This window comes from Pseudomonadota bacterium, assembly GCA_039024915.1.
Lineage (GTDB): Bacteria > Pseudomonadota > Alphaproteobacteria > Rhizobiales > MH13 > MH13.
Genome location: JBCCPK010000002.1, coordinates 288,358 through 346,028, shown reverse-complemented (window position 1 = coordinate 346,028; position 57,671 = coordinate 288,358). Strand labels below are relative to the sequence as shown.

The 57,671-nt window shown below is 57.0% G+C and carries 48 protein-coding genes and 1 pseudogene (2 of these 49 only partly in view); 28 read left to right on the top strand and 21 right to left on the bottom strand.

Translation table 11 applies throughout. The features are described 5' to 3' along the window. From AAF739_04910 to AAF739_04890, 5 genes are all read left to right on the top strand, one after another. On the top strand, window positions 1-354 hold the 3' portion of the coding sequence (locus AAF739_04910; GenBank protein MEM6381994.1) for a hypothetical protein. The gene continues 309 nt to the left of window position 1, outside the view; only the last 354 of its 663 coding nucleotides appear in the window; its start codon lies beyond the left edge, outside the window; the stop codon is at window positions 352-354. After that, complete coding sequence (locus AAF739_04905) at window positions 351-887, top strand: hypothetical protein (protein ID MEM6381993.1); 537 nt, start codon at window positions 351-353, stop codon at window positions 885-887. Before AAF739_04910 ends, AAF739_04905 begins: the two co-directional genes overlap by 4 nt. Window positions 888-972: 85 nt before the next feature. Further along, window positions 973-2,964 carry a S8 family serine peptidase gene (locus AAF739_04900; protein MEM6381992.1) on the top strand — a complete coding sequence of 664 codons (1,992 nt, stop codon included), beginning with the start codon at window positions 973-975 and terminating at the stop codon, window positions 2,962-2,964. Then, window positions 2,961-4,274: an MBL fold metallo-hydrolase gene (locus AAF739_04895; protein ID MEM6381991.1), complete on the top strand. Its 1,314-nt coding sequence runs from the start codon at window positions 2,961-2,963 to the stop codon at window positions 4,272-4,274. Before AAF739_04900 ends, AAF739_04895 begins: the two co-directional genes overlap by 4 nt. A 1,046-nt stretch (window positions 4,275-5,320) precedes the next feature. Next, the gene (locus AAF739_04890) at window positions 5,321-5,512 is read left to right on the top strand and encodes a hypothetical protein (protein MEM6381990.1); all 192 of its coding nucleotides are present in this window, start codon (window positions 5,321-5,323) and stop codon (window positions 5,510-5,512) included. Between the two features lie 212 nt (window positions 5,513-5,724). On the opposite strand, the gene AAF739_04885 is transcribed toward AAF739_04890, so the two are convergent. Continuing rightward, entirely contained in the window at window positions 5,725-6,066 is a 342-nt protein-coding gene (locus AAF739_04885) for a hypothetical protein (protein ID MEM6381989.1), read from the bottom strand. A 241-nt stretch (window positions 6,067-6,307) separates the two neighbouring features. Between AAF739_04885 and AAF739_04880 the strand changes: the two genes are divergently transcribed. Further along, entirely contained in the window at window positions 6,308-6,880 is a 573-nt protein-coding gene (locus tag AAF739_04880) for an alpha-ketoglutarate-dependent dioxygenase AlkB (GenBank protein MEM6381988.1), read from the top strand. A 427-nt stretch (window positions 6,881-7,307) separates the two neighbouring features. Here AAF739_04880 and AAF739_04875 read toward each other — a convergent pair whose 3' ends face one another. The 4 genes from AAF739_04875 to AAF739_04860 form a co-directional block, all read right to left on the bottom strand. Continuing rightward, complete coding sequence (locus AAF739_04875) at window positions 7,308-8,795, bottom strand: DUF3179 domain-containing (seleno)protein (protein MEM6381987.1); 1,488 nt, start codon at window positions 8,793-8,795, stop codon at window positions 7,308-7,310. 314 nt (window positions 8,796-9,109) lie between these two features. Then, window positions 9,110-10,813 carry a hypothetical protein gene (locus tag AAF739_04870; GenBank protein ID MEM6381986.1) on the bottom strand — a complete coding sequence of 568 codons (1,704 nt, stop codon included), beginning with the start codon at window positions 10,811-10,813 and terminating at the stop codon, window positions 9,110-9,112. Between the two features lie 291 nt (window positions 10,814-11,104). After that, window positions 11,105-13,765, bottom strand: coding sequence for a calcium-binding protein (locus AAF739_04865; protein ID MEM6381985.1), 2,661 nt, complete (start codon window positions 13,763-13,765; stop codon window positions 11,105-11,107). Between the two features lie 524 nt (window positions 13,766-14,289). Beyond that, the gene (locus AAF739_04860) at window positions 14,290-14,457 is read right to left on the bottom strand and encodes a hypothetical protein (protein MEM6381984.1); all 168 of its coding nucleotides are present in this window, start codon (window positions 14,455-14,457) and stop codon (window positions 14,290-14,292) included. 203 nt (window positions 14,458-14,660) lie between these two features. Here AAF739_04860 and AAF739_04855 point away from each other — a divergent pair, with 203 nt between their 5' ends. Further along, window positions 14,661-16,220: a winged helix-turn-helix domain-containing protein gene (locus tag AAF739_04855; GenBank protein MEM6381983.1), complete on the top strand. Its 1,560-nt coding sequence runs from the start codon at window positions 14,661-14,663 to the stop codon at window positions 16,218-16,220. 235 nt (window positions 16,221-16,455) lie between these two features. Here the strand turns inward: AAF739_04855 and xylB are convergent, their stop codons facing one another. The 5 genes from xylB to AAF739_04830 form a co-directional block, all read right to left on the bottom strand. Continuing rightward, window positions 16,456-17,910 carry a xylulokinase gene (gene xylB / locus AAF739_04850; protein ID MEM6381982.1) on the bottom strand — a complete coding sequence of 485 codons (1,455 nt, stop codon included), beginning with the start codon at window positions 17,908-17,910 and terminating at the stop codon, window positions 16,456-16,458. Beyond that, window positions 17,907-18,875 (bottom strand): sugar-binding domain-containing protein, encoded by a 969-nt coding sequence (locus AAF739_04845; GenBank protein MEM6381981.1) that lies wholly within the window; start codon window positions 18,873-18,875, stop codon window positions 17,907-17,909. Before AAF739_04845 ends, xylB begins: the two co-directional genes overlap by 4 nt. Before the next feature lie 9 nt (window positions 18,876-18,884). After that, window positions 18,885-19,709, bottom strand: a complete 825-nt coding sequence (locus tag AAF739_04840; GenBank protein ID MEM6381980.1) for a carbohydrate ABC transporter permease — start codon at window positions 19,707-19,709, stop codon at window positions 18,885-18,887. 1 nt (window position 19,710) lies between these two features. Next, window positions 19,711-20,577, bottom strand: a complete 867-nt coding sequence (locus tag AAF739_04835) for a sugar ABC transporter permease (GenBank protein MEM6381979.1) — start codon at window positions 20,575-20,577, stop codon at window positions 19,711-19,713. Between the two features lie 81 nt (window positions 20,578-20,658). Next, window positions 20,659-21,996: a sugar ABC transporter substrate-binding protein gene (locus AAF739_04830; protein ID MEM6381978.1), complete on the bottom strand. Its 1,338-nt coding sequence runs from the start codon at window positions 21,994-21,996 to the stop codon at window positions 20,659-20,661. A gap of 144 nt (window positions 21,997-22,140) precedes the next feature. Here AAF739_04830 and ugpC point away from each other — a divergent pair, with 144 nt between their 5' ends. From ugpC to AAF739_04795, 7 genes are all read left to right on the top strand, one after another. After that, entirely contained in the window at window positions 22,141-23,148 is a 1,008-nt protein-coding gene (ugpC, locus tag AAF739_04825; protein ID MEM6381977.1) for a sn-glycerol-3-phosphate ABC transporter ATP-binding protein UgpC, read from the top strand. 61 nt (window positions 23,149-23,209) lie between these two features. Continuing rightward, on the top strand, window positions 23,210-24,538 hold the full coding sequence (locus AAF739_04820) for an iron-containing alcohol dehydrogenase (protein ID MEM6381976.1): 1,329 nt from the start codon (window positions 23,210-23,212) through the stop codon (window positions 24,536-24,538). After that, window positions 24,535-25,092, top strand: coding sequence for an SIS domain-containing protein (locus tag AAF739_04815; protein MEM6381975.1), 558 nt, complete (start codon window positions 24,535-24,537; stop codon window positions 25,090-25,092). The genes AAF739_04820 and AAF739_04815 overlap by 4 nt, the downstream gene beginning before the upstream one ends. A gap of 4 nt (window positions 25,093-25,096) precedes the next feature. Continuing rightward, entirely contained in the window at window positions 25,097-25,849 is a 753-nt protein-coding gene (locus AAF739_04810; protein MEM6381974.1) for an SDR family oxidoreductase, read from the top strand. Window positions 25,850-25,973: 124 nt separating this feature from the next. Then, the gene (locus AAF739_04805; GenBank protein MEM6381973.1) at window positions 25,974-26,870 is read left to right on the top strand and encodes an HAD family hydrolase; all 897 of its coding nucleotides are present in this window, start codon (window positions 25,974-25,976) and stop codon (window positions 26,868-26,870) included. Between the two features lie 244 nt (window positions 26,871-27,114). Next, window positions 27,115-27,531: a heme-binding protein gene (locus AAF739_04800; protein MEM6381972.1), complete on the top strand. Its 417-nt coding sequence runs from the start codon at window positions 27,115-27,117 to the stop codon at window positions 27,529-27,531. Continuing rightward, entirely contained in the window at window positions 27,528-28,400 is an 873-nt protein-coding gene (locus AAF739_04795) for an NAD(P)-dependent oxidoreductase (GenBank protein MEM6381971.1), read from the top strand. The genes AAF739_04800 and AAF739_04795 overlap by 4 nt, the downstream gene beginning before the upstream one ends. Here AAF739_04795 and AAF739_04790 read toward each other — a convergent pair. After that, window positions 28,397-29,428, bottom strand: a complete 1,032-nt coding sequence (locus tag AAF739_04790; protein ID MEM6381970.1) for an L-idonate 5-dehydrogenase — start codon at window positions 29,426-29,428, stop codon at window positions 28,397-28,399. The two genes, AAF739_04795 and AAF739_04790, sit on opposite strands and share 4 nt — an antisense overlap. A gap of 14 nt (window positions 29,429-29,442) precedes the next feature. After that, window positions 29,443-30,390 (bottom strand): 2-hydroxyacid dehydrogenase, encoded by a 948-nt coding sequence (locus tag AAF739_04785; protein MEM6381969.1) that lies wholly within the window; start codon window positions 30,388-30,390, stop codon window positions 29,443-29,445. Window positions 30,391-30,470: 80 nt separating this feature from the next. Here AAF739_04785 and AAF739_04780 point away from each other — a divergent pair, with 80 nt between their 5' ends. From AAF739_04780 to AAF739_04760, 5 genes are all read left to right on the top strand, one after another. Then, complete coding sequence (locus tag AAF739_04780; protein MEM6381968.1) at window positions 30,471-31,238, top strand: SDR family oxidoreductase; 768 nt, start codon at window positions 30,471-30,473, stop codon at window positions 31,236-31,238. A 264-nt stretch (window positions 31,239-31,502) separates the two neighbouring features. After that, a complete protein-coding gene (locus AAF739_04775) occupies window positions 31,503-32,237 on the top strand; it encodes an ATP-binding cassette domain-containing protein (GenBank protein ID MEM6381967.1) in 735 nt (244 codons plus the stop codon). Window positions 32,238-32,256: 19 nt separating this feature from the next. Continuing rightward, window positions 32,257-33,372, top strand: coding sequence for an ABC transporter permease (locus tag AAF739_04770; protein MEM6381966.1), 1,116 nt, complete (start codon window positions 32,257-32,259; stop codon window positions 33,370-33,372). Between the two features lie 40 nt (window positions 33,373-33,412). Continuing rightward, entirely contained in the window at window positions 33,413-34,561 is a 1,149-nt protein-coding gene (locus tag AAF739_04765) for a substrate-binding domain-containing protein (protein MEM6381965.1), read from the top strand. A gap of 234 nt (window positions 34,562-34,795) precedes the next feature. Then, window positions 34,796-35,806, top strand: a complete 1,011-nt coding sequence (locus AAF739_04760; protein ID MEM6381964.1) for a LacI family DNA-binding transcriptional regulator — start codon at window positions 34,796-34,798, stop codon at window positions 35,804-35,806. A 27-nt stretch (window positions 35,807-35,833) separates the two neighbouring features. Here the strand turns inward: AAF739_04760 and AAF739_04755 are convergent, their stop codons facing one another. From AAF739_04755 to AAF739_04735, 5 genes and pseudogenes are all read right to left on the bottom strand, one after another. Beyond that, entirely contained in the window at window positions 35,834-37,000 is a 1,167-nt protein-coding gene (locus AAF739_04755) for a mandelate racemase/muconate lactonizing enzyme family protein (protein ID MEM6381963.1), read from the bottom strand. A gap of 28 nt (window positions 37,001-37,028) precedes the next feature. After that, window positions 37,029-37,892 carry a sugar phosphate isomerase/epimerase family protein gene (locus AAF739_04750; protein ID MEM6381962.1) on the bottom strand — a complete coding sequence of 288 codons (864 nt, stop codon included), beginning with the start codon at window positions 37,890-37,892 and terminating at the stop codon, window positions 37,029-37,031. Continuing rightward, complete coding sequence (locus tag AAF739_04745; GenBank protein ID MEM6381961.1) at window positions 37,889-38,788, bottom strand: NAD(P)-dependent oxidoreductase; 900 nt, start codon at window positions 38,786-38,788, stop codon at window positions 37,889-37,891. Before AAF739_04745 ends, AAF739_04750 begins: the two co-directional genes overlap by 4 nt. Window positions 38,789-38,825: 37 nt before the next feature. Beyond that, window positions 38,826-39,269, bottom strand: a complete 444-nt coding sequence (locus AAF739_04740) for an FCD domain-containing protein (GenBank protein ID MEM6381960.1) — start codon at window positions 39,267-39,269, stop codon at window positions 38,826-38,828. 120 nt (window positions 39,270-39,389) lie between these two features. Then, window positions 39,390-39,539, bottom strand: a pseudogene (locus tag AAF739_04735) (GntR family transcriptional regulator). 170 nt (window positions 39,540-39,709) lie between these two features. Here AAF739_04735 and AAF739_04730 point away from each other — a divergent pair. Then, on the top strand, window positions 39,710-40,810 hold the full coding sequence (locus AAF739_04730; protein MEM6381959.1) for a mandelate racemase/muconate lactonizing enzyme family protein: 1,101 nt from the start codon (window positions 39,710-39,712) through the stop codon (window positions 40,808-40,810). 7 nt (window positions 40,811-40,817) lie between these two features. Here the strand turns inward: AAF739_04730 and AAF739_04725 are convergent, their stop codons facing one another. Then, window positions 40,818-41,768: a 2-hydroxyacid dehydrogenase gene (locus AAF739_04725; protein MEM6381958.1), complete on the bottom strand. Its 951-nt coding sequence runs from the start codon at window positions 41,766-41,768 to the stop codon at window positions 40,818-40,820. Beyond that, the gene (locus tag AAF739_04720) at window positions 41,768-43,564 is read right to left on the bottom strand and encodes an IlvD/Edd family dehydratase (protein MEM6381957.1); all 1,797 of its coding nucleotides are present in this window, start codon (window positions 43,562-43,564) and stop codon (window positions 41,768-41,770) included. The genes AAF739_04725 and AAF739_04720 overlap by 1 nt, the downstream gene beginning before the upstream one ends. A gap of 263 nt (window positions 43,565-43,827) precedes the next feature. On the opposite strand from AAF739_04720, the gene AAF739_04715 reads away from it, so the two are divergent. The 7 genes from AAF739_04715 to AAF739_04685 all read left to right on the top strand — a co-directional run bounded on the left by AAF739_04715 (window position 43,828) and on the right by AAF739_04685 (window position 51,697). Continuing rightward, entirely contained in the window at window positions 43,828-44,847 is a 1,020-nt protein-coding gene (locus tag AAF739_04715; protein ID MEM6381956.1) for a TRAP transporter substrate-binding protein, read from the top strand. 311 nt (window positions 44,848-45,158) lie between these two features. Next, on the top strand, window positions 45,159-45,818 hold the full coding sequence (locus tag AAF739_04710) for a TRAP transporter small permease (protein ID MEM6381955.1): 660 nt from the start codon (window positions 45,159-45,161) through the stop codon (window positions 45,816-45,818). Then, entirely contained in the window at window positions 45,818-47,443 is a 1,626-nt protein-coding gene (locus AAF739_04705; GenBank protein MEM6381954.1) for a TRAP transporter large permease subunit, read from the top strand. The genes AAF739_04710 and AAF739_04705 overlap by 1 nt, the downstream gene beginning before the upstream one ends. A 12-nt stretch (window positions 47,444-47,455) precedes the next feature. Then, the gene (locus AAF739_04700) at window positions 47,456-48,403 is read left to right on the top strand and encodes a phytanoyl-CoA dioxygenase family protein (protein MEM6381953.1); all 948 of its coding nucleotides are present in this window, start codon (window positions 47,456-47,458) and stop codon (window positions 48,401-48,403) included. 1 nt (window position 48,404) lies between these two features. Then, complete coding sequence (locus AAF739_04695) at window positions 48,405-49,907, top strand: altronate dehydratase family protein (GenBank protein ID MEM6381952.1); 1,503 nt, start codon at window positions 48,405-48,407, stop codon at window positions 49,905-49,907. A gap of 10 nt (window positions 49,908-49,917) precedes the next feature. Then, window positions 49,918-50,808, top strand: a complete 891-nt coding sequence (locus AAF739_04690; GenBank protein ID MEM6381951.1) for an NAD(P)-dependent oxidoreductase — start codon at window positions 49,918-49,920, stop codon at window positions 50,806-50,808. Continuing rightward, a complete protein-coding gene (locus tag AAF739_04685) occupies window positions 50,801-51,697 on the top strand; it encodes a DMT family transporter (protein MEM6381950.1) in 897 nt (298 codons plus the stop codon). The genes AAF739_04690 and AAF739_04685 overlap by 8 nt, the downstream gene beginning before the upstream one ends. Window positions 51,698-51,822: 125 nt before the next feature. On the opposite strand, the gene adhP is transcribed toward AAF739_04685, so the two are convergent. Together adhP and ppsA are read right to left on the bottom strand one after the other, a co-directional pair. Then, on the bottom strand, window positions 51,823-52,842 hold the full coding sequence (adhP, locus tag AAF739_04680) for an alcohol dehydrogenase AdhP (protein ID MEM6381949.1): 1,020 nt from the start codon (window positions 52,840-52,842) through the stop codon (window positions 51,823-51,825). Between the two features lie 105 nt (window positions 52,843-52,947). Beyond that, a complete protein-coding gene (gene ppsA / locus AAF739_04675) occupies window positions 52,948-55,395 on the bottom strand; it encodes a phosphoenolpyruvate synthase (protein MEM6381948.1) in 2,448 nt (815 codons plus the stop codon). A gap of 290 nt (window positions 55,396-55,685) precedes the next feature. Between ppsA and pflB the strand changes: the two genes are divergently transcribed. Further along, a protein-coding gene (gene pflB, locus AAF739_04670; protein MEM6381947.1) for a formate C-acetyltransferase crosses the window boundary here: on the top strand, window positions 55,686-57,671 show its 5' portion. 288 nt of this gene lie beyond the right edge of the window; only the first 1,986 of its 2,274 coding nucleotides appear in the window; it begins with the start codon at window positions 55,686-55,688; its stop codon lies beyond the right edge, outside the window.

The following is a 57,671-nucleotide window of genomic DNA, read 5'->3' as shown; positions in this document are numbered from 1 at the left end:
GCGGTCTTGAGCTATGCTTACGTTCTGGCCCGCTTCGCGCTCAGACTGTGGGCCGGATTGGCGCTTGTGATAGGAACATTTTGTTTGCTTTTCCTATTTTGCGTCGTCACAGGCGCCGTCCAGGGTCGCTCAGCTGCAGATACGGCATTTTTGCGAAGCGGCGATAATCCCCTACCGGTGATCAAGGCAGCCAGAGTAGATGGCCTCGATCTCGACGATGGCAGTTACCGTCTGCTGCATGATAGCGGCAGCCATTTGTTTGTCTTGCAGCCGACGGCTGAGAGAACTTCCCTTCGACAGATCCATTCTCTTTTGAAGGAGAATCTGCCAACTTATGAGGTGATACTGCCATGAAAGCACTGCTCTTGTTCTTTTTGAGCGCCTTACTCGTCAGTGCTCCGGCGAAAGCGGATATCTTCTATTTTGAAACCGGGTCTTATTATGGGGAAAGGGATATAAGATGGCCTGGCAAGCTCATATCTCTCGATGCGGTTTCGGGGCTTTTGACCTTTCGCTACATCAATGGCGGCGTGCCAGTAGACATCGATGTGCATGTCACGCGGATCTATTCGATAACATTTGATGGGCTCGATAATTATGATGAAGAATTTCCACCGACGCGCCGCCCTCTGACAGAGCCGCTGCCAACTGGGTTAACCGCACGTGATCAGGTGGTAGAGCTAGAAAACACGAGCTTCCTGGGTGACGATATCCCGAACAACATCAGAATTCGTCCGAACCGAGACGCTCGTCATCTGTCGCTTCGAGGCGCACTTGTGAGGCATGATGGTCAGCTGGCGACACTGTCAGCATGGACCACCGAGAGGTCATTCTCAGACTTTGATCTGAGTGCGCTCGCCCTGCGCAGCTGGATCCGTGGACGCTAAGCGATGGGTGTCAGCTTGAAACTGGTCTGCCGACGTTTCATTTTCATGGGAGGAGGCCGTGCCAACAACTCGTGACGAACGGCTTATGGGAGCCGCGTTTCGCAAAATCCATCCAAAGCTGCGCATGGTGGCCAAAGCCTTGGACAATGTGAATTTTCGCCGATCAGAACAATGCGCCGCAATGGTTGCGCCAACCATAAAGGCCGAGACGGAAGCCGGGCTCCACCCGTTCGAACAACGAGTTGCTGGTGAGTTGCCTAAGACGAAGCTGAAGACGCCGAAAATCAAAGAGGTGAGCGACAGCGTCGAAGTGAATACGTTTGTTACCTATTTCGGCGACGGCGAACACGCGCCTGAACGTCGAATGGCGGCGAAGAAGATAAAGCTGAACGAGCTGCGTAATCTTGCAGACAATGATGATGTGGCCTTTATCGAATTGGGGGAGCCGCTAAAGCACCCGGACTCAATGGTCTCAACTGGCTCGGTCTCGCCGCCGTCATTGAATGGAAGAAACATCCCAGGACGCGACAGCGGCGGCCGCGATGTCCTTATTGGGATCATCGATGTAGGCGGGTTCGATTTCTCCCATCCCGACTTCACGCGGACAGACGGACAGCGGACCAAGACCCGGTGGGTGAGGATTTGGGATCAGCGTGGCGGCTTGCGGCCAGCGCCGCCGGGCTTTGGCTACGGCTCGGAGATCCGTCAAGAACATATGGAGGCGGCACTAAACTCAGAGGTGTCGTTGCCAGCTTGGGCACTGGAGCCTCAGTCGCAGATGGTGCCCGAGTCGCATGGTACGCATGTCGCCAGTATCGCTGCTGGAAACCGCGGTGTATGTAGAAATGCACTGGTCGCCGGCGTTTTGATTGATTTGCCAGACGAGTTCGCAATGGACCGGCGCAATTCATTCTACGATTCGACGCGTGTCGCTGAGGCCGTCAGTTATTTGTGCCGGTTGGCAGCTGATATGAACCGCCCGGTGTCGATAAACGTGAGTCTAGGTACCAACAGCGGTGCACACGACGCATCAAATGCCGCGAGCCGCTGGATTGACCATGAACTCGCGACGCCGGGGCGCGCGGTGTGTGTCGCGGCAGGTAACGCAGGACAGCAGGCACCGGCTGGGCCTGGCGACATCGGCTTTGCGCTCGGTCGTATCCACACCTCAGGTCGAATCGCCGCACGCGAGTTAACGCGTGATGTCGATTGGATCGTGGTGGGGAATGGTATTGCCGATGTCTCAGAAAATGAACTGGAATTGTGGTACAGCGGAGCCGACCGATTTGCAGTCTCGGTCACGCCACCGGGCATGGCGACAATTGGTCCAATTCGGCCGGGAGAATATGTACAGAATCACAAGCTGCCAGGCGGCAGTATGCTCAGCATCTACAATGAGCTCTATCATCCAGCTAATGGTGCAAACTACATTGCCATTTATCTCAGTCCGTTCCTGAAGCCAGACAACCCCGTGGTCGGGGTGCCGCCTGGCAAATGGCGTGTGCGGCTCCATGGTATCGAAGTCAGAGACGGTCGTTACAACGGCTGGATAGAGCGCGATGACCCCCGACCACGTGGCGTTGTTGGCGACCAAAATTACTGGAATTTCCCCTCCTTCTTTGCGACTTCGTCAAATGTTGATTCGAATTCGGTTAGTTCGCTGGCTTGCGGGCATCGGATCATCTCTGTAGCCAACCTCGATATGGCGAACGACAAGATTAATATCAGTTCTAGCCAAGGTCCGACGCGCGACAATCGTCACAAACCGGACGTCGCAGCGCCGGGAACGGACATCGTGGCCGCCAATGGCTTTTTCGGTGACGGCGATGAACCGTGGATCGCGATGACCGGGACGAGTATGGCCAGTCCATATGTGGCTGGGGTGATAGGGCTCATGCTGGAGGCCGAGCCGCGACTAACCTCGGCACAAGTAAATGGGATCATCCAGAGAACGTCGCAACCGCTCTCAGGCGCAACCTTCGACTGGGCGACCGATGCCGGCTATGGCGTTCTCAACGCTCGGGCCTGCGTCGAGGAAGCCGCGCGTATGCACGCAAGAACGAAGATCGAGCCATGAGGGTCAGAGCATTCGAAGGCAATTCCGGCGACTCCGTGCTTCTGACGAGCACGAGTGGCAAGAATATTCTGGTCGACGGCGGTCTTGTGAAGCGGCAGTTCGGGACAGTCCTGAGCTACCAATTCAACGTTGCGCCTGAACTCGCAAAGATGAGGGACCAGGGTGAGAGACTTGATCTGATTTGCGTCAGCCATGTGGACCAGGATCACATAGGTGGCATTCTCGCAATGTTGAACGACGAGTTTGACTGGCGTGTGCACGACCACCAGGTAGCACAGAACCTTAACCCAGCGGAGCCAGAAGGGCTGAGAGCGCCTGAGATCGACGGCATCTGGCACAACGCGTTTCAAGAACAGGTCGGACAGAACCGGGGCGACCTAGAAGTGGCACTTCTCTCGGCGGCCTCGAATGCTCTGGCGAGTGGAGGCGGTCCGCTAAGCCACGGCCGCGACCTTTATAGCCAGCTTGCCAATAGCCTAAAGGAGGCGGCGCAAGTGTCGCGTCGCATCGGTGCAAAACAGCTCGATATTCCGCTGAACGAGGAATTTGGCGGTAAGTTGGTCCGCCGTCATTCTCGGTCAGTGCCGATCGAGCTTGGCGACCTGACACTGACGGTTCTCGGGCCGACCACAGAGCGGCTGACTGAGCTGAGAGAGAAGTGGAACAAATGGCTGACATCAAGCGATACCAGACACCAGATTAGGGACGTCCGGCGCGACGCAGAACGCGACGAGCAGCTGCTCTTGAGGGAGGGCGTTCGCGCTCTTCTGGGGCTGTCGGGGCTCGGGCCGGAAGTCGGCGACCGAGATGACGTGACGGTTCAAAACGTCTCATCGATCGTGATGATTGTTGAAGAGGATGGTAAGCGCGTTCTGTTCACAGGTGATGCTCGTGATGATCACATTCACGAAGATCTCATGGCGACCGGTTTCACCGACGGTGACGATCATGTTCATGTCGATCTGCTGAAAGTGCAGCACCATGGTAGCGAGAACAATTTCTCGCTCGGCTTTGCTCAGAAGGTAACAGCGGATCACTACCTGTTCTGTGGCAATGGTGGGCACCACAATCCAGACCGAAGAGTGGTCAGAGAACTGCTCGACGCGAGGGTCGGTCCGGCGTCAATACGAACGCCGCACGTCGATTCCAACAGGCCGTTCAAGTTGTGGTTCACTTCGGACGGCTCCACATTTAGGGCAGACCGTGAGCACATGCAGAAGGTTAAGAAGCTGGTAGAAGACAAAATTGAGGGGTTTCCGCATGCATCTGCGCACTTTTCAAAAGAAGCCTTCTTCGACATTCATCTGTGACTTTTCCAAGTGGGTTATTCAGATCCTTGTAGTGTGCCTTGCCTCTCAATCGCGCAGCGGAGGTTCATCAAACGGCTTCCGTCGCTCGCTCAGCAAAGTGCGTACTTGGAACGCGAAGGATGGACCTTCGCGAAGTAATCGAGAAAGTTCTTCGGTGTCCTGCTGCTCTTGCCTGCGAAGCCGGGCGGCAATTTTTATGCAATACAGGCGAGCTAGTGAGGCTGCATCTTTGGCTTGCGCTTTCGGTGCTCGTCTATCCCGCTCAGTATTCGAGAATGCCAATTTAACCTTGCACGCTGGGTTTCACATGGGAGTCAAAATCGGTGCGCTTGTTTGGGCCGTGCCGTAGTCGTCTGAGATGGCTTGGGGACCATTTCCCAAACGATGGCAATCAGTCCGTGGGTTGGTTTGAATAACGGTGGGGCAGGGTGCTTGGTGTCCCAGCCTCAATCATAATCCGCGTGTCGGGGGTTCAAGTCCCTCCTCCGCTACCATTTTTAATCTAATGATTTGAATGGCTTACTTTACTCGAAGCCGATCCAATCTAGTCGCTCTTGTCGCATTCATGTTGCGACTGGCACGCACTGATTTTCAACGGTTTTCACTGGCACTCGGCTAGCCGACGCGACATAAAAGCGACATGATCTACGCTTCGTCGGACAGCGTGGGGCCTAATTATTGCGGTGAGCAGTCTACAAGTAACGATCAGGTCCCTCGACGCTGATGAAGGTGACCGGATCTACAAAGCAACCGGACTGGTTGTTGATCGCTGGAACCAAGCTGAGGCTTGGCTTGGCATGGTGTTTTCGATTTGCGCCACCCCACACAACCCGCGGGTCGGGCTTCGGATTAATTGGTCCAGTACAAACTTTCGAACGAAGCTCGACATGGCGAGGGTTGGGATACCGGATCGTCTTGCCACGCTGCCAAACTTACAACAGGAGTGGCGCCGCATTGATGGTCGGCTGGATAAGCTTGCGGCCCGCAGAAACAACGTTGCCCACGGCGTTGGCGTAACGGTGCAGATAGAAGGCTAGGTCGATCCGGTGATCGGCTTAATTCCTCGCAACAAGGACCTCTACACCAGTGACGGTGAGTACAAGCTCATGGACAAGTTAATGCGCCCAAAGCAGGTCGAAGACCTGTCAGTCGAGGTTGCGCAGATCGTCAATTCCCTTGGCGATCTGTATGCGAATGCGCACGAAGCTCTGCGCTCAAACGCTCTAAGCAAGCACTAATGCGCACACGGAAGCTTTCTTTAGAAGGCAAGCCCGGCTCGTAATAATCATCGCCGCTTGGCTGACCGCACAAGCCTTCCTCCTCGGCCAATTCAGTCAGTCGCTCGACGGCAAGAAAAGCGTAGCTCTGGTCGTCCTGCCCTTTCTGGTCGTTCACGATCGAACCGCCGCTTCCCGGATCGTCTCACCTACCCTGCGGATATGGCAGCCCTTCAGTACCAACCGGCTGCCTCAAACATCGCATCGAGCGCTTCTGGTGCCGCGTCTGGCAGGGGTTTATCGCCGCCCCTCGAATTGACCGCCTCAAGCCATGCCGCGTCCAGGGCAATGATCAGATCGACGCGATGGGGCTTTAGTGGCCAGCGCTTCAGTCTTGCCCAAGCCTCCGTCTCGCAGAACTGGATGGAATTTGGGCGCATCCGCCCATCAGAAGGTGCATTGGATAGTTCCTTGAACATAGCCCAGAAGAGCTTACGAGCTTCGGGAACGCGCACGGGCTTCTGCGTTGCGACGTGCTCCGGGACCGTGGCAAAGAGATTACCTTTCCGGCACATTATCCAACCTTCCCTTGATAGCCCACACTATGATGGTACCTTTAGCATGCGCGAGGGCTGCCACGTGGGCTGGACTGTCTCCGCCGCGGATTTACCCTTTTCGAATGGGGGACCATCCAGGCTAGATACATTCAAACACGCAAGACCAGAATGACAGTGCGCTCGTCAAAGAGGACAAGCTTCAAACCTATGTCTTTGACAGGTAGGGTCGCGCCGGTTGTTTTCATCGCTGGCGAACGTGATGACTGAAGAGTTCCGGTTGCCGCCGGGCGCGCGCTATGTGGCCGAGTTCATTGACCCGCCTGCGCATGATGCCCTGATCGAAGCTATTGACGAGCGACCTTGGATCGAGGATTTCAAGCGCCGCGTTCAACACTATGGCTACCGATACGACTATCGGGCCCGAACCGTTACGCCCGATGCTTACCTCGGACCCTTGCCGGACTGGTCCATCGATCTGTCGGACAGGCTGCATGGTAGGGGTTGGTTCGAACGGTCGCCGGATCAACTGATCGTCAACGAATACCTGCCCGGGCAAGGCATCTCGGCGCACGTCGATTGTGTGCCCTGCTTTGGCGACGGGATCGTTTCGATCAGCCTGATTTCCACGTGCCAGATGGTCTTCAAGGAGCGGAGAACTGATGACAGGCGGGTGGCCGTGCTCGAGCCTCGGTCTGCGCTTTTACTTTCTGGTCCGGCACGCCTTGACTGGACCCATGAAATACCGGCTCGCAAGTCTGACCCTGTCTATGGTCAACGACTGACGCGATCACGCCGGCTCTCGCTAACCTTCCGGACAGTCGAGGTGGAGTAGTGCGGTCGGGCTGCAATTGAGCTAAGGGCGTTGACGGGGCTGAATGCAAAAATCTAAATATATTCCAGGGGCTTGTTCGTCAGGCTTATCAAGTGGTCCGTGATACATGTTCGATCGAACTGGACGTTGGGGAGCGTAGCTGATGTGGCGTATGCCGAAAGACTTTGAGCGCACCTTGAGTAGAAGGGGCTTCGCTTCGTTTTCCCGGATTCCACCCAGCCAAGGGCGATGATAGCAGTCATTTAGGCACTCTGGTCCGCTTACGCGCTGACAAACTGCTCCATGTGTAACAGCCCATCCTGCCATGAGATGGCCGCCGGTCAGTTACGCGCGGTCCCTCATAAGGCCGGCTCTCTCGCGCCAGATTTGGCCAAGCTGTCTTCCCTTCCTGCCCAACGACCCTAACCCCTTCCAATGCCGTTATAGACTACTCGTTCCAGAGGTTGGTGCCGGGGTAAAATTGCGACCAAGCGAACCAGAAAGCTTCATGGCTGCTGAGGTCTTCCCCGCTCGTATCGACGGCGCGAATACCACCGCCCTCTAGCTCCAAGCGGACGCTTTCCGCGACAACTTCCTCGCCAGACAACAAGGCAGCCATGGCGGACGCGCGGCTGAAAGCCCAAGGCGATCCATTAGGGGCGATTACACCGATGATATCTTCATGGACGGGTAAGCGTGGATCGACGTCACCAACCGGAAAGATCGGTCCGTCAGCATCGCGCCCGTTGCGGAAGTCGGGATTGCGTCCGAGAGCATATCGCTCGTGCAGAACAGTGGTTTGCGGATGCGCTTCCTTCCACTGCGACCATGTTGTGGTGATCACGGTCGCCTGGTCGAGCACGAGCCCGATCCCTGACAGGGGTCCAGTCACGGCATCGCCACGGAATGTGTCGAAGATAGAGTTTGTCACGACGTCGTACATGACCTTGTTCGAGCGGATCAACATGCCTGAGGTTCTAAGGACCGGTCGGTCTACGCCATCGGGCATCCTATCGGTGAAGTAGGCTTGTGCGGCTCCACAAAGCGTACAGTACGGAATGCCGAGGTCGCGACCGCCGAGCGTATCATTGACCATCTCCCGTACCTCCATGATCTGTCGAGGATACGCGCGGTACTCGCCGTTGATCTCGATGCCGAATACAACATCGTCATCAGCGGGGAATCCGGCTTCGTCCGCTTCCGCGACTGTCAGCACCTCGGGGTTATCCGCCGCTGGGATGCAGTTGCATCGCTCGTCTGTCGTATCGAATGGTCGGGCATCAATCAGGACGCCGCCCCATGAAACCAGGCGCCAATCGATGTCACCTTCAACCATGAGCGCATCCCAGCCAGGCACGAAGCCTGTGAAGATGGCTCGCTTGAATTCGAGATAACCCGGAAATGCCGGCAGATCCCACGCGATCATGTAGTCGGTCAGTTCGCTCCAATGGTTGAGGGACTGAATATCAACGTTGAGAAGGCGCGACGCCGCCACAGCCAGGCTAAGATCAAACGACTGGTTCGAAGAAAACCGCATCAAATCCGTCATCACCCAAACCGTGCGTGGGTCGCCTGATTGTACTATGGCTTCAAGTGCTACCTGCTGTTCCATACCCCAACGGCGGGCCTCGAAGAGATTGATGAAAGTGGTGCGCAGCGCTGCGTCAAGCTCTTCTGAGATTGGACCCTCGGGGATGGCTGGAGGTGTCCCAAAGCGCTCGACAACGTGCGGGGGCAATCCGTGTTCTGCAGTGGCATCGGTGGAGCCGCTTTGCGCGGCTGCTGTTGTCGCGCCGAACGATAAAACTGCAACCGTTAATAGCGCTAGCAACACGTCTTTCATGCGATCCAGAAAGGGGTTGCGGGTGGAACGCGTAACTGCCTCTTGCGGAGCTATGCCAGTGATTCCGGACTGATCGGCAAGCATTGTCGTCATGGGAGCGTACCTGGTTCTCGTTGACCTAAAACAAAGCGTAGCAGGTCCCGGCCCACGTCAGGCTTCACCAAGGATCACGATTGTATCAGGTCAATGTGCTGCCCTGTTTCTGCTGGAGTCGAATTCGTCATATTGGTCATGTGTCATCGGGCAGAAAGCTGATCCTGACATCCGATGGGTGGGACTACTATGTGATCACGCTAGTCGCCGACGTAGCTTGGTCTATGTCAGCATTTAAGCGCCCGGTAAGCGCCGTCTTTGGTTGCAACAAAGATGTCAGGCATCTGACGATTGCCCCTGAAAACAGCGGCACACTAAGCGAGGGTAGGTGTCCTGCCGTCTTGTGGACCGTGCACCACGATCTGCTGAAACGGTATTTCCCAGCCATGGGTGTTGGCCAAGTCGACCAAGCACCTGGCGAGCGCCCGTTCAATCTCATCAAAGCGGTGTGCCGAGCTGCCCGCAACATCAATCTCTACCTCGTAGTCGAGAGACGAGGCGCCAGCGCGAAAGAACTCGACATCGACCGCCTGGATCTCTGAGGGTTCGAGGATCGCGCTAAAATAGTCGTGGACGCCCCGACGCATCACGTCGATGATGTCAGTGGTCGATTGGGCTTGATGGGCGTAGCCGATTCCGAAGACGACCTCCGCGCGATAACCGTGGGAGAGATTCTCCGGGGTGGCCGCTAAGTAATCTGCGGTCTGATAGGTAATCCGAGCGCCGCCAAGAAGCTCCACAACGACCATCTCTGGCGTTTGCGCGATCACCTGTCCGGCATTGCCATCAGAAAGACGCACCCAATCACCTTTTTCTGAGGGAAACCAAGCTTCATCTTCAGCTGCGGGTCGCGAATGCATCCCAATCAACTCTCGAACTGGCAAAGAGAACTGGCCTCCATCCAATGCAGGGTTTACAAGACTTGTGAAGAAGCTGAGCTTATCGACCTTGAATGGCACGCCGTTAAACAAAACGCGCTCGTTTTCCTGAACGGCGCCGAGGTTGAGGAGCACCGATAGCTGTTCAATCAAGTTCGGTAGCATCCGCAAAGCGATCCAGAGCGCCGCAAGGATCAAAAGAAGTGCAAGACCCAGAAGAAGCCAGTCATTGCGCATGTTGAAGACCACAAGCATCGCGCCGAAGCTCGCCAGTACTGAAAAGATGGCGAAAATCACACCGATCAGCCGGACTGCGAAAGAACGTGGTCGATTGGAACGGTCAAACAGGCGCTGTGCGATATACAAGATCAGCCGACAAGCCGCCATAACACCGATGAATACGGCGATCCCCAGCGCAAGGCTCATGGCCCGATCCTGGAAGAACACCTGAAAGGCAGAGCTAACATCGCCGCCCACCGTGCGGCGGTTCGATTGAAGATCGGCGATGCGTTGTGTCAGTGCTTCTACGCGCGTCTGATGAATGGTTTGACGCTCCTGCCACCGGTTCAGATCGGTTTCGAGGCGCGTTGCAATCTCCGGTTCGGTTACCTGTGCGAGGGTTGCTTCAATGTTGGCAATAGCCAGCGTGGAGTCGTCCAGACGCCGAGCTGCGATATCAAGTCCGCGCCGTGCGCGTTCAAGCTCGCGCGCATCGCTGGTGGCTTCGTTCAACAGGAGCACAAACGGTTCAACGAGGTTCTGGACCTCAGTGTTAAGGTTGAACGCCGTCTGACCGAGTGACTGATAGCTGCGCTCTGATACCCCGGCAATGACGACAGATATCTCTTCTTTAACTTCGGCCAGCTCATTGCGAAGGCGCTCAAGCTCGGCTGCGGCAGCCTCCTCATCATCGCCTGGAAGCAGATCGTTCGCTGTGGCGATTTGGTCTTCAAGGTCCGCTTCAACCTCAAGCAACGGTTCGAGAATAGCGATTGTGTTTCGCGCACGTTCGACAATGGCAGCGGCATTAGCAGCGGCCTCATCATTATTATTTTGTGCGGCTGGTTCAACCAATGGAAACACTGCAAGCACCAACAGGCCAAGTAACCCTGTGAATAGTGCGCTGAGTATGCTTTTCACCAAACAGTCTCCATGGGCAGCTGGCCTAATTGACTTGCTAGCTTAGGCCATAGGTCGCCGTGTACAATGGGCCGAGCGAAGTTGTGCGCAAAAGCGGAATGCCCCTTATAATGCACTGTGGACGCTCTGGCCTAGGACCCGGTCGACTGGTCAAATTTTCTGCTTGGTTCGTCTCTCGCCGTATTCGGTGCGCTTGTTTTGGGGCCGCGTCCGGACTGAGGGTAACTCCCTGCAATCGGACGGCCATATCGTGGCCGCCCGCTACGTTGAGGCTGGTTTCCAAGATGATCTTTAGATCAAGATATCATCGGACAGGTGTGATTGCGTCGCGTTCTCAATGGTGAAGGTGTCGGCACCGAAGGTGAAGACCACATCCCCTGCGACGGTGCTTGCAAACGACAGGGCCTCCTCGACGCTGTTGAAGCCGAAGCCGGTCAGGTCGAGCTGATCGAGGTTGTCCTCAAAGTCGGTGACCCTATCGTTGCCGAAGCCCGGTGCAAAAACGAAGGTATCGGCATACGCGCCGCCCGTAAGGTCGTCCGAACCAGCGCCACCATTGAGAAGGTCAGCGCCCTCACGCCCCTCCAAGGTGTCGTTGCCGGAGCCGCCAAACAGGACGTCATCGTTCCCGCCGGCCTGGAGGAAATCATCTCCCGCTCCGCCCAGCAGCGTGTCATGTCCACTGCCGCCGAAGAGGCTGTCATTGTCATTGCCGCCTTCGAGGGTATCATTGCCGGAGCCTGACGATATGAAGTCGTTCCCCGCATGACCGCGTGAGATGTCGTCGCCAGCGCCCCCGAACAGCCGATCATTGCCGCCGCCACCGTTCAAGGTGTCGTTATCGGCACCCCCGGCCATGACGTCGTTGCCGGCGTTGCCGGACAGGACATCGACCCCGCCGCCTCCGTCCAGGTTATCATTACCATCGCCACCGACCAGGGCATCGTCGCCTGCACCGCCTGTGAGGGTGTCATTGGACGCTCCGCCATCGAGGAAATCATTGCCCAACTGGCCGTTCAGCGTATCGAAGTCTGCGCCGCCGTAGAGCTTGTCATCCCCCTCGCCACCGTTGAGCGTGTCGTTGCCGGCATTGCCATACAGATCATCGTTATCGGCACCGCCATCAAGGGTGTCGCGACCTCCGCCACCGCTCAAGGTGTCTTCGCCGGTCCCGCCCCACAAGGTGTCGAGCCCACCATCGCCAGACAGGGTGTCGTCACCTTCGCCACCGCTGAGCTGATCATCGCCCGAACCACCTTCAAGGGTGTCCATACCGGAGCCGCCCTCAATGGTGTCAGCGCCAGACCCGCCGAAAAGCTGGTCGTCGCCGCGACCGCCGATAACATGGTCATTGCCCGCCTTGCCTTCGATCAGGTCATCACCATCCCAACCGTCAAGAACATTCGCCTCTTCATCACCAACAAGCCGGTCACCGTGGTACGTCCCAACAAGGTTCTCAATGTCAACGAGTACGTCGTGAAATTCGTTGTCGATGAGCGTGTCATCAAACACCAGAGACGCTGCGACTGGACCTGAAACGAACAAGTGGAACGATGCCGTATCGTTTCCGTCGCCGCCGTTGAGGGTATCCTTGCCTTCGCCAGCGACGAGCAGATCATCGCCGTTCTGACCGAAGAGTTGGTCGCCCTCGCCATAGGCGTATAGCGTGTCGTTTCCGCCATTGCCTAGATCACCGAAGAAGCCATCGCCTCGGACGGTTGTCTCGCCGGCGCCAGCTGTCAGGATATCATCAACGCCGTTGCTGCCATCGATCACGTCCCCGCGCGGATCGAAGATCTGCGTCATGGGCATCGTTCCCTCACCATTCGACAGAACGTGCGAAATGATAATCCGGCCGTCCGACAGGACGTCAATGGAGGGATCGGTGTCGCCGCTTGCATCGATATCGTAGGCGAAGCGATTGCCGACCTTGTTCCCGTCTTCATCGAAGCGCTGCGCGATCACCGAGCGCGCATTGACGACGTTTTCGACCCAAGTGACGACGAACCCACCGTCATCAAGCGCCACGATATCTGGAGTTTCGGCCTCATCGCTTGAAAGTCCAAGCGTCAGCACCTGGGGCGACAGGGTGGGGTTGCCCAGACTGTCGTAGCCAGCGATGACGATGTCCGTGTCCGATCCTGCCTCTTCGCGCCAGGCGACGACAAAGCCACCATCTTTCAGGCCGGCGACGGCCGGCTGATCATCGAAATCTGGGGTTTGCGTGGTGAAATAAACTGATTGCGATGTGACAACCGCGTCCCCATCGGGCCCCATGATCCTGAACAGAAGGCCGTCCTCAGCCAGTTGGCCATGCTCTTCGACATTGGTGACCATGACGACATTGCCATTCGACAAGGTCGCGGACGCCATTTGCGTGTCATCGGAATAGTCAGTGCCGGCATTATGTGGAACGAAGCTTACGACCTTAGGCGAACTGGTGGTATCGTCAGAACCGACCATCGTTGTGTAAGATACAACGTTGAACGCCTCGAGGGCCTGGTAGCCAACCAGATAGCTGTCGCTGGGCTGGTGATAAGTCAGCGTCGGACTTGAGGGGTTCGAAGAGCCCGACTGCGTCGCAATCGTCACCGGAGCACCGACGACCGGAAAGACATCTTCAGCGCCGAGCACGTAGTCGACACGTTGCGCAATGATCGATTTGGAGAACACATCCTGTACTTCGTACGCGACGATCATGCCGCCCTTGCCGTCAGAAACGGCGTCGATGTTCGAGATGTTCTTTCCGGGGAGGTCCACAAGGACAACCGGATAGGCAGTTTGACCCATCTCGTTGACGATCATCATGCGAAGGTCTTGGCCATCGCTTCCGTTGGCAGAGTAAAGAACGGCCGAATAGCCATCGGTTAGCGCAACGACCTCAACCTCTTGGGCGCCAGTGGTGCCCATTGAGAAGACTTTTTCCTTCCAGACTTCCGGTGTGGTGGACATAATCAATTCCTTTCCAAGTGTGTGCTGCGATCGCTTCGCACCGTCTTGAAAGGGCGCCGCAATTGGTTGGGCGGTGGCGACTGGGGCCAGCGATCAATTTCGGCCGGGACCATCCCGGCGCTGATCGAACGCTTAGGGGCGCCGCGGCTGGCGCGCTTGATGGTTGCCTGAGGATTGCTTGAAGGTTGTTGGGTGTCTGCTGGCTGCTGACGAGGTCTCGCGCGCCACTGGAGCCCCACGCAATCGCACGGGCACCATACATGTTGAGAGCTACGCAATGCGGGATGCCGAGACACAAGAGCAGGCAGATGCTTACGGGTGACCGAGCCTAAATGGCCTCGGCCAGATTGCGCCGCAAACGGTCTGACCAGCGAATCTGAGGCCGCCGCCCCCTGCTAATGGTGAGGATGATGAAACGGTAATGGGCCTGACGCGTGGTCGGCCCAGAGGCGAGAAAAGCGGTGGACACTGTCGCTCGATAACGCCAGCGCCAAGCCGCTTTCCATAAGTCGCAAGTCCGGTGATTACCGGTTGATGCAGTTGGGAGTATGATTGTCCAAAGTGTACTCCTTTTGGCGTGGGGGCAGGCCGACGTCTGCACGCAATCGGTCGCACAGGTGCTCCGTCATCATCTCAAGGCGTTCCTCCGGAGAAGGCTCCCAGCGTTTCAAGAGAGCGCGAAGAAAATTCATGATGTGTCCTTTCTCGTGATTGTGGATTGTTCGCACTGGTGACCAGCGCGGTGAGGGAACGTGTCTCAGATCGCCGAGGTTCATGCTTGATGCGTAGATGAAGGTTTCTGGATGAATCAGCGCGTTCGCTTGGGCTAAGGGAACGGACGAGTATCGGATGGGTCTGGCTTCTCGCCTGCGCGTTGGGCTGGTAAGCAGTGCGCATGCTCTACCGATTTGACGAATTCAGCTTGGATACCGATCGGGTTGAACTGAGCACGCACGGTGCGCCAGTTCTGCTGGAGCCAAAGGCCTATGACCTGCTAAAGCTGCTGGTTGAGAATAACGATCGGGTAATCGGCAAAGACGAGATTTTTGAGAAGATCTGGCCGGGACTCTTCCTCTCGGATGGATCAATCTCGGCGGCAATCAAACAGATTCGGCGCGCCCTCGGTGACGATGGTGATAATCAACGCTTCGTCAAAACCCTTCGCGGCAAAGGCTTTCGGTTCGTCGCAGCGGTCTCGCGTGAGAAAGGACCTTTGGCCGTCCCAGCCGCACCGCAAGCAGTACCATTGGAGGCATCAGACGATGAGTTTGGAGTGGCTCCGGTGGTCGCTGTGTTGCCTTTCGCACTGGTCCGTAGCGAAGACGAACAAAAGGCTATTGCCGATGCGATTCCAACTGAGCTGATCGCAGCGCTTTCCCGCATCGGTGGCGTGCGCGTGATCGCGCGAGCATCAACTTTTCAATTTGGCTCCGAGACGCCAGACTTTGATGCAATCCATGAGCGGCTTGGTGCAAACCACGTCGCCTCAGGATCGGTAGAATTGATCGGTTCGCAATTGATCATTTCCGCCGAACTGTCGGACGCGCGTTCCCACCGGGTTCTATGGAGCGAGCGTTACAAAGGGGCTCTCCGCGATATATTCGAGCTGCGCCAATCCATGGTGCATGACGTTTGTATGGCGGTTGATGTGCGCATTCCGATCAACGAAGCGGAGCGCTTACAATGGGTGCCGACTGAAAACCTGAATGCTTGGGGTCACTATCACCTCGGGGTGCGGCTTCTTGGGCGATTTACCGCTAAAGAGCATGCGCGTGCGTGCCATCACTTTGAACAGGCTATCGCGCTTGACCCCAGCTTCGCGCGTGCCCATGCGAGCCTCTCATTCATCCAACAAGATAGCGATCTGTACAGCAACGAAAACGAGCAAGGGCTTCGGCAGCGTTGCTTCGATCTGGCGAGCAAGGCCATGGATCTCGATCCGTATGACCCGTTTTGCAATCTAATATTCGGTCGTGCGAAATGGGCAGCTGGCGATTTCGGTGAGTCCCTCGCGCTGACTGACCGTTCCGTCGCGCTTAACCCCAATTACGCTTTTGGCCACTACAATCTAGGGAAGCTGAAAGGCATCGCTTGCGATGGCCAGGCGGCCGATGAATTTGCGGCGTCAGCTGCGACCCTGAGCCCACTCGATCCAAATATGGCTTCCTTCCTAAGTGCGCGTGCTCTCGCAGGCTTCGTGTCCGATGACGAACGGCGGGCGATCCTATATGCTGACCAATCACTTAGCGCGATCAACCCACACGTCTTCGCCCGCGCCGTCGCCGCTTCAATATATGCGCATTACGGCCATGAGGCCAAAGCTCGCCGAACGCTGCAGGACGTCAGCACAGCTTATGCTGGCTTCACGGTTAAACAGTTCCAAAAGCTGTTCGAACTCAGGGATGCGGACAAAAATGCCGCCTTTCAAAAGGCCCTTGAGCGCGTGCTGCAGTGAAGCGTTGGGTCTGCGAAGTTGTTGGACGGCGGCGTTCCCCCGAACTTGGGCAAACATCTTGATGTGTTGATGCCGAGCGATGGTTCGCAAGCTGAGTGTCTCAGTCCCCCGAGGCGACCATTTCTGCGCGGTACGACCGATAACCGGTTGGCGTCACATGCAACTATTGACATGTGCAGCTGTGCTCCAGTGGTACTCGGGCATGACGCGGCTTTATCCGCGCTCAAGCTGTTCCTCACGCCGCAAACGGCAGCCGGCGATGTTTTTCAAAGCGGCTAACAAGTACGTCATGAAGCGCTGGTACTGGTTCGATAGTTGCAGCCGCGGTGCTCTGAGCAGCCAAGATGTTTTTCATGTTGGCCGGATCGAGGGCAGCTGATGCCATGCGAGCTGCGCCGAGACATGCTGCAATGTCGCCCTGTCGCGGCACGGCTAGGTGCTTGCCAAGCAACGTGGCGATCAAGGAGGTCCAGAAGTGCGATCGGGTGCCGCCTCCCACCGCTTGGATGGCATTTATGGGCACGCCGGAGTCGATCTGCGCCTGGTAGGCCGCGTAAAACTGCATCGCGACACCCTCCAGGACGCTGTAGGCGACCTCCGCCTTGTCGTGGCCCCCGGTCAGGCCGCCTATGAAGCCTGATGCATCCGGCCGATTATCCGGCGTGCGGACACCTGTTATTGATGGCCGCGACACGGGACAGTTGGCGATGTCTGCCGGCGACAGATTTCCCGCGAGAGCTGCCAGATCCGCTGCTGGTGTGCCCGTCAGCCGGGCGAGCCAATCAAGCGCTTGCGTGGCGGCCATCACAACACCCATCGACAGATATGTACCCTCTGCGGCGTGCGGCGTTGTCAGGATGGCCTTGTCCGGAGCCGGGTGAAACTGCGAGTCAACGGCGCTCAGGACGCCGGACGTTCCAATGCTCAAAGCTGCTCTTCCCGGCACGGCCGCCCCCACGCCAAGAGCGCCAGCATAATTGTCGCCGCTTCCCGCCGCAACGATCACCGTCTGGGGTGTGCCCCAACGCTGGCAGAGCTCGGTGCGCAGCTGACCTGCCGGATCGCAGGACTTCAGGAGGGGGGGTAGGCGGTCTCGACGCCAACCGACCGCCTGCAGCAGTTCATCATCCCATTGGCTGGACGCACAATCGAGCAGCATCGTTCCGGATGCGTCGGACACGTCCGTCGCCCGCTCACCGGTCAGGTGTAGCCGTACATAGTCCTTGGGCAGCATCAGCGTGTCGGCGCTGTCCAGCGCGTCCGGCCTGTGCTTCCGCAGCCAAAGGAGCTTTGGCGCTGTCAGACCGGGATCGGGATAACCGTTAGTGCGCCAGCCAATGTCCGGCACTCTCTCCAGCAGCTCGTCGCATTCGGCAACCGATCGCTGATCGTTCCACAGGATGCAGGGTGTGGTTGGGGTATTGGTCTCATCAAGGAGCACCTGTCCCAGCATGTGACCCGACAGGGAGATCGCTGCGACGCGTGCCATCAGATCTGGAAAGCCCGCACTCAGCTCGTCAAAAATCTCGAATGTGAGCCGTGACCACTGATCAGGGTCCTGCTGGCTCCATCCCGGAAAAGGCACATCCACTGGCGATGGACGGCTGGCGCTGGCGATACAGCTGCCTTGTTCATCAACAAGGGCGACCTTGATACCCGATGTACCCAGGTCAATGCCTGCAACGATCACCGCGCAAGCTCCATAAGGCATTGGGCGGCGCGTTCGTCGATGACCAAGTGGTTCACGCAGCCGCGGTTGAGTATGGCTCGAATGATGGGAACCTTGCTTATACCACCGGCCGCGACAATGACGTTAGGCAGATCGCTGAGGTCGTCCAAACTGATGCCAAGGATCCGGTGGTTTATCTCATGATCAACCAGGTCCCCGTCCTTGTTGAGAAAATATCCCATAATGTCCCCAACCGCGCCCGCAGCAACAAGCTCGGGAATGGTGATATCATCTGGCAGGCCATCGGCCAGAAGCAACGAGTTCGCCATATCGCCCGCGGCCAGCGCAAGACCGTCGGCCGTCCGTATCTTCTCGATGGAGCGCTTGAACTCCTGCTGGTCACGCAAAATGTTTCGGCTTTCGAGGCTCGAGGTATAAACCGGCGCGGTGAAATAGCTGTGCGCTGCGTTGCACAGATCGGCAAGCCGCGTGGTGATCTCGTAGCTGTTGACGTCCGACCCCTTCGCCAAGCCGCCCATCACCGACGTTATCTCGAGTTCTGGGCGGTTGAGCGGCTCGATAAATCGCGTGGCCATGTTTAGTGTGTTGCCCCACGACATGCCGAACAGTCGGACATCGCTTTGTGCGAGAAAGCGGGTCAGAAACTGCCCTAATGCCGAGCCGAGAATAGTGTGAAGTTTGAAGTCCTCGCCAGCGACCGGTGCAACCGTAACTGTGTCGAGGCTAAACACTTCGCGTAACGCGGCCTCGAGCTCAACGCAGGCTCCCAGTGGAGAATTGATCGAGACCCGCACCAGGCCCCGCTCTCGTGCCTCAGCCAGCGCCTTGTTGACCCGTAACCGGGTGATCCCAAATGTTTCGGCCGCCTGGCCTTGGGTCATACCCTGGACTTCGCACGCGTACGCAAGCCGAACGAGAAGTTGCTCTTCAGCGTCGAGTATCTCAGTTTTCGGCTGTCGAGACACGCCAGGGCCCTATTTGACTGCGCCCATAGTCAGCCCGCGAACAAGCTGTTTTGAAGCGATAAGGGCGAAGATCAAAACCGGGATCACAATGAGCGTGGATGTCGCCATGATCTTGCCGTAGGGCAGGTTGTAGCCCTCCATGAACGAAACTGCCATTGCTGGCGCCGTCTTGGCGTTGGTCCGCGTCAGCACGAGACCAAACATCAACTCGTTCCAAGAGAAGATAAATGAGAAGATCGCCGATACCGCAACGCCGGGCATGGCGAGCGGCAAACAGATCTTTCTCATGATCGTGAACTGCGACGCCCCTTCCATTCGGGCCGCTTCGTCCAGTTCAACCGGGATACCCCTAAACTGGTCGGTCACGATCCAGATGACGATCGGCAGGTTGAAGGTGAGATAAATAAGGATCAGCGTGATGTGCTGATCGAGCAGGTTTAGGCTCCGCGCGATAAGGAAAAAGGGCAGCGCCAGAACAATCGGCGAAATCATCCGATTGGTGATGAACCAGAACCACAGGTCCTTCTTGCCGCGAAACTCGAACCGCGCGAGCGCAAAGGCTGCCGGGATGCCCAAAACAAGGGCCAACGCTGTCGTACAGATCGCAATGATCAGCGAGTTGATCAGTGTCTGTAAGACACCGTCTTCGAACAAGGCCTCGCGGTAGTTGCTCAGTGTTGGCTCGAAGAGCCAAACCGGGGGCGCTTCGAGGGCAACGACTTGCGTTTTCAGCGAGGTCGTCACCATCCAATAGAATGGAAACACGCACACAAGGATGATGGCAAACAGCAAGACAAGCTGGATGAGAACAGAGCGCTGAGAGGACGTCACGATCTCAGACCTCCTTGTAGAACACGCGGATGTAGATCTGCGCGAGAATGATCGTGATGATCAGCAGGATTATCGCTTGTGCGGACGCCAGGCCTTGATCGAAGGCGCGGAACCCGACCCTCTGGATCATCAGCGATATGAATTCGGTTGATGCTCCCGGGCCGCCGCGCGTCAACGTGAAGACCATATCGAACAACTTCAGCGTGTCGGCGGTGCGCAGGATCAACACCGCTACCAGTCCAGGTATCAGAAAGGGGAGCTGCACATAGCGTAAGACGATGTGCCACTTCTTCGTCTCGAGTTTCGCCGCTTCCTCGATCTCACCGGGCACCATCGCCAGGCCGGCGAGCAAGACCAGCGCAACGAAAGGTGTCCACTGCCAGACATCCCAAAAGACGATCATGATGAAGGCGTTTGTCGGGTCACCAATCCAGTTAACGTCGGCGCCGCCCATGAGCTGGTTCACAACGCCGAAGCGCTGATTGAACATAACCTGACCGAGAAGTCCCACGACAGCGTATGTTGTGGCCATGGGTAGCACGAGGCTCAGGCGACACAACGTTTTAACGAGGCTAAGGCCCGGCTGGTGAAGCACCAGTGCGATACCGAGACCTAAGGCAATCTGGAGGGGAAGCGAGGTGATCAGAAGAAAGAAGGTACGGCCCATCGACTGCCAGAAAACAGGGTCGGTCAGAACCGTTCCGTAGTTTTCGAGACCGATGAAACGTAGTTGCCGCAGGCGCGTCAGGTTGAAGAAGTGGAGCGACGTCCATGCCGCATAAAGCAGGGGGCCGATACCAATAACAGCCAACGCAATGACCGCTGGGCCGACGAAGCCAAAGATCGTCCTGCGAGAAGCCTTGCCACGCATGCGTGCTGTTTCCTTGGATGGGCCAGGCAAATAAGCGTCAGGGCAGCAGCAAGCCGCCCTGACTTCAAGCGAAAGGCAAACCTACTGGGCGAGCGGTTTGTCGCCGCTGTAGTACCCAGCCGATTCGAGGATGTCTTCCATCCGGGTCCCGATCTCGGCAGCACCTTCTTCGACGGTGACCTCACCAAGCATCATGCGTGTGCCCCATTCCTGGACCACTTCGGAGATTTCTGGCCACTCAGCGAACCGCGGACGGAACTCGGGAACGCCTTCCTGCCAACTTTCAACAAGTGCCGGGATAAAGGTGTAGGTTTCCGCCAACGCCGGATCAGCGTAGGCTGATTGGCGCGCGGGGACGCCACCACGCTCCAGATACTCAACAGCGTTAGCGGCCGACGTTGCCCACTGGATGAAGAGCCAAGCGGCCGCCTTTTCATCGTCATCAGCTTGCGACGCAACAGCCAATGAAAATCCGCCAAGCGCCGGCTTACGGCCCGCCGGCCCCGTCGGCTCGGGCGCGATCTCTACGCAATCGGCAACCCGCGACGTGTCCGGATCGACCACGGTCGAGTAGAACGCGGACCATTCCGTGATCATGGCCACTTCGCCTTGCGCAAACGCGTTGACGGTTTCAGCGTGGTCGAAGGCGACGATGCCATCGGGCATATATTGCATCAGCTCCTGCCGGAAGTTCAGCCCTGCCTGGCTTTCCTCGCTCAGAAGGTTGGAGCGGAAGTCTGCGTCAAGGAAGGAACCGCCGAACGGCCACAGCATCCGCGCGAAGCTGTCAGCAGACTGCGTTTCGTTGCGCTTGGACTGGAGCGCGTATGCGTACTGGTCACCGGTTGTAAGAGCCGGACCGTACTCGTCCATCAACTGCTGCCATGTTTCCGGAGGGCCGTCGAAACCGGCCTCTTCTAGCATGCAGCGGTTATAAAACATCAGGCCGGAATAGTTATCGAACGGCAGACCATAAATCGTGTCATTCCAACCGCCAAAGGCGTTGAGCACAAGCGGGAAAAAGTCGTCGATGTTCAGTTCAGGGTCGATGATGTCCGGGTAGTCCGCCATAATCTGGTCGACCGGCACGATCCATTCATTCTCCGCGAAATTACCGATCCAGACCAAGTCGATGAGCGCGATGTCGAGATCGCCGCCGGCGACGAAATCACGAACCTGCTCACCAAGGGCATTCTCATAAGGATGGCGAATGATGTTGATGTCGATACCCGTCGCATCTTCGAACGCAGGCAGCATAGCCTCGATAGCATCGTAGCCAGGACGCAGTAAGAACACGACGTCAACCGTGGTGCCGGCGTATGGCGCGGCTGCCTCTTCCAGGCTCCAGGCCTGGGCGACGGCGGGGCTCGCAAGGGTCGCGCACAGCGCGGTGGTGGCGAGCATATGGTGTAACTTCATCTGATGTTTCCTCCCATGGTGAAACGTATTGGCGATCTTGTGTCGCTCGCTTTATACAAATGTAAAAACAGTTGTATGTGTCAACATAAAAATGTATCACGCTGGATATTGGCCTGGCCGGAGAAGCGAGGGAGTTAGGGGTTCGTGGCGACAGTTCATCTCGAAGGGATCGACAAATTTTACGGTTCTCTGAAGGCGTTATCTGGCGTTACCCTCGACATCAGGGACGGCAATTTTGTCGTTTTCGTTGGGCCGTCGGGCTGCGGAAAATCGACATTGCTGCGCTGTATTGCGGGCCTTGAGGGCGTCGATGCGGGCCGGATTGAGATCGACGGACGGGATGTGACCGATCTTGAACCCGCTGACCGAGACCTTTCCATGGTCTTTCAGTCCTACGCGCTTTACCCGCACATGACGGTGCGCGCGAATATCGAGTTCGGGATGAAGGTAAATGGGATCCCGCCTCAGGAGCGAGAGAAGCGGGTCAACGAGGCCGCACGAATTCTTCAACTATCGGAGCTGCTGGATCGAAAGCCCGGTCAGCTTTCGGGCGGGCAGCGCCAGCGCGTGGCGATCGGCAGGTCAATCGTCAAACATCCAAAGGTGTTCCTGTTCGACGAGCCGCTTTCCAACCTCGACGCCAAGCTGCGGGTCCAGATGCGCATCGAATTGGAATCGTTGCACACCGAACTTGGCGCGACCATGATTTATGTGACCCACGATCAGGTCGAGGCCATGACAATGGCAGACCAGATTGTCGTGCTCAATGGCGGCAACGTCGAGCAGGTTGGGCCACCGCTGGATTTGTACAACAAGCCCGCAAGCGAATTCGTCGCTGGCTTTATAGGCTCCCCGGCCATGAACATTCTAGCCGCTGAGAGCAAGTTGGGAGAAACCGTCGGCTCAGCCGGGGCCGCGCGGATTGGAATTCGCCCCGAGCATGTGCGGCTGGCAGACGCCGGACTACCCGTCACGGTTCAAGTCAAGGAACAGCTTGGCGGCGAAAGCTACCTTTATGCACGCGCCGATGATGGCGACCAGATCGTAATCAAGACGGACGGCGAAGATACCGTCAATCCAGGCGAGACCGTGCAACTCGCCTTCCCAGCCGAGCGCCTCCACCGCTTCGCAGCGGACGGTCAGGCTCTATGAGGGGGATTCAGTTGCCGTGACAAGCTGGTCTTCTCAATTGGACACACTGATTGCGCCCGCGGTGGCACGGTCAACCGTGACCAAAGACGTTCGGATAGGCAAAGGTGTCCTTGGTGAAGTTGGCCGCGTCGTAAAGCGGTTTGCCGAAACATCACGCGTCCTGGTCATGGCGGACGAAGAAGGCTTTGACGCCGCGGGTTCTGGCGTGATCGACAGCCTTCAAGCATCTGGTTTTACCGTCGAGACGATTGTTCTGCCCTGCGATCCGTTGCCCGTAGCGGCAGTTGAAGAGGCCGAACCGTTCCGCGCAGCATTGGCCGCAGACCCACAGCTGTTCCCTGTGTCCGTCGGTTCCGGCGTGATCAATGACCTCGTGAAATGGGCCGCCAAGGAAACGGGCCGGTCTTATGTAACCGTTGCGACCGCCGCCTCAATGGACGGTTACACCAGCGCCGGGGCACCGCTTGCCCGAGATGGGTTTAAGGTGACGATTCCAACCCGTGCCCCTGTCGCGATGGTCGCCGATCTCGATGTGATTGCCGCCGCACCCGCTGAAATGAATGGCTGGGGTTATGGGGACCTCGCGGGGAAGATGCCGGCCGGGGGTGATTGGATGCTGGCCGATGCGCTCGGCGTTGAAGGCATCGATGACAGTGCATGGCCCCTCGTTCAGGACAATTTGCGCTTCTGGCTGTCCAACCCCGAGGGTATTGCGACAGGAGACCCTGATAGCGTTGCGCGGCTGTTTGTTGGCCTGACCGCGGTTGGGTTTGCAATGGAGTTCCATGGCTCCTCTCGGCCAGCATCGGGTGCCGACCACCAGATTGCGCATCTGTGGGAAATGGAAGGTCACAAACATGCGGGCCGGAAGGTAAGCCATGGGGCTGCGGTGTCGGTGGGCTGCATTGCCGTGCTCGCTCTGTTCGATTGGCTGATCGAACAGGATCTGAGTACTCTGGATACCGCGAGCGTCCTCGCGGTTGCGCCCACTCTCGCCGACAAGCAGACCGCTGTCGCGCATAATATCCCGGACGCCCACATCGCGCAGAAGGCGCAGGAAGAAGTGGCGGCCAAGCACCCCACTCCACAGGAACACGAATATCGGCTCAATACGATCAAGAGCCATTGGCCTGCACTGCGCCAGCATCTGCGCGATCATTTGCTGCGCGCAGACGAGATGTCGGCGATGCTCAGCCGGGCCGGCGCGCCGGTTTCCGCGGCCCAAATTGGCGTGGATAGCGATCATCTGATGCGCACGCTTCGCGCCGCAAGTTTCATTCGTCGGCGCTACACCATATTTGATTTTCTCCATGACGTTGGCTTGACCGAACCAGCGCTTACGCAGGTTCTGCCCAAGCTGGCCTATGGCGCACAGCAGGCAGCGGAATGATTGGACCGCAAACCGCGCAGCGCGCCCTTTCAGAGATTAGTGAGGTGCTGAACGCTGCACTGCCAAGTCAATTACACGCCATGGCCCAGCCCATCGCGACAGCCCGGCGGATTGCACTGTACGGTGTTGGTCGGGAGGGGCTGATGATGAAGTCTCTCGCCATGCGGCTTTTCCATCTCGGGCTGGACGCCCATGTGGTCGGAGACATGACAACGCCGCCGCTCGGCGCTGGCGACCTGCTCATCGTGAGCGCGGGGCCCGGCGATTTCGCGACCGTATCGGGCCTGTTATCGGTGGCCAAAAACGCGGGCGCGGCGACGATGTGCGTGACTGCAGAGCCCGATGGAGCCGCACCACAAAGCGCAGACCACTTGATCCATCTACCGGCACAGACCATGGCCAAGGATCAGGGTGCGCCCAGTTCCATCCTTCCTATGGGTTCCCTTTTCGAAGCGACCCAGTTTGTCTTTTTCGAGCTGGTGGTGCTTCACTTGCGTGATCATCTGGGCGTCTCACCGGATAGCATGCGCGCCAACCATACAAACCTGGAGTAACACCGTGGGGTGGGAGGATCGGTTCTCCATCAGCGGAAAGACAGCGCTTGTTACCGGCGCCTCGTCAGGGATCGGAGCCGAGATCGCAGCCGTCTTTGCCGAAGCGGGCGCGCGCGTTATTGCAACCGGTCAGTCAGCCGAACGGTTGTCTCATCTTCGGCAGACGACTGGCTGTGATACAGTCGTCGCCGACATATCGACGGTGGGGGGTTGCCGCACGTTGGTTGAAGATGCCTTGGCCATTTATCCAACCATCAACATTCTGGTGAACTCTGCTGGTGTTGCTCTTATCGGAGATGCGATGGAGCTTTCAGTTGAAGACTGGGACCGTACCATGGCGGTCAATCTCCGTGCGCCCTTTCTGCTTGCCCAAGGTCTTGCGCCTGGGATGATCGCCAGGAAAGCCGGCAAGATCATCAATATCTCGTCCCAGACCGGGGTCATCGCCCTCGCCGATCACGCGGCTTATGCTTCCTCAAAAGGCGGGCTGAATGCGCTGACGAAGTCGCTCATGACGGAATTGGCGCCGTACAATATTCAGGTCAACGCAATCTGCCCGACGGTCGTGATGACCGAGATGGGCAAACAGGTTTGGAGCCCGCCGGAGAAATCAGGGCCCATGATTGCGGCAACGCCGCTCGGGCGGTTTGGCGAACCCGTCGAGATCGCTGACATGGCACTTTACCTCGCTTCACCCGCGTCTGACCTCGTCAATGGTGCTCTGATGATGATTGAAGGGGGCTATTCAAGCGTATGAGAGTCTTTGGCGTATACACATTCATGGGGACCGCGTCAGGTGGTGTGGAGTGCGGCGGGGACGAGATCCTAAACGGGAAGCTGCCGTTTTCACCGGGTAATACGGAACGGTATCGTCATATCTGATGGCCTACACCCAGACGCTTTCGGCTGAAGCGGCCTTTGACCGCTACGAACAGGTGCGACATCGGCTTCCCAGGGCCGCTTTTCCGGCTGCGACACAGGAATGCTCCGGGCTTATGCAGATCGCCGACCATTTCGATGCTTTCCTGCTCGATAGTTTCGGCGTTCTGAATGTCGGGGAGACAGCAATTAACGGCGCGGTGGACTGTCTTTCTGCCCTCAAAGCGTCAGGTAAGAGACTGATCGTTCTCACCAATGCCGCGAGTTACACGCTCGAGACAGCGGTGCAACGCTACCACCGGCTAGGGTTTGATTTTCAGCCGGAGGAGGTCATCTCAAGCCGCGACGTTGCTGCCCGGCGTCTTCAATCAATCTTGCCTGGCGGCCGCTGGGGTGCGATTGCGGCCCCCGATGATCGCTTTCAGGACTTCAACGCCCGGATCGAGCATTGGCATGGACAAGAGGTGGACGGCTTCCTGTTCCTTTCGAGTGCTTCTCTCAACAGCGAGAAACTGGAAGCGTTGAAAAAGGCCCTCGAGCAGAAAACCCGCCCGCTCATTGTTGGAAACCCGGATTTAGTGGCGCCGCGCGAAAACGGTCTGAGCAAGGAACCCGGACTGTACGCGCACGAAGTCGCTGACGTCCTTGGCTGCGACACCGTTTTCTTTGGCAAACCCTTCACGGACGCATTCACGGACGCCATGGCGCGTCTGGACGGGATAGAGCCCGACCGTATTGCAATGGTTGGCGACACGCTGCACACCGACATCTTGGGCGGGAAGGCGGCCGGTGCCAGAACCGTACTCGTGCGCGACCACGGACTGTTTGCCGGTCTTGATAGTGCTGGCTTCATCGCACGCAGCGGCATCGTACCCGACTTCGTCTGTGGCTCAATCTAGCTGCATCAGACCTTGAGCAATTCTAGATCTTCCCGAAGCTTCTCAAGCCTTCGCGCGTGACCTGGATCTTTGTCCCACTCAGCCCCAATCGCCAATTTTCTTCCGGCTCCGTCGACGAGTGCTTAGGTCGTAAACCTTGGGCGCAAGACATCAAAAAATGATCGTGGCGCACCTATGCAAGCCGCTCGAAATGGACTTGAGTTATCGATAACACTTTAGCTCTTACAACCAACCGGACAGCGCTATGGCCTACGTCGCAGAAACCCGTATCCTCACCCATGCCGGTGCTTTGGCAATGCTGCAAGCTGCTGCGGCTAGGGCCGAAGAGATCGGCCAACCACAGTGTATCGTCATCGTAGATGCCTCTGGTGAGTTGATTGCCGAGTTGCGAATGACGGGAGCGAAGTTTCTCAGTCGCAAGAGTGCCCTTTCGAAGGCGCTGACTGCTGCCTCAATTGGTGAGCCTAGCAACACGATTCCCGATAGTGTGCGCCCGCTGATTGGGCTTGCTACCCAAGGAGCTGTTACCGGGTTGCCAGGCGGTTTGACTATCAAGTTTGGCGGTACATTGGTTGGGGGTATCGGAGTTGGTTCGGGGTCAGGTGAGCAAGATATAGACGTGGCTCGGGCCGCGCTCGACGCGGTGGGAGCTGACATATGAGAATTGGGTTTCTTGGAGCTGGTCTTATGGGCGCGCCCATGGTGAGGCGACTGTCGGCTGCGGGGCACAGCGTGACTGTGTGGAACCGATCGCCGGACAAGGCCAGAGCATTGTCAGATTGCTCAGAAGCGGTGGAGGAACCGTCATCCGTTGCAAATGGTGCCGATATCGTCATCAGCATGCTGCTCGATGGACCCATCACTCAGCAGGTGCTTGTCAATCAAGGCGTTCTAGACGCACTTGAGCCGGGATGCGTGGTTGTGGACATGGGTTCAGTTGACCCGCCAACAGACAGGCACCTTGCCAAGCTCTGCTCCGAACGTGGATGTTCCCTCCTTGATGCGCCCGTTTCTGGGGGCGTGGTCGGCGCAGAAGCTGGAACGCTGTCCATATTTGTCGGCGGTGACCGACGTGCCTATGAACGCACAGAGCCAGTGTTCAAGGCGTTCGGTAGACCAACACATTTAGGGCCTGTTGGCGCCGGGCAGCTCACCAAGCTTGCCAACCAACTCATTGTGGCTGGCACTATCGGTGCGGTTGCTGAAGCATTGCTACTCGCAGAACGGGGAGGTTGTGATCCAGCGAGCGTCCGGCAAGCTCTTATGGGCGGTTTTGCTGACAGCCGAATCCTTGAATTGCACGGCCAGCGGATGGTTGATGGGAATTTTTCACCTGGCGGCCGTAGTGCGGCGCAGTTAAAGGACATCAATAATGCTCTCGAAGCTGCGTCGGAATATGATCTCAGTCTGCCGGTCGGACAGACGGTTAAAGAGGCTTTTCGCGATTTGGTTGAGTCTCACGACGGAGCGGACCTTGATCATGCGGCCTACCACTGGTGGCTGAAGGTCAAAGATCGATCGCCGGGCTAAGCAAATGCAATCTGGGCCTTCATCGCGCGCCGTCTATCGCCCGCGGTAACAAAGGCTTCAATGGCATTGCCAAGATCAAACGTGTGCGTGATGAGCGGCTTCACATTGATGAGGCCCTTCCTCATCAAATTGACACCGGTGTGAAACTCTTCATGAAAACGGAATGAGCCTTCGAGGCTTAGCTCCTTCGCAGTCATAGCTTGAACCGGCAGGGTCATATCACCGCCCAGTCCGAGCTGAACTATTTTGCCCTGCGGTCGGAGCGCAGGAAGCGCCCCAGCAAGCGCATGCGCTACCCCGGTGCATTCGAACAGCACGTCGAAATGGCCCTTGTCGGCGTTGAATTGGTTCAGTGCGTCTGGGGTGTTTGAGACATTTATGGTCTGATCTGCACCAGCACTGCGGGCGATTTGCAAGGTAAAGTCGCTGAGGTCTGTGACCACGATATGGCCTGCGCCAGCTCGGCGCGCAGCCAGTATACATAGCACTCCAATTGGGCCTGCGCCGGTAATCAGAACCGACTTTCCGACCAAGGGCCCAGCGCGTTTCACAGCATGTAAGCAAACCGCTAACGGCTCGGCCATAGCTGCTTCCCCGGGGCTCAACCCATCCGCCGGAGCGCATTGTATGGCGTCTGCGACGAGGCTTTGCCGAAACGCACCTTGGATATGCGGAAACGGCATAGCCGAGCCGTAGAACCGCATATTGAGGCAATGGTTGTATTTTGCTTCGCGGCAATAAACACAGTTGTAACAGGGTCTTGAGGGTGAGATGGCGACAAGCTGGCCGACAGCTAGAGTGTCGACGCCATCACCGAGGGCGGTGACCCGACCCGACACCTCGTGGCCAAGGATCATTGGCTCACGCAGGCGTACCGTCCCGAAGCCGCCATGATTGAAGTAGTGGAGGTCAGAGCCACAAATACCGCCAGATTCGATTGCGATTTGAACTTGCCCCGGACAAGGCGTTTCCGGCGAACTGTCTTCGACTCTCAGATCTTTTGGACCGTGGATTACGATTGATTTCATTGAAGTGCGTTCGGTTAAAGAACGGGGCTGAGCAGAGGCTCACCGGCAAAATGCGCCGAGAGATTATCGCGCACTAGCTGGCCCATTGCCTTGCGGGTCTCTACGGTCCCAGAAGCGTGATGCGGCTGCAGCAGAACGTTTGGTAGCTCGATAAAGCGCGGATTGAGCTGCGGCTCCCCCTCAAAAACATCGAGCGCCGCAGAGCCCAGTTTGCCGGTTTCCAGAGCATCCAGCAGTGCCCCTTCGTCAATGTTAGAAGCACGTGAGATGTTGATGATCATTCCGTTCGGACCAACCGCTTTGATAACCTCCGGCCCGACAATATGGCGGGTTTCTGCGGAGGCGGCCAAAGTCACGAAGAGAAAGTCGGACCGCTCAGCCAGTTCCACCGGATCCTCGATGAAGGTCCAGCCCGAGGCGAAGTCATGAGGGGACAGATCGGAATACGCTATGTCCATATCGAAGGGGGCTACGCGTTTAGCGACCTCATAACCAATGCGACCAAGGCCAAGAATGCCAACACGCTTGCCCCAAACGCGTGACTGAAGGGGGAAAAGCCCTTTGCTTGCCCAGTCCCCACTACGGACCCAAGCTTCGGCATCTATTACGGCTCGAGACTGCGCCAACAGCATAGCCACACCAAGGTCGGCAACATCCTTGGTCAGCACGTCTGGCGTGTTGGTTACTTGTATTCCGCGCTCTCGACAGGCCTCCAAATCAACTGCATCGTAGCCGACACCGTAAACAGAAATGACCTCAAGATTGGGGCAGGCGCCAATCATGGAGCGATCTGCTCCCAGTTCGCCACGAGTGGCGATGCCGCGTACCTTTCCCCCTATTTCGTCAAGGAAGGCATCTCTATCAACTGCCTCGAAAAACTTGTGCATTGTAAAGGCGTTATCCAACGGGACCTGATCCCATTCTGGATAGGCACCGACCTGGAGCACGTCAGGTTTCGCCATTGTTCGCTCGCTTATTGACAAGTCTTGTTATCGATAACATAAGCGCGTTCAAAGCGCTTGTCGAGGGGAAAGTCTGAACCATGAGCCTGTCACTGTTCGATCTCAACGGGCAGCGCGCCCTCGTAACCGGCTCCTCCCAGGGAATTGGATTGGCCTTGGCGAAAGGCCTTGCGGATGCTGGGGCGCGTATTGTCCTCAACGGTCGGAACGAGAAAAAATTGGCTACCGCCGCGAACCAGCTTCGCGATGGGGGCGCGGAAGTTGACGAGTTGCCATTCGACGTAACCGATCATACTGCGGTGCGCGCGGCGATCGATGCTTATGAAGCCGATAAAGGGCCGATTACGATCCTGATCAACAACGCCGGTATGCAGCATCGCACGACGCTAGAGGATTTCCCCCCAGAGGCGTTCGAGCGCCTACTACAGACCAACATTGCGAGCGTCTTCCATGTTGGGCAAGCCTGCGCGCGCCACATGATCGGTCGCGGCGCTGGCAAGATTGTCAACATCTGCTCCGTGCAAACCGCATTAGCGCGTCCGGGTATTGCGCCCTACACAGCCACCAAAGGTGCAGTGGCTAACCTCACGAAGGGCATGGCGACCGACTGGGCAAAACATGGACTTCAATGCAACGGCCTGGCTCCGGGTTACTTCGATACACCGCTCAATAAAGCGCTGGTGGATGATCCGGACTTTTCATCATGGCTTGCCAATAGAACGCCTGCGGGCAGATGGGGCGAGGTCGAAGAGCTGGTCGGAACTTGCATCTTTTTGTCATCGGCGGCGTCATCTTTCGTCAATGGCACAACAGTCTTCGTGGATGGCGGCATTACCGCTTCATTGTGAGAAGCACCCAAACCTTCCGCAAACGCTTGCACATTCGCCTTTTGCTTAGACCGCGACGGGTCTATCCCTCTGAAGTCTCTAACCCTTTGTGATCAGGCGCTGGCGGGGCAGAGCAAAGGCCTTGGGCATGGAAAAGGACGCAGCAAGCAAAAATGTCCAATGCCTGTTGACATTTGTTATCGATAACATAGTCTGTTGACAAAGACCCGAAACAACGGGGAACGGGAGGAATATGCTGTGGCTCAGAAGCAGCCGACCGTATCGATGCGCGGAATCACCAAGCGTTTTGGTGGCGTCGAAGCTCTCAAGGGTGTGGATTTGGACGCCTATGCGGGCGAGGTCTTGGCCATTGTCGGCGACAATGGTGCGGGCAAGTCGACGTTAATCAAAATCTTGACCGGGGTTTACCAGCCGACCACTGGCCATATCGAGCTTGACGGCAAACCGTTCGCGATGGCCGATCATTCCGATGCGATCGCTAATGGCATAGATGCGGTCTACCAGAATCTTGCGCTCGCTGATCACCTTACGCCTGCCCAAAATCTGTTTCTGGGTTCAGAGCTTACCCGCAAGGTGATGGGTGTTCCTCTTCTCGATAATGCAACGATGAATAAAGAAGCCGTCGAGGTTTTGCAGGATCGGCTCGGGGTCCGACTTGGTGACATGAATGCCTCGACCGAGAGCCTTTCAGGCGGTCAGCGGCAGGCCGTCGCCATCGCGCGAGCGGTCAGGCACTCTGATCTCCGGGTACTTGTCATGGACGAGCCAACCGCGGCGTTAGGGCCGCAGGAAACAGCGCGTACGCTTGAGCTCATTAAGACGCTACGCAACCAAGGTCTGGCGGTCATCGTTATCTCCCACTCGCTCGATGATGTGTTCGAAATATCGGACCGGATCCACGTCCAAAGACGTGGAACATGTGAGGGCGTTGTGCGGACAAAGGATGTCACGCACGAAGATGTTCTTGGCCTGATCACCGGCATTAAAACCGCGGCATAAAGGGTAAACGATCATGGCGATGTCTGACACCGTTTCTCGCGGGCCTCTTCAAAGGCTGGAGCCCTATATTGGTGTGCTTGGGCCGATGGTGATGATCGTTCTCATTGCTGCCTTCATGGGCGTGTTTGAGCCGGCGCGTTACTTCCGCTTGTCCAATATGAACCAGATTTTGTTGGATGCGGCGCTGTACATGCCAATGGCGATGGCTATGACCTTTGTCATTACGCAGCGTGGGATTGATCTGTCGATCGGTTCGGTCGCGGCATTGACCGCAATCATTATGGCGTTTCTCATCAAGCAGTACGGTTTCAACGCGTGGGTCGCAGGTGCCATTGCACTCGCGCTTGGCGCGGTGATGGGGCTGATCAATGGCCTTGTGATCACACGCCTAAAGGTACCCGATCTGATTGGCACACTCGCCATGGACCTTGTCTATCGCGGCTTTGCACTTGTGCTTGCAAAGGGCCTCGTTCTGGCGCGCTTTCCCGACATCGTTACAGAGATCGGACGCGGCCAAGCTTTCATATTCCTTCCTACGCCGGTGATCATTGGCATGATTACGATGGTTGTTGGCTATTTCCTGCTCCGCAATACGCACTTCGGTCGCTACACGATTGCTATCGGCTCAAACCCAGAAGCTTCCGAGATGACAGGTGTTTCCGTCGACCGGCACAAAATTTATGCCTATGTGCTGATGGGCGCGATGGCTGCGCTCGCAGGCATTATGCTGATGGGTAAACTCAACGCCATCCAGGCGACATCGGCGCCTTATTTCAACTTACATGTCATTGCGGCAGTGGTCGTCGGCGGCACGTCGCTGTTCGGCGGACGCCCCTCGATGGTCGGCTCTTTTGCCGGCGTTTTGCTGTTGTCCATGATGATCAACGCGCTGGTGACTTTACGGATCGAGTTCTTTTGGCAGTCAGTTGCCTCAGGCGTCGTAATCATTGTCTCTGTTGCAGCTTATGCGTGGCTGCAGAAAAAGGACCGCGACGGTGCGTCTTCATTCAAGGCGGCGCTGGCCAACCCTGATGCACAGAAAATCATCCGCCTTACCGCGTTTCTTATCGCGGTTATTGCCCTTCTCGGGGCGCTCGGCGCCGGCTTGGCGACCAACCCGGAAGCAAGCGGCTAACAGCTTGCCCAACAAACGTTCAACGAAAGGGAGAACGTCCATGACGAAGACTTATCTGAAGACCTTCGCAACTTTGGCGTCCACGGTGGCACTCGGTGCCGGGCTGGTGATGGCCCAAGACCTGCCGCTGGTCGAATTGCCTGATGATGGTGACCGCGAGTATTGGGTCCCTTCTCAGGTGAACGCTGAGGGCACGTTGGAAGCGCTACAGGAGGTTGTTGGCTCCGAAGCGGTGCCGTTCTCGGGCACTTTGGATAACCCGTTGCAAATAGCCCTTATCTACCCCTCGGCCGATACATCCGACTTCTGGGCGCGTAATTACCTCGCCCTGACCAAGCGGCTCGACCAGCTGGGCATCGCGTACGAGACGACCGAATTTGCCAGCCGCCAAATCGAGCACTCGTTGCAGTCGACCTACGCATCGCAAGTCGAACAGGATGCCGACCTTTATGATTTTGTGATCTTCGGCCCCTCTGAGCTGGCAACGCAGGCCGATAACATCGACAAGCTTGCTGCTAACGACGGTTTGGTCACGTTCGTCTGGGCATTTCACACACCGCTGCAATATCTAGAAAATCAACCCGCCAACTGGTTCGATTTTTCGTCTGCAGCAGGTGCGATTGAGATCTGTAACTATATGCTCGAGCGCCTCGGCACCGACATCACCTATGCCATGAACCGCGGTATTCCAGGAATCACCGACAACCAGCGTTCTGGTGATTGGGCCTCGTGTGTCGAAGAGAAAGGCGGCTGGACCCTCGCTTATGAACACTACGGAGAATACACCCGTGAAGGTGGTTTCGAAGGCACGCAGCTCATCCTGCAGGCCTATCCTGAAGCGACGGTGATTCATAACGCGAATACGGCCATGTCCATGGGGTCGGTGGAGGCCCAGCTTGCCGTTGACAAGGCTGGTGAAGTTTTCTCCACCGGCTGGGGCGGTACAGGCCTTGAGCTTGATGCAATCCGCCGCGGTGAACTTGATGCGACACCTATGCGTATGGGTGACGATGTCGGCGCGGCGACCGCCGAGGCCATCAAAGCACACCTCGAAGGGCGAGCAGACGAACTGCCTTTCGTTTTCCTCGGTCGGATAACGGTTGCGCATGACGAGATGAGCGACGAAGAGCTTACGGCTCTGCAAGAAGAAGCCTTCCGCTTCTCCGGTGTCGGCGCTCTCGAGCGCTAAGTCGTCACTATCCTCCCTGGGAGACGACTTTCAGAGGCCGGGGGTTTCCGAATCTCCGGCCTCTCGCTTATCGGTGGAAGCGTGGGCATGCCCTAAGACGTTAGGATCGACTTTCGTTTAGTACTGCGCGATGCATAGCTGCTTAGGTTAGACGGTGGCGCGCCTTCTCATCGATACCATCCCAAAAGAGGCGGGTGGATTTGGAAACGGGCTGGGATGCCAAGAACACCGACAATGAAAGACGTCGCCCAAGCGGCAGGCGTATCCGTCATGACGGTCAGTCGTGCTTTCAAGGATGATGCCTCGGTCAGGCGTAAGACCCGCGAGCTCATTCACAAGACAGCCGATGAAATGGGCTATGTTTTCGACACGATGGCGTCGAACCTGCGGACGCAACGCTCGAATTTCGTTGCGGTCATCATTCCCTCTGTCAATAACGCGAACTTCGCTGCGACTTTAAGAGGGCTGTCAGATGAGATTGAAGCAAGCGGGCGCCAGATACTGCTCGGTAATTCCAATTATAGCCTGAAGCGAGAAGAGCAGCTTATCGATCAGCTTCTCCAGCGGAGGCCGGACGCGATAGTCCTGACCGGTGGACGTCACTCAGAGCGTGCGCGACAGCGCCTTGTTGCTGCGGGCATCCCGATCATAGAAACCTGGGACCTTCCCGAGGATCCGGTGGACCATGTTGTCGGTTTTTCGAACGCCGAGACAATGGAGGCGCTTGTTGAACACCTGGTCTCGCACGGCAGAACCAAGATAGCCTTCATTGGAGGCGATGCTGGAGACGATAATCGCGGCGCGGATCGGCGCAGTGGCTTTATTGCAGCCATGTCATCCAGAAACCTTTTAGCGGATCGCCTTGTCGGCGTTGGCTCACCGCCAGCGTCCATGCAGACCGGCGCCGACGCGATGTCGAAAATTCTCTCCGACTATCCTGATTCAGACGCTGTTATCGGTGTATCAGATCTGGCGGCCTTCGGAGCGCTTACCGAGTGTCAACGCCGCGGCGTTTCCGTGCCGGAGGACATAGCGATCGCTGGTTTTGGTGCCTACGATATTGCAAGTGTGAGTGTTCCCACTTTAACCACGGTAGATGTGCGACCGCGCGAGATTGGCCGCCTTTCGGCGAGACTGATCCTTGATATCTTGGACGGTGATCCTGGCAAGGCCACACGAAAGACCTTCTTACGCGTGCCAACGACAATATCCGTTGGTGGCTCGGCTCCGTTCCGCATTCGCTGATCGTGGGCGCAGGTGCGTTTGCGTTGCTCAAGCGATGCGAAACCGCTCAATAAACGCCAGGTCGGGTTCTACCCCTAGACCGGCTCCCTGAGGTATGGAAACGCGTCCTGAATGGCGCGCGACTTGTCTGTGTACGTCCAGCGGTTCGGTCAGTAGCTCGTCACGGAAGCGGTTGTGGGTGGTGTCAAACTCAAGCATTGGCTCCCACGGGTGGAGAGCACCGGGTAAGGCTGGCATGGCGGCAAGCAAGTGTAAGTTGGCCGCCACCGCTATCGCAGATCCCCAGACGTGGTTGACCACTGGTACGAAATGGGTGTGACAGAGCGCAAGCACACGCTGAAATTCTGAAATTCCACCAAGAGCACAGACTTCGGGTTGGGCGATATCCAGCCCACGACTCTCCAGCAGGCGCCGCCAGCCCCATCGCCCGAACTCTGCTTCACCTCCGGAGATGTTTGTCTTGAGCCCCGCCCGCAGATCCCGGTAGCCGTCTAAGTCCTCTGGAGCGACAGGCTCCTCAAACCAGTAAGCGCCCATCTCGTCGAGTGCACGTCCGACATAGAATGCGTCTGCGGTCGTATAGCAGTGGTTCGCGTCCACCATGAACCGCCCTTTGCCCTCGACGCTGCGGGCGACAGCCTTGCAAAGCTTGATATCATCTGTTGGGCCGAGCCCGACCTTCATCTTTGTTGCCCTAAACCCCATCTCAAGTATCGCGCTCGCCTCGTGCTCAAAACGAGCGATGTGGTCATCGACGCTCTCGCGTTTGAGCATCATGCCATAACCATAGACGGGCACCGATTGCCGATGCGCGCCTCCCAGGAGGTTGAAGAGTGGTTGGTTCATCACCTTTCCGGCAATATCCCAAAGCGCAACATCAACCCCGGATAGCGCTTGCATAGGCATGCCTTTTTGGCCGTGGTCGCGCATGAGATTATAGGCGTTGTGCCAGATCACATCACGGTCGAGGGGGCTCATGCCCAAGACCATTGGCGCGATAACGCCCTCAACGATTCCCTTGTTGGCTAATGCAACTGGACCAGGGCCGAAGCACTCCCCCCAGCCGGTGATGCCCTCGTCGGTTGATACTTCCACCAAATGCGCGGTGCGGCTGGCGTAAAACTGCTGCGAGTAGCCAAGTTCCTCCGGCAGGTCGTACGCGAGGACATGACTTTGTGTTTTGGTGATCTTCACGCCTTGCGTATCCCGCAGCTAGCACCGCCTAAGCGAAGTGCGCTTTGAAGGTATCGATGCAGGCGCGGAAGCCCCCTTCAAAATCACCATTTCCCGGGTGGTAGACTGACTCAAAGCTTACCACGCCCTCGTAGCCATCGGCTTGAAGTGCGCTGGCCAATGGTGCGAACTGGTCCGCTAACTGACCTTCGCCCATCTTCTTAACGGTGAGTGTAGCGCGGGGGGTATCAACTTCGACGTCCTTGATGTGGATGTGTCCGAGATAGCCATCCCGCACTTCCGCATAGCCATCGGGAAAGGCACGCTCATGGCACCAGCAATTGTTGGCTGGGTCCCACAGCACTTTGAGGACGCCCTTTGCATCGAGATCGTCGATGAGCTTGCGGGCGGTGTAATTGGAATTGACCATTGTCCCATTGCCCGTTTCGACCACCAGCGTAATGCCTTCGGCGCGTGCGACATCTATGGCGGGCGCAATCAAGGTTAGAGTTTTGTCCCAGGCATCGTGCGCGACGTTCCATTTTTCCGCGCCGTTGTGTCCCCAGAGGATTTGTTCCTTCTTGTTGGTCATGATGCGGACCAGCGGGCTGCCCACAATGTGCGCCATCTCAATAACCCGCTTGAGGGCATCCAAGTGTTTTGTATGCGCTTCATCGCCGGGCGTGTTGGCTATCGTCAGGCCCGCAAAGACATGCCTAGATAAGCAAGAAACCGGCTTGCCGCGATCGCGCAAAAGCTGGTCGATGTCGCGGATTTCCTGAGCGGAGTGGTCGCCAACCTCCTTGTCACCAACAAACTGGAGTTCGGCGTACTCGAGGTTAAACTCATCCATTACGTCGATGGCACAGGGCAGGTTGCGGCTGATACCGTCGCAGATAACCCCCAGCTTCATTGTGCACTATTCCGGTGCAGTTCGGCGCCCACGATTTCCTCGATCACGCGCGTGCATACCCAATTGTCTCCCTCTGGATACTTTGTTCTCCCGGCATGGAAGATTTGCATAGCTGCGGCCGCTGTGTGCAGCGGCACACCGAGTTCCTCGCCAAGCCCCATGGAAATGGTGAGATCCTTATGCATGGTGTGAATGGAACTGCCTGTTCCTTCGAACTGTCGATCAATAATCTTCTCAAGCGCATTGTTCACGACGCCGCAGCCCGCCGAAGACGTTGAGAAGACATCCAGAATAACCTGGCCGGATACCCCCGCCTTTGCCGCCAGCGCCGCCGCTTCGAAAGTCGCTGAAAACTGCGCCCCGATGAGGCTTTGCAGGCAAGCCTTCACTGTTTGACCATCGCCAGGGCGTGCGCCGACCCGGTGAATGTTCGCTGATACGGCCTGCATAATTGGAGCGAATGTATCGAGCACATCGTTTGGAGCAGCGGCCATCATGGTCAGCGTGCCGTTCTGAGCGCCAGGAAAGCCGCCGGAAACCGGTGTATCGATCAGGTGAATGCCGCTGTCCGCCATATCCGCGCCGATAGCGCGCGCTTCATGTGGTTTGATGGTTGCAGAGAGGATGATGGCGCTGCCGGCGGTCATGTTGTGCACCAGACCATCGTCGGCGAGGATCACCGCGCGCGCTTGGTTGCCGTTCATCACCATGACGAACACCGCATCACAGTTGTTGCCGATTTCAGCAACTGTATCGGCGACAAGCCCGCCCATCTCAGTAAATGCCTCCAGCCGCCTCGGATCGAGATCAATGCCGTAGGTTTCAAACCCCGCCTTGATCAGGTTTTTCGCCAGCCCGGAACCCATATCCCCTAAGCCAATGACACCGCATTTCATTGTGGTTTCTCCCTTTGTGGTGGGCGTACGCGTCTTTTTAGTTATCCGTGAAGGTGCTGCTCACCTGCTTCCACGCGAAATCCAGATGATCACGGATCGCCGCCTCTGATTTGTCGGGATCACGTCGCAGAATTGAATCGAAGATGGCTTTGTGCGCCAGATAGTTGGTTTCATTTCTCGACGGCATACGCGGCATTTTCAGCCAATGCTTGGAAAGCCACTGCGTGTAAGCGCTGTGGATATATGGCAGCGCCGGGTTCCTTGGGATCTCGTAGAGAATTCCATGAAACGTCACGTCCGTGTCGTAGAACTGAGTCGAGTTTTGGATGGCCGCCTTGTTGTTTGCAAGCGCTTCTTCAAGACGGTGAATATCCTGCGACGAGGCGAAGCGCGCTGCATCGCGGGCGAGTGAAACTTCCATCCTTATCCGAAGCTCAAAAAGGCTCCACACCCCACCAGGTTGGTTGACCAGCACACCCATGATGCTTTCAACGGCATGAAGGGCCGCGTCGTATCCAGGTTCGGCGACGACGGGCCGGAATCCGCGGCGCGCTGTGATCAAACCTTTGCTGGCCAGCATACGTACGGCCTCGCGAACAACGGTGCGGCTTACGCCATGCTCGTGCACAATCTCTCGCTCGGGCGGAAGCGGCGTGCCGGCAGGGAGTTCACCATTGAGGATTTTAGCTTCGAAAAGCGCAACGAGTTGGTCAGCAGCCCGCTCCTTTGAGGTGCTCTCAGTTACAATCATAAGGCTGCCTCAACCTGACCCACTCACAAGTCCTAACCCGTCAGTACGTATTTTTGTATAACCAAAATTGGTAAGCGGCACACCACAGTCGATGTTTCTAGCGCTCTATGGACGCGTACAGTCATTTTTGTCATACCAAATTGGATGGGGAAGTTGAGCGATAGAACTCAGTGACAAAGATTGACAAGGTTGAGGTACGCGTCTTTGACGTACCGCTCGCTGAGGTGCTCACCGATGCCAAGCATGGTGATCACACGCATTTCGAGCTCATCATAACTACAGTGTTTACGAGCGACGGCGCGCGGGGGACCGGCTACACTTACACGGGCGGAAAGGGTGGTCGTGCCATTGCGGCGATGCTTGAGCATGATCTGGCACCGTTTGTGCTGGGCCGTAATCCTGAGGATGTGGAAGCCCTGTACGACGCGATGCAGTGGCATGTTCACTATGTCGCGCGAGGAGGAATAGCATCTTTTGCGATCTCAGCGATCGACATTGCCCTTTGGGATATCCGATGCAAAGCCGTGGCGAAACCGCTTTGGAAGATGGCGGGGGGAGCGAGCGATCGCTGCAAGGCGTATTGCGGTGGCATCGACCTAAACTTCTCGCTTGATAGGCTTGTCCGACAGACGGAGGGTTATCTTCAAGCCGGATTTAACGGGGTCAAGATCAAAGTAGGGCAGCCTGAGTTGAAGGCTGACCTGGATCGTGCTGCAGCAATCCGAGAGGTGCTCGGCCCCGAACGGGCGTTCATGGTCGATGCGAACTACTCCATGTCTGTGCCGCAAGCGATTGAGGCGGCAAGGGGTTTCGCAGACTATGATATTCTCTGGTTCGAGGAGCCTACGATCCCCGACGACTATGCTGGGTATGGCGAAATAGCCAAAGCGACCGGCGTTCCCCTTGCTATGGGCGAGAATCTGCACACGATCCACGAGTTTGAATACGCCTTTAGAGATTCCAAATTGAGCTTCATCCAGCCCGATGCCTCAAATTGCGGCGGCATAACCGGTTGGCTTCAGGTTGCGTCCTTGGCAAGGAAGCACGGTATTCCGGTGTGCAGCCACGGAATGCAGGAGCTTCATGTGAGCCTCATGTCCTCGCAACCGCACGCAGGCTGGCTCGAGGTCCATAGCTTTCCCATCGATCAGTACACAATCCGGCCCTTGCAGGTCGAAGACTGCCTTGCGGTTGCCCCGAACGATCCGGGTATCGGAGTAACGTTTGACTGGGAGAAACTTGAGCGCGCTCACGCAACGATGGCGCCTTAGTGAAACGCTACAAAAGTGATGCACTCTCTGGCACCGGCGACAGGAGAGGGCGTCCCTCTTTCCACGCAATCAAATTATCAATCGCAAGGTCGGCCATTGCCCTTCGTGTCTCGATTGACGCGCTGCCGATATGCGGCAAAAGCACTGTGTTGGGCAGCGACCTCAAAGCTGATGGGATATGCGGCTCGTCGACATAAACATCAAGGCCTGCACCCCCCAGCGTACCCTCTTGCAACGCACCAATCAGCGCCATTTCGTCAACGGTTGACCCGCGACCGACGTTAATAAGAAAACCGTCGGGGCCGATTGCGTCCATAACCTCACGGCTTATCAGGTTTCGGGTTGCATCGCCGCCTGGCGCAATACAAACCAGCGTTTCGCAGTCGCGCGCCATGGCAATCAAATCGCTGTAGTAGGGGAAGGGGATATCCTGCTTGCTGCGACCGAAATAGACGATGTCGGTTGTCCACGGAGCGAGCTTGCGGACTACAGCCTTTCCAATTCGGCCCAGACCGAGAATCCCGACGCGGCGGTTTTCAGGTGTTCGTGGAAGAGGGAGGTTGCCCTCGCTGCCCCAGCGGCCAGACCTTGCCAGTGCCATCTCGGCTTCGAGGTTGCGCCAGCAGGCGAGGTAGAGCATCAGTGCGGTTGTGGCGACCTCCTCATTAAGCACGTCGGGTGTGTGGCAAACCGGAATCCCGCGCTCTGTAGTGATCACCGTGTCTACGCCGTCATACCCTACGCCAACGTTGCTTATGATCTCCGCATTGGGCAGTTGCTTTAGGACTTCAGACGGTACGCCGGTCGGGCCATCGGTCAAAATGAAGCGGATAGTGTCGCCATGCAGTGGCAACCACTCGGTTGCGTCGATCGTTTGGAAATAAGTCGGAGCGAAGACGTCTTCGATCCGAACTCGCATGTGATCTGTCAGCTTATTGAAGACGAGAAGGTCAGACACTAGTGACTGTCTCTGGGTACGCTTTTCCGCGACACATCGCGATAGTTTGGTGCGTCTCGCAGGGTCATGCCCTTATCGAGTCCGCCGGTAAGCTCTCGAAAGTACTGCTGCCACGGAGTTTGGCTGTCAGGGAACCTGTATCCACCCTCGGAAGCAAGTACCTGTGCCCTGGCCGCGAGTTCCTCGGCGGCGACAAGCATGTTCACCGTCCCTTGTCCAAGGTCGATGCGAACCGTGTCACCATTTTTCAGCAGAGCGAGCCCACCACCATCGGCGGCTTCTGGAGTTGCGTTAAGGATTGAGGGGGAACCAGATGTCCCGGACTGCCTGCCATCACCGATGCATGGGAGCGCCTTGATCCCGCGTTTCAAAAGGTAGGAAGGCGCACGCATGTTCACCACCTCAGCGCCACCGGGGTAACCTTTTGGGCCAGCACCCCTCATAAACAGGATGCAGTGTTCATCGATGTTTTCTTCAGGATCATCGATACGCTCGTGGAAGTCTTCTGGCCCATCAAAGACGACCGCCCGTCCTTCGAACGCATTAGGATCGTCCGGATTGGAGAGGTAACGCGTCCTGAACTCGTCCGAAATGACGCTCGTCTTCATGACGGCGCTGTCGAATAGATTGCCCTTGAGGTTCAGAAATCCTGCGTCGCGAACCATCGCGTTTTCCAGCGGCCGGATAACATCCAAATTTGAAGCGCCCTTTCCCTGGCAGTTCTCTCCAATGGACTTGCCATTCACGGTGAGTGCATCGCGGTTGGGAAGCAACCCGCCTTCCAAGAGTTCGGCAACAACGGCTGGTACACCGCCTGCCCGGTGGTAATCCTCGCCAAGGTAGGCCCCTGCGGGTTGCAGGTTGACCAAGAGTGGAACCTTGTGGCCGAGCGCCTGCCAGTCGTCATTGTCAAGGTCGACGCCAAGATGCGACGCGATCGCGTTGAGGTGGATGGGCGCGTTTGAGGAGCCTCCGATCGCGGAGTTGATGACGATAGCGTTCTCAAAGGCAGCGCGGGTCATGATGTCCGATGGCCGCACGTCTTCCCACACCATCTCAACAATTCGCTTGCCAGTTTCGTAGCTGATCTGCCCTCGTTCACGATAGGGTGCCGGGATGGCCGCACTTCCCGGTAACTGCATACCCAAGGCCTCGGCCAGCGAGTTCATCGTTGTAGCGGTTCCCATCGTGTTGCAGTAGCCGACCGATGGTGCAGATGATGCCGCGATCTCCATGAACTCATCACTGTCGATCTCGCCGCTCGCCATAAGCTCACGAGCTTTCCAGATAACCGTGCCCGACCCAGCACGCTCGCCTTCCCACCAACCATTAAGCATGGGTCCGACCGAAAGCGCGATTGCGGGAATGTTCACTGTTGCCGCTGCCATCAGCAATGCGGGCGTCGTCTTATCGCATCCAATGGTGAGCACCACCCCGTCAATCGGGTATCCGAACAACGATTCCGTCAACGATAGATAAGCGAGGTTGCGATCAAGATTGGCGGTCGGGCGTTTCCCGGTTTCTTGGATCGGGTGTACGGGCACCTCGATGCAGACCCCGCCTGCTGAGATGATCCCGTCGCGGACGCGTTTCGCCAACTCAATATGGTGTCTGTTGCAAGGACTTAAATCTGAGCCAGTCTGCGCGATGGCAATAATCGGCTTACCGCCTTGCAGCTCCTCTCGGGTCAGACCGTAGTTAAGGTAGCGCTCCAGGTAGAGTGCCGTCATCTCGGAACTGTGGGGGTTGTTGAACCACTGCCGCGAGCGCAAATCTTGTTGTGTAATTTTTGGCATTTCCGAGCTTCGATCTTCTCCCGGTTTCTTGGCGTGTCGTCGTACCACACGAGCGACGATCGGCAACCGAAACGTTTCTGAGCGGTCAGATGCACCCGGCGCTTTTGTGGATCAACCGCCTGAGATTTCGACAGAAATACCTTACGAGATATCCTGTGGCCGTATGAAAGTTTGAATTGCGCATCCTAAATGCTTCGACTAGTTTGGTCATACCAAAAGAAAATGCCGCAAAAGGCATTCCACAAGGACGAAGGGAGGATCCAATGTCCACACTCAAGAGCCTGGCGCTCTCCGCGTCGGCCGCTGCTTTGTGCATCGTTGCAACGTCGGCTGCCGCCCAAACCACGACGCTTCGCATTCAAACCCACTTCAGCCAGGAGACCCTTTCTGGACAGATGGCAGCGGAGTTCATCGAAGATGTCTCGGCGATGTCAAACGGCGAGATCCAGATCGAGATGTTTTACGCGTCGTCCGTGGTCGCATCCGCCGAAACGTTTGATGCTGCCGCCACTGGAATTCTCGATTGTGATATGACCGGTGGTGCCTACCAAACTGGCAAGAACCCTGCCTTCCAGTTCACAGGCGACCTCACTGGCGGTTACGCCAACCCCTATCAACAGTATGCATGGCTGCTGCATGGCGGCGGTGAAGAGGCGCTGAACAACCTCTACAATCAGTATGGAATGGAGTTCGTTGGATGGTGGATTCCCGGTCCGGAGTCGCTTTCGTCCACCCGACCAATCTCTGGTGTTGCTGATCTGGAAGGCTGGAAGTTCCGCTCTCCACCGGGCGTTATTACCATGATCTTCGAGAATTTGGGTGCGTCGCCAATCGTGATGGACTTCAACGAGATTTTCACAGCACTCGAAACCGGCATTATTGATGGTGCAGACGCTGCAAATCTGACCAACAATATTGGGCTTGGCCTCTACGACATCGCCGAGCACACCAATTACCCCGGGTTCCACTCGATGCCGGCTGACCATTTGGCCTGCAATAAGGACGTCTGGGATGCCATGCCTTCCCATCACCAGGCAATTTTGCGCGTCGGCATGCAAGCACTTGGTTTGAAGAACACAACGATTAACGAAGTGCGCAATGCTGAGAACTCGGTTGCTTTGGCCGAGCAGGGTCTCAACATGTACCAGTGGTCGGAGGAAGATATGGCCGCGTACCGGCAGGCTGTTCAAGACGCTTGGGTTGAGTTTGCAACGACCCCCGAAAGCCAGGAATTGCTTGAAGCGCACTTGAGCTTCCTGCGTGAAATCGGCGCGATGGACTAGGCTTAACTGCGGTGCGTGTTTCGGGGACGGCAAGCTTGCCGTCCCCGCACAACGTTTCGTGGGGTCCTGTTTTGATGACCGGGCTCGTTCGCGAAACTCCCTGATATCACCAAGGTGCGTATATGGCCTCTGAGAAACCAGGCGGGCTCGTTGAGTGGCTCTGGCCTTCCGCCTTCTTGCTCTGTGCGGGTTGGTTGGTCTGGCACATACCGGCCTTTATCCTTGATTGGTTCAGACCGGAGAGCGAGAGCCTGTTCCTGCAGATCTCGGAGCTGCACTTGCGTAAAGATGTCAGCCCGAACTTGCCCGGCTTGTTCGGCGGCTTTGCCGACATCGTTGATTGGGCCGCGCTGATCTTGTTGCCGATCTTCGCATTCTTAGGAGCGCGGACTGTCGTCGTTGCGCCGATGGAGTTTGAGCGCTGGCAGCCATGGGACCGTTTTGCGCTTTTTATTGGTCGTGCGACGATGATCATGATCGTCGCGATGACCGGCGTCATGCTGTACGAAGTGTTCTTGCGCTACGTCATCGAGGCTCCCACCAAGTGGGCGAATGAGCTCACTTTATGGATCGCCGGCTTCATCTTCTTGTGCTCCGGCCTGTATGCGATGCAGCAGCGCTGCCATATCCGTATCACACTGCTTTATGACGCCGTGCCGCAGCCGTTGCGCAAGGTATTTGACGTCGTGTCCACCGCCATGATTGCGCTGTTTGCCGTCGGCGTTGTCTTTGGAAGTTATCAGCAGGTATTCATCAACAAGCTCTATCGGTGGGAAATGTTTGGTACTGCCTTTGACCCGCCGATCCCGGCCACTATCCAGCCGATGATCCTCATCATGGTTGTGCTCATCGCATTGCAGTCCATCGCAAATTTAATCGCCGACTGGCATTTGGAACCGGAGACGCACGGGCCCGAAGATATTGACGAGGACGAAATCGACGCGATCAAGCGCAGCGTGGGGGTCGACTGATGGACATCGGCACAATCTCGCTGATCATCGTGTTCGTCATGATTTTCTTTTTGGCGATCGGCATGCCGCTTGGATTTGCGTCTGCTGTGCTTGCGCTTCTGGTGATGGTTTTAAAGTTTGAGCCAACGCTCATTACTCAGCCATGGACCTTTGGCGAAGGTCTGCTGACGGGCAGGCCAGGGACCGGGCCGCTCTACCTGTTGACGCAAAAGATATTCGATTTGATGACGCAATACGTCCTCATATCGGTGCCTTTGTTCATCTTTATGGCAGCCCTGCTTGAGCGATCAGGGATCGCCAAAGAGATGTATAACTCCCTCAACTTCTGGCTTTCGCGCACACGCGGCGGCATCGCTATCGTGACGTCGATCATGGCTGTGATCATGGCTGCGATGTCGGGAATCATCGGCGGTGAGGTTGTGCTTCTGGGCCTGATAGCGCTGCCTCAGATGTTGCGGCTTGGCTATAACCAAAACCTCGCCATAGGGACCATTTGCGCCTCGGGATCTTTGGGTACCATGATCCCACCGTCCATCGTCCTAATTATCTATGGCTTGATTACAGAAACCTCGATCAAGGCGCTGTTCACCGGTGCTTTTGTCCCTGGCTTCATGCTGGCCAGTATGATCATCATTTACATCATTACACGCACTCAGTTGAGACCGGAAGATGCGCCGCTACCCGAACCCCAGCCGGGTGAGCCAACGGGCTCTCAAAAGCTGGGAATGTTTGGCGGCTTTCTATCGTTGATCCTTGCCGGTGGCTCGGTGGTCCTCTTGCTGCGCGCCCTGTTCTTCACGGTTACCGGGCAAAACGTGCTTGAAGAAGGTGAAGACCCCATCTGGCTTGGTATGCCCGAGGATCTGCTACCCCTGGGGATCGCCCTTGTTGTTGGCCTGTTTCTGGCCTTTGCGGTTTTTGGTCGCCAGCGCACGATGCTGGGTTGGAAACACGGCAAGGGCCTGGTCCCGCCGCTTGTAGTTATCGGCGTGGTGATGGGCTCGATCTATGGCGGCATCACCGGCATTACAGAAGCCGCTGGGATGGGTGCATTCGCTGTCTTTATGATCGCTGTTTTGCGAGGCGAGGCCAGCGTTGCTCTTGTCTGGGATTCCATGATGCGAACCCTGAAATCCACCGGCACGATCATCTGGGTAACGATCGGTGCAGCTGCCCTCGCTGGTGCCTACACGCTCGCCGGTGGGCCGAACTACATCGCGAACCTTATCGTCGGCTCTGAGATGCCGACTATGCTCGTCCTGCTGACGATGATGGTCATTCTGCTGTTTATGGGCGCTTTTATGGATTGGGTTGGGATCGTGCTCCTGATTATCCCGGTATTTTTGCCGATCGTGCGGGAACTGCCCATTGAAGAAATCGGTCTGATCGGTGAACTGGACCCACGGCATGTTGCGATCTGGTTCGGCGTTCTGTTTTGCATGAACATGCAGGTGAGCTTCCTATCGCCGCCCTTCGGCCCCGCCGCATTTTACTTGAAGTCCGTTGCCCCGCCTCACATTTCGCTTACGGATATTTTCCGCGGGTTTTTGCCGTTCATCTGCGTGCAATTGCTTGCACTTTCAGTCCTGTTGATCTGGCCGAATATCGTGACACTGCTTCTCTGAGGGAGAATCGCTATGTTGTCTGCTGAACAAATCGCCCAGTTCGAGCGGGATGGGTTCCTCGTGGTCGACGACGTCCTCGATGGGGAGGTACTTTCCGCGATCGAAGCAGAATACCAATCGGTCATGGACGGGCTTTACGATCAGTGGCAAGCCGACGGGACCGTGCGGACTGGATGTGATGATGCGGGCTTCTTCGAAAAGCTGGGTCGTGCCGTCGATGCGGGCGTCGAATGGTATCAACCACTCGATATCTCGCTACCACATGATGGGATTACAGACACAACGCCAATGCATATCGGCCCGGCCGTGTTCCGCTTGGCGACACACCCTCGTCTTCTCGATGTTGCGGAGAGTATTCTGGGGCCTGAGCTGACCTCGAACCCTATTCAACATGTGCGGATCAAACCACCCGAACGCCGAGTACCTCAAGAGGAAGCGCGCGCGCATATTGTTTCCACGGATTGGCACCAGGATCGAGGTGTTACCCTGGAAAGTGCTGATCAAACGGAGATGCTTACGGTTTGGGTCGTGATCACGGACGCAACGATCGAGAACGGGTGTTTGCAAGTGAAACCCGGTCAGCGCTCGGACATGTTACCCCATTGCACGATGAACCAAGTTGGTATCACGCAGCGCTTTCTGCCCAAGGAAGCTGCAGTGCCGACACCTGTTCGGGCAGGGGGCGCGGTCATTCTGCATCCGCTCACACCCCATGCTAGCTTGCCGAATGTTTCGGACGGTTACCGTTGGTCGTTTGACCTGCGCTACAATGTGACCGGTCAATCCACTGGTCGCGAGCAGTTTCCTAGTTTTGTCGCCCGTTCGCGCAGTCGTCCGGAAAAAGAATTGAAGGATTGGCGTGCATGGAAGGCCATGTGGGAACACACCCGCCATGTCCTCGCGCGCGCACAGCATATTCCGCAACACCGATGGCCATCCGACGGCCCCTACTGCGCCTAGTATGGGACTGTTGCGTCTTGAGCCCAGCGATAGCGTTGCGATCGCACCTCACCGGCTGGAGCCCGGCACAACCTTCGACAATTTGCCGATACGCGATCCAGTGCCCGCAGGACACAAGGTTGCCCTTGAAGCAATTGAGAAGGGAGATCCGGTCAGAAAGTTCGCGCAGCGCATAGGAGTGGCTTCAAGGCCTATCGCGCCTGGTGAGCATGTTCACACCCACAACCTGGCGTTTACTGGGGTAGAAGGTGATTATGTATTTGGGACCAACTTGAGGGACGCACGACGTGCGGACGTCACTGATAGCTTTCTGGGATTTAAGCGTAGCAATGGCCGGGTGGGAACGCGTAACTATATTGGCATTGTAACGTCGGTGAATTGCTCCGCTACGGCGGCCAGGATGATTGCTGACCACTTCACCCCTGAGCGACTGCGAGGGTTTCCAAACGTCGATGGTGTCGCAGCGTTTGTGCACGGCACAGGCTGTGGGATGGGTGGCGACGGCACCGGGTTTGAAGCCTTACAACGGGTAATGTGGGGATATGCCCGCCACCCTAACCTGGGCGCAGTGCTCATGGTCGGGCTTGGTTGTGAGATGAACCAGATCGATTGGCTGCTTGATGCGCACGGTCTTCAGGTTGGCCCGACGTTCCAAATGATGAACATACAAAGTGAGTCCGGCCTCAGGCGCACCGTGGAACGCGGGATTGCCAAGGTTGAGGCGATGCTTCCCATTGCGAATGGTGTGAAGCGCAGTGTTTGCCCCGCAAGTTCGCTAAAGGTGGCGCTCCAGTGTGGGGGGTCTGATGCATGGTCAGGCATCACCGCAAACCCTGCGTTGGGATACGCTTGTGATTTGCTCGTGGGCCAGGGCGGGACCGGTGTTCTGGCTGAAACCCCAGAAATTTACGGGGCTGAGCACTTGCTAACCGAACGTGCGGTCACAAGAAAAGTGGGGCAAAAACTCGTAGATCTGATCAACTGGTGGGAAGACTACGCGGAACGTAACCGTGGCTCGATGGATAACAATCCTTCGCCTGGAAACAAGGCTGGCGGGCTGACCACCATCTTAGAGAAATCGCTCGGCGCAAGTGCCAAAGCGGGTACCACGAGCCTGACCGCAGTTTATCGCTACGCTGAAGAGGTCATGGCGCCCGGCTTTACCTTCATGGATAGTCCCGGCTACGACCCAGCGAGCGTAACCGGCCAAATCGCGGGCGGTTGCCAAATCGTTTGTTTTACCACGGGACGGGGCTCGGCGTTCGGTTCGAAACCAAGCCCGACCATCAAGATCGCAACAAACTCGGAAATGGCGAGGAAAATGTCGGAAGACATGGACATTGACGCTGGCCAAATACTGAGCGCTGGCAAGAGTGTCGAGGAAATGGGCCGTGAGATCTACACGCACATCCTCAAGACGGCATCAGGCAAGCCAACCAAATCCGAGGCGCAAGGGTTGGGAGACTATGAGTTTGTTCCATGGCAGATCGGCGCAGTGATGTGAGGATATAATCGTGAGCAAACCGACCCTGGGTTTCATCGGTCTTGGTCTCATGGGAGGCGCAATGGTCTCGCGGCTCCAGGATTTGGACTATTCTCTAAACGTGTTGGGCAACCGAGATCGAACAGAACTCGACAAAGCGGTCGCGCGTGGTGCCCTGGAGGCATCAAGCGCTCGCGAGATAGCATTAAGCAGTGACATCGTGATGCTGTGTATGGGCACTTCCGCACACGTGGAGGGCCGCATGCGTGGAGATGACGGAGTAATCTCCGGGCTTCGTGCCGACCAAGTTGTTATCGATTTCGGAACGTCTTTACCTGAGTCCACTCGCAGCCTCGCGAAGGAAGTTGCCGCAGTGGGCGCAACGTATCTGGACGCACCGATCGGCCGCACCCCGACCCATGCGCTGGAGGGTAAACTTAATCTAATGTGTTCCGGGGATGAGGCTGCCTTTGCCCGCGTTCGCCCGGTGCTGAACGACTTGGCAGAAAATGTGTTTCACCTTGGTGAGGTTGGCAGCGGCCATACGATCAAGCTGCTCAACAACTTCTTCGGTCAGGTTGTCGCCAATGCTTTGGGCGAAGTCTTCGCGCTTGCAGACGTTACCGGCGTAGGCCGCCAAAAAATTTATGACGTTATGTCAGCGGGGCCGCTCGGCTCTCCGTTCATGGACTTTTTTGCTAGCTATGCGCTCGACGCTGACCCCTCCAAGCTTGCATTTTCCATCGAAAACGCCACCAAGGACGTGGGCTATTACGCCAAGATGGCGCACGACGCAGGCGCGCCCACAGTTATGGCTGAAGCACCCCTTAAAATGATGCGCGCAGCGATTGATCATGGCATGGGCGACCAACTGGTGCCTGAGCTGCTCGATTTCTATCTCAAGCACTACGCTCGTGGTTGAAGCGGAAACGTCTGCCCAGGGGGCGGACGGGGTCGGCCGTGCCATTCTACTCGTACTGCTTGCGAACCTTCTGTTCGCTTTCGTCGACACCTCCACAAAATGGTTGATCGGTGCCGGGCTTGCCGTTCTGCCGCTGGCCTTTATGCGCTATGCAGTACACTTCGGTTTGACGATTGCAGATCGCACCATACGCGCTCGCCCTGCATACAGACTGCGAAGAGGCGTGACATGGTTGGTGCTGTTTCGGTCAATCTGTATTGTGTCGGCGACGCTCGCGAATTTCGTTGCGCTCGGACACTTGTCACTCAGCGTTACCGCTTCGATCCTCTACCTTTCACCAGTCTTCATTTGCTTGTTTGCCCGCCCGATGCTTGGTGAAATCGTAACCGCCAAGCACTGGTCCGCCATTTTGCTAGGGCTAATTGGAGCCCTTGTCATTTTATGGCCGGTGGGCGAACCGATTAATTGGTACGCCGTGTTGATGCTCTATCCAGCGATCGCCTTGGCGCTGTATCAGGTTTTGACGCGCCAGCTGGCTCATGAGGTGCGGCCTTCGACCCTGCAGTTCTACACCGGCGCGGTAGGAACAGTTGTGTTGCTCCCCTTTGCACTTGTGAGTTGGACCACACCTGTCTCTCCTTTGGATTGGACCTTGTTTCTGGCAATTGGCGCCTTCGCATGGGCTGGCCATGAAGCACTGATCAGAGCGCACAGCTATACTGAGGCCAGCACTTTGGCACCGTTTGGGTACATCTTTATCAATTATCTGACGGGCGCTGAGATCCTCGTCTTTGGCGAATTGCCGGAACTCAGGGTATTCGCCGGAGCAGCCCTTATTTTTGCCGGCGGCATGCTCGCGTGGCGCGTGGACAGGCGGCTCGCGAGCTAAACAACGAGAATACTGTCGTTGGAACGGTGGGCCGGCCGTCTATTGCCAACCGCAGGTTAATCCAAGCCCGATCTCGGCACAGCGTGAATCGAGGTCGGGCCTTCTGCCTGTGAGCCTTGCTCCCGTTAGAACTCCATGACGATGCGACCATCAATGTTGCCCAGCTCCATCTGCTCGAAAACTGCGTTGATGTTCTCCAGCCTGTCAGTCGAAAAGTGTGAGGCGACCGTGCCTTCTGCAGCAAAGGCAAGGCTTTCGGAAAGGTCAGCGCGCGTGCCCACGATCGACCCGCGGATCGTCTTGCGGTTGAGCACGACATCGAAAATGGGAAGAGGGAAATCCCCTGGTGGCAGACCCACCAGGCTCATTGTTCCGCCCGGAGCGAGCATGCCAACTGCCTGAGCGAAGGCGCTGTTGGACACCGCTGTAACCAGAACGCCGTCGGCTCCGCCGAGCTTCGTGACCTCGTCAATCGGATCTTGGGTTTCGGCATTGATGCCAACCTCCGCGCCAAGCTCTTTGGCCAGGTCCAGTTTGTCGTCAGCAACATCCACGGCGATGACATGCAAGCCCATGGCGCGTGCGTACTGAACTGCGAGATGGCCCAGGCCGCCGATGCCTGAGACTACAACGCTCTGGCCGGGGCGGAGATCGCACTCCTTCAATCCCTTGTACACCGTCACACCCGCGCAAAGGATCGGGGCAGCAGGCTCAAAATCCAGATTGTCGGGGAGATGACCAACATACTCAGGATCAGCCTCCACATAGTCTGCAAAACCGCCATTGACTGTGTAGCCGGTGTATTGCGGCTCTGTACGGCAAAGTGTTTCCCAGCCGGTGATGCAAGGTTTGCAATGACCGCAAGCATGATGCAGCCACGGAACGCCCACCCGGTCCCCCTCCTTGACCGCCGTGACGCCTTTGCCGATTTCTGCAACGACCCCAACGCCCTCATGGCCTGGGATAAACGGCGGTGAGGGTTTGACGGGCCAATCGCCCCGCGCGGCATGAAGATCGGTATGACACACCCCGCTTGCCTCGATCTTGACGATGACCTTGCCATCCGAGACCGTCGGTCGTTCAACCTCTTTGATCTCGAGGGGTTTGGCGAAGTCAGTAACGACGGCTGCGCGCATCGTAGCCATTGAAGTTCTCCTGTGTGTCGATAGGCACGGGGATGTTGTGAGCCCGTATTGCGAAGATAAAAGTCTGAAAATGCTCGAGGGGAGGACGCGCGGGAGCGCTCATTTTCAGTGCTCGGCTTCCAACTCCCTGATGCGGATCATCGTGCGCATAACGGTGTCTGGTGTGAGCGAGATGCTGTCGATGCCTTGTTTGACAAGAAACTCGGCGATTTCTGGATAGTCAGACGGCCCCTGGCCGCAGATGCCCGAGTGCTTCTGGTTCCGTTTGGCGCCCTGTACGGCTTGGCTAAGGAAGGCCATGACGCCGGGGTCGCGCTCGTCGAACTCGAAGGCTACCATTGCCGAGTCCCGGTCCACACCGAGGGCCAGCTGTGTCAGATCGTTGGAGCCGATGGAGAACCCGTCGAAGCGTTTGGCGAACTCATCGATTTGAATGACGTTATTGGGTATCTCGCACATCACGTAGACCTTGAGGCCATTCTCGCCGCGTTTGAGACCATATTCCTCCATGACAGCGAGGACACGGTCGGCTTCATCCACACGGCGGCAGAACGGGATCATCAGGATGAGGTTGTCGAGCCCCATCTCTTCGCGCACCCGTTTCATAGCGGCGCACTCCAGCGCGAAGCCTTCCTTGTAGGCGTCGTGCGTGTAGCGCGATGCGCCCCGAAACCCGATCATCGGGTTCTCTTCCTCCGGCTCAAAATCTGCGCCCCCGATCAGCGCGGCGTACTCGTTCGACTTGAAGTCTGATAGGCGAACGACGACCGGGCGCGGATAAAACGCTGCAGCGATTGTGCCCACGCCTTCCGACAGCGTGCGCACGAAGAACGATGCGCCATCGCCATCGGCCGCGATCATGTCTTCGATCTGCTTACGCTGAAGCGTGTCCGTGACGCGGTCAGGGTACAAAAGCGCCATCGGGTGCGCTTTGATGTACTCGTTAATGATGAACTCCATGCGCGCCAGACCTACGCCAGCGGCAGGCAAGAAGCTCGTCTTGAAGGCCATCTCGGGGTTGCCGAGATTGATCATCACCTCGGTTTTGGGAGGTTCGAAGCCCTCAAGCTCGGTTACATCGATGCGGAAGGGCACCTTGCCGTCATAGACGCGCCCGACGTCCCCTTCAGCACACGAAACTGTCACCTCCCGGCCGTCCGGCACGGTCTCGGTGGCATTTTCGCAGCCGACAACGGCCGGAATACCCAGTTCGCGCGCAACAATTGCGGCATGGCAGGTGCGCCCGCCGCGGTTGGTGACGATAGCCGCAGCGGTCTTCATCACCGGTTCCCAGTCAGGCGTTGTGGTATCCGAGATCAGGACCTCGCCAGGCTGGAACTCGTGCAGGTGCGCTGTGTCTTTGATGAAGCGTGCCTTGCCGCTGGCAACGTTGGTACCAACCGAGCGTCCGGTGGCCAGGCGGTCGGCGGTCCCTTCAACGACATAGTCTTCGAGCCTGGTTCCAGAAAGTTGCGAAGCGACGGTCTCGGGGCGAGCCTGCACGATGTACAGTTCGCCATCAACACCATCGAGCGCCCACTCCATGTCCATCGGCATCGCGTGGCCACGCTTTTTCGTGTAATGGTTTTCGATCGTGATCGCGTAATCCGCGAGCGTGAGAACCTGCTCGTCCGACAAACAGAACTTGGCCCGGTCCGCGTCCGGCGTTGGCTTGTTGGTGACCGGCTCGCGCGTCGTGCCGTGCGTGTAGACCATCTTGATCTGCTTTGCGCCCAGAACCCGTCGCGTGACCGCCCGTTTGCCCAGCTTGTAGGTGGGTTTGTGGACGTAGAACTCATCAACGTCGACTGAGCCTTGGACAACGTTCTCACCAAGCCCGTACGCTCCCGTGATGAACACCATATCCGGATGGCCGCTCTCGGTGTCGATGGAAAACATCACACCGGCGGACGCGAGATCGGAACGGATCATCTTCATGACGCAGGCTGATAGTGCGACCTTGAAATGGTCAAAGCCGCGATCGATCCGGTAGCTAATCGCCCGATCGGTGAAAAGCGACGCGTTACATCGGCGGACGGCGTCGAGCACCATTTCCGCTCCCGAAATATTCAGGTAGGTGTCGTGCTGGCCTGCAAAACTGGCGTTTGGCAAGTCTTCTGCAGTTGCCGAGGACCGGACGGCCAGGGAAAAGTCGGCGCCATACTCCTCTTCCATAAGCGCGTAGGCAGCTAGGATTTCCTGTTTCGTCTGATCAGTCAGCCCAGCGGCATAAACAATATCACGGCAACGTTTGCCGGCGCGGGCCAACGCCTTCACATCGGTCTTGTCGAGATTATCGAGTTCGGCATGCAAGGCATCCCAAGCTCCAGCCTGGGTTATCGCATCGTTGAAAGCGTCTGCAGTTACGGCAAAGCCGTTTGCCTGTTTGACTCCCAGCGGAAGCAATTCGCGGTACATTTCGCCCAACGAGGCGTTCTTGCCACCAACCAGCGGTACGTCGTCGATCGTTAGCTCCTCGAACCATCGTATGGTGCGTGCGCCGGGCTGCACGCGGCTGGTTGCGGCAGTCTCAAAAGGGGCGTTTTGGTTCATCCGGAGCTCCTTTAATCACCGAACTTCGTTAGGCAGCGGAAGACGCTTCAAAGCACAAGCGTCAAACGGTTATTGCGCTTGATGCTGTCTAATCTTCTTGACGTGACACCATTACGAATGCATTAGAATGAGCTTGTCTATACGCGTCACCCGGTATGCCGAAACCGGTTTTTTTCTGGGTTTTGCGCATTCAGAGTGAAAAGCGACGCAAGGTGGTAAGAGCCACAATGTCCGAGCGATGCAACCACCGTTAGCGTTGTGTTGTGAGAAGCTGTCGACGGAGTGATCGAATGCTGAAGCACCACCCGCATACCGAATCCATCTTGGAGGGTCCCTGGCATGGGTTCGTGTCCGGGCGCTGGTCCAACGAAATCGACGTCCGCGATTTCATCCAACGCAATTACAGCCCTTATGACGGCGACGGCGTCTTTCTTGCAGATGCGACTCCCCGGACATCTGCGGTCTGGAAGCAGGTGCTCGAGCTGTACGCCGAAGAGCGCAAACGGGGCGTCCTCGACGTTGACCCGAAGACGCCCTCATCCTTAACGGCATTCGGTCCCGGTTACATCGACAAGGGCAAGGAGAAGATCGTTGGCCTGCAAACTGATGCTCCGCTCAAGCGCGCAATCTTCCCAAATGGCGGCATCCACATGGTGGATGATGCGCTGAAGGCCTATGGTTTTGAGCCCGACAGCGAGATCGAGACGATCTTCACGGACTATCGGAAGACCCACAATCAAGGCGTGTTCGACGCTTATACCACCGAGATCAAGAAGGCCCGCCACTGTGGTGTGGTGACGGGATTGCCGGACGCGTATGGCCGGGGTCGCATCATTGGCGATTACCGGCGGGTCGCCCTGTACGGAGTGGACGCGCTCATCGCCGACAAGCGCGATCAACAGCTCTCACTCGAACGCGATGTGATGGACGAGGACACGATCCGTCAGCGTGAAGAGATCAGTGATCAGATACGCGCGCTGCAAGATCTGAAGGTTATGGCGCAAGGCTATGGCTTCGACATATCGCAGCCCGCCAAAACAGCGCATGAAGCGGTCCAATGGACCTATTTCGCCTATCTGGGAGCGATCAAGGATCAAAATGGTGCAGCGATGTCCGTTGGGCGAGTCGCCACGTTTCTCGATATCTACCTTGCGCGCGACATAGCCGACGGTTCGCTGTCAGAATCCGAAGCGCAGGAGCTGATAGACGACCTCGTCATAAAGCTTCGGCTGGTGCGTTTTTTGCGCACGCCCGGCTACAACGCGTTGTTTACCGGCGATCCGATATGGGCGACCGAATGCATCGGTGGGATGGGCGAAGACGGGCGCCCTCTCGTCACCAAGACGAGCTTCCGCTTCCTCCAGACACTTTACAACCTTGGTCCCGCGCCGGAGCCCAACCTGACCGTGTTGTGGTCGAACGATTTGCCCACCGCGTTCAAGGACTTTTGTGCTCAGACGTCGATCGATACCTCATCAATTCAGTATGAGAACGACGATCTGATGCGGCCTTACTGGGGCGATGACTACGGCATTGCGTGCTGTGTTTCAGCGATGCGTATCGGCAAGCAGATGCAGTTCTTCGGCGCACGCGTGAACCTCGCAAAGGCTTTGCTGTACGCGATCAACGGAGGGCGTGATGAAGTTTCCGGCGATCAGGTGGGCCCAGCCATAGAGCCGATCACCGGCGATGTGCTCGAGTATGACGAGGTTCGTGAGAAGTACGACCAGTTCGTTGACTGGCTCGCCAAGGTCTATGTGCAGGCGCTCAATATAATCCACTATATGCACGACAAGTACAATTATGAGCGGCTCGAAATGGCGCTGCATGACCGCGACGTATACCGCACGATGGCGTGCGGTATTGCAGGTCTTTCAGTGGTCGCCGACAGTCTTGCCGCGATCAAGTATGGCACCGTCCATGTTGGAAGGAACACCACCGGTCTGGCGGTCGATTACCGGATTGAGGGCTCGGATATTCCCGCCTTCGGTAACAACGATCCGCGCGTCGATGACCTTGCCGCTGAGCTCGTTGAAAGCTTCATGAACAAGGTTCGTCAGAATCCCGCCCACCGTGGGTCGGTGCATACCCAATCCGTTCTGACAATCACCTCTAACGTCGTCTACGGAAAGATGACGGGTGCGACACCCGATGGGCGACGGTCGGGGGAACCGTTCGCGCCGGGGGCTAATCCCATGCATGGCCGCGACAAACTCGGAGCGATTGCATCCGCAACGTCTGTTGCAAAGCTGCCCTATGAACATGCCCAAGACGGT

Bases quoted from the DNA above. Each gene is read 5' to 3' on its own strand.
- AAF739_04795 (MEM6381971.1), top strand. From the start codon at position 27,528: ATGAGAATTGGGTTTCTTGGAGCTGGTCTTATGGGCGCGCCCATGGTG.
- AAF739_04815 (MEM6381975.1), top strand. From the start codon at position 24,535: ATGATTGGACCGCAAACCGCGCAGCGCGCCCTTTCAGAGATTAGTGAG.
- AAF739_04700 (MEM6381953.1), top strand. From the start codon at position 47,456: ATGTTGTCTGCTGAACAAATCGCCCAGTTCGAGCGGGATGGGTTCCTC.
- AAF739_04775 (MEM6381967.1), top strand. From the start codon at position 31,503: ATGCGCGGAATCACCAAGCGTTTTGGTGGCGTCGAAGCTCTCAAGGGT.
- AAF739_04885 (MEM6381989.1), bottom strand. From the start codon at position 6,066: ATGTGCCGGAAAGGTAATCTCTTTGCCACGGTCCCGGAGCACGTCGCA.
- AAF739_04750 (MEM6381962.1), bottom strand. From the start codon at position 37,892: ATGAAGCTGGGGGTTATCTGCGACGGTATCAGCCGCAACCTGCCCTGT.
- AAF739_04895 (MEM6381991.1), top strand. From the start codon at position 2,961: ATGAGGGTCAGAGCATTCGAAGGCAATTCCGGCGACTCCGTGCTTCTG.
- AAF739_04900 (MEM6381992.1), top strand. From the start codon at position 973: ATGGGAGCCGCGTTTCGCAAAATCCATCCAAAGCTGCGCATGGTGGCC.
- AAF739_04880 (MEM6381988.1), top strand. From the start codon at position 6,308: ATGACTGAAGAGTTCCGGTTGCCGCCGGGCGCGCGCTATGTGGCCGAG.
- AAF739_04830 (MEM6381978.1), bottom strand. From the start codon at position 21,996: ATGAAGTTACACCATATGCTCGCCACCACCGCGCTGTGCGCGACCCTT.
- AAF739_04780 (MEM6381968.1), top strand. From the start codon at position 30,471: ATGAGCCTGTCACTGTTCGATCTCAACGGGCAGCGCGCCCTCGTAACC.
- AAF739_04855 (MEM6381983.1), top strand. From the start codon at position 14,661: ATGCTCTACCGATTTGACGAATTCAGCTTGGATACCGATCGGGTTGAA.
- AAF739_04695 (MEM6381952.1), top strand. From the start codon at position 48,405: ATGGGACTGTTGCGTCTTGAGCCCAGCGATAGCGTTGCGATCGCACCT.
- AAF739_04720 (MEM6381957.1), bottom strand. From the start codon at position 43,564: ATGCCAAAAATTACACAACAAGATTTGCGCTCGCGGCAGTGGTTCAAC.
- AAF739_04860 (MEM6381984.1), bottom strand. From the start codon at position 14,457: ATGAATTTTCTTCGCGCTCTCTTGAAACGCTGGGAGCCTTCTCCGGAG.
- AAF739_04785 (MEM6381969.1), bottom strand. From the start codon at position 30,390: ATGGCGAAACCTGACGTGCTCCAGGTCGGTGCCTATCCAGAATGGGAT.
- AAF739_04875 (MEM6381987.1), bottom strand. From the start codon at position 8,795: ATGACGACAATGCTTGCCGATCAGTCCGGAATCACTGGCATAGCTCCG.
- AAF739_04905 (MEM6381993.1), top strand. From the start codon at position 351: ATGAAAGCACTGCTCTTGTTCTTTTTGAGCGCCTTACTCGTCAGTGCT.
- AAF739_04715 (MEM6381956.1), top strand. From the start codon at position 43,828: ATGTCCACACTCAAGAGCCTGGCGCTCTCCGCGTCGGCCGCTGCTTTG.
- AAF739_04835 (MEM6381979.1), bottom strand. From the start codon at position 20,577: ATGCGTGGCAAGGCTTCTCGCAGGACGATCTTTGGCTTCGTCGGCCCA.
- AAF739_04800 (MEM6381972.1), top strand. From the start codon at position 27,115: ATGGCCTACGTCGCAGAAACCCGTATCCTCACCCATGCCGGTGCTTTG.
- AAF739_04745 (MEM6381961.1), bottom strand. From the start codon at position 38,788: ATGAAATGCGGTGTCATTGGCTTAGGGGATATGGGTTCCGGGCTGGCG.
- AAF739_04765 (MEM6381965.1), top strand. From the start codon at position 33,413: ATGACGAAGACTTATCTGAAGACCTTCGCAACTTTGGCGTCCACGGTG.
- AAF739_04865 (MEM6381985.1), bottom strand. From the start codon at position 13,765: ATGTCCACCACACCGGAAGTCTGGAAGGAAAAAGTCTTCTCAATGGGC.
- AAF739_04760 (MEM6381964.1), top strand. From the start codon at position 34,796: ATGAAAGACGTCGCCCAAGCGGCAGGCGTATCCGTCATGACGGTCAGT.
- AAF739_04805 (MEM6381973.1), top strand. From the start codon at position 25,974: ATGGCCTACACCCAGACGCTTTCGGCTGAAGCGGCCTTTGACCGCTAC.
- adhP (MEM6381949.1), bottom strand. From the start codon at position 52,842: ATGGCTACGATGCGCGCAGCCGTCGTTACTGACTTCGCCAAACCCCTC.
- AAF739_04790 (MEM6381970.1), bottom strand. From the start codon at position 29,428: ATGAAATCAATCGTAATCCACGGTCCAAAAGATCTGAGAGTCGAAGAC.
- AAF739_04770 (MEM6381966.1), top strand. From the start codon at position 32,257: ATGTCTGACACCGTTTCTCGCGGGCCTCTTCAAAGGCTGGAGCCCTAT.
- ppsA (MEM6381948.1), bottom strand. From the start codon at position 55,395: ATGAACCAAAACGCCCCTTTTGAGACTGCCGCAACCAGCCGCGTGCAG.
- AAF739_04705 (MEM6381954.1), top strand. From the start codon at position 45,818: ATGGACATCGGCACAATCTCGCTGATCATCGTGTTCGTCATGATTTTC.
- AAF739_04740 (MEM6381960.1), bottom strand. From the start codon at position 39,269: ATGGGTGTGCTGGTCAACCAACCTGGTGGGGTGTGGAGCCTTTTTGAG.